Source organism: Geobacillus thermopakistaniensis (genome assembly GCF_000498995.1).
Taxonomy (GTDB): domain Bacteria; phylum Bacillota; class Bacilli; order Bacillales; family Anoxybacillaceae; genus Geobacillus; species Geobacillus thermoleovorans.
Genome location: NZ_AYSF01000053.1, coordinates 1 through 54801, shown reverse-complemented (window position 1 = coordinate 54801; position 54801 = coordinate 1). Strand labels below are relative to the sequence as shown.

The window sequence follows — 54801 nt, the reverse complement described above, 5'->3', positions numbered from 1 at the left end:
GGGCGACCCGGATCCGAAAATTCAAGAGTTTGTGAAAGCCTTTAAAGCGAAATACAACAAAGCGCCGGATGCGTTCAACGCGCTTGGCTATGATACAGCCTACTTCCTGGCCGACGCCATTAAGCGGGCCGGCAGCGCCGATCCGGTGAAAATTAAAGACGCGCTGGCGCAAACGAAAGATTTGCAGCTCGTCTCCGGCACGCTGACGCTCAATGAAAACCATGACCCGGTCAAATCGGCGGCCATTTTGGAATACAAAGACGGGCAGCAGCAATTCAAAACGAAAGTGAATCCGTAATGAAAGGCTGGATGGATGCATGGACGGGGGAGGCCCCTAAGGGGCGCCCTCCTGTCCGGCATTTCTTTTGGTCAACGACGAGTTTTCGTTAAGGAGCGTGCGATCATGGAACTCATTCAACAGCTGGTCAACGGCATTTCGCTAGGCAGCATTTATGCGCTCATCGCTCTTGGCTATACGATGGTGTACGGCATTGTTCGGCTCATTAACTTCGCCCATGGCGACGTCTTTATGGTCGGTTCATTCGTCGGTTTTTATGCCGTAACGATGCTTGGTGTCGGCTTTTTCCCGGCGCTTTTGCTGGCGATGGCCTCTTGCGCCGTGCTTGGGATGATCATCGAGCGGATTGCCTACAAGCCGTTGCGCAATGCGGCGCGCATCGCAGTGCTCATTACGGCGATCGGCGTATCGCTCTTGATTGAGTACGTCACGATTTATTTGCGCGGGGCCCAGCCGGAAGCGTATCCGAGCACGCTGCTGCCGGATCGGAACTTGAAGCTGTTTGGGGTTGTCATCAGCAGCCAGTCGCTGTTCATCCTCGGCACGTCCCTCGTTTTGATGATCCTTCTTCAGTTCATCGTTCACCGGACAAAAATCGGGAAAGCGATGCGCGCTGTTTCCCATGATGCGGAAGCGGCCCGGTTGATGGGAATCAACGTCGACAACACGATTTCGGCCACGTTCGCCATCGGTTCGGCGCTCGCGGGGGCGGCAGGCGTTATTTTCGGCATTTATTATACAAAAATCGAGCCATTGATGGGCATTCTTCCCGGATTGAAAGCGTTTGTCGCCGCCGTGTTGGGCGGAATCGGCATCATTCCGGGAGCGATGGTCGGGGGGCTTTTGCTTGGCGTCATCGAATCGCTCGTCAGCGGGCTCGGCTACTCGCTTTGGCGCGACGGAGTGGCGTTTGTCATTTTAATTCTCATTCTCATTTTCCGGCCGGCCGGATTGTTTGGCAAGAACGTACGAGAAAAAGTGTAAAGGATGGTAGGGGACAATGGCAACTTGGAAGCGGACTCGTGGATTTTGGGTTTCCGTCATACTGGCCTTCGCCTTTTTCGCTGTTGTCGAGTGGCTGATTGCAAGCGGGACGCTCAATGTGTTTTACGTCAACACGCTCTTTTTCATGGCGATCAACGTCATGCTGGCGGCGAGCCTTCACTTGATCATCGGCATCACCGGACAGTTTTCGATTGGACATGCCGGCTTTTTCGCCGTCGGCGCTTACGCTTCAGCCGTCATGACGATGAAGCTGCAGCTGCCGTTTGCGGTCGGCGTCTTGACCGCTGGGATCGCGGCGATGCTCGCCGGCCTCGTCATCGGCGTGCCGAGCCTGCGTTTAAAAGGCGATTACTTGGCGATCGCCACGCTTGGGTTTGGCGAAATTGTCCGCATCGCGCTCTTGAACATCGATTACGTCGGCGGGGCGAGCGGCATGACGGTGACGCATATGACGACATGGCCGTGGGTGTTCGCCTGCCTGTTTGTCACGATTTTGGTGATCGCCAACTTCACGAACTCGACGCACGGACGGGCGTGCATTTCGATTCGCGAGGATGAAATCGCCGCTGATGCCATGGGGATCAATACGACGTATTACAAAGTGGCGGCGTTTGCGATCGGTTCGTTTTTCGCCGGCATCGCCGGGGCGCTGTACGCCCATCACTTTTACATCATTCAGCCGTCGAACTTCGGCTTTTTAAAATCGTTTGACATTTTGATTTTCGTCGTGCTCGGCGGGCTCGGCAGCCTATCCGGCGCGGTGGTGGCGGCGGTGCTGCTGACGATCGTTTCGACGTTCTTGCAAAACTATCCGGAAACGCGGATGATCATTTACAGCATCGTCTTGATTTTGGTGATGCTGTACCGTCCAACCGGGCTGATGGGGACGAAAGAACTATCTTCGCTCTTCAAATGGCGGAAGGCAGCGCAGGGAGGAATGAATCATGGCGGCAAAAACACCGTTGCTTAAGGCAGAAAACGTCGGCATCCAGTTTGGCGGGCTGAAGGCGCTCTCCGGTGTGACGATGGAGCTGTATCAAGGGGAGCTTGTCGGGCTCATCGGCCCGAACGGCGCGGGGAAAACGACGCTGTTTAACTTATTGACGGGCGTGTATGTGCCGACTGACGGGCGGATTATGCTTGACGGCGAGACGTTGAACGGCCTGCCGCCGTATAAAATTACGCGCAAAGGGATCAGCCGGACGTTTCAAAACATTCGCCTGTTCGGCGAGCTGTCGGTGCTCGACAACGTGAAAGTCGCCTACCATGCGCACGCCCGCCATTCGATCGCGAGCTCCATTCTCCGCCTCCCGTCCCATTTCCGCGGTGAAAAGGAAATGGAAGAAAAGGCGATCGAGTTTTTGAACATTTTTCAGCTTGATGGCGTCATGCACGAGAAGGCGAAAAACTTGCCGTACGGCCAGCAGCGCCGGCTTGAGATCGCTCGGGCGCTGGCGGCGCAGCCAAAAGTGCTTTTGCTTGACGAGCCAGCCGCCGGCATGAACCCGCAAGAAACGAAAGAATTGATGAAGTTGATTGCGTTCATTCGCGAACGGTTTGCGTTGACGATTTTGTTGATTGAGCATGATATGTCGCTTGTGATGGGCATATGCGAGCGCATTTACGTGTTGGATCACGGCCAGCTGATCGCCGAAGGCACGCCGGAACAAGTGCGCAGCAACCCGAAAGTGATCGAGGCTTACCTTGGCGAGGAGGTGTCGTGACCATGTTGAAAGTGGATGGAATCGATGTGTTTTACGGCAACATTCATGCCTTAAAAGGCGTATCGCTTGAGGTGAACAAAGGCGAGATCGTCACGCTGATCGGGGCGAACGGCGCGGGGAAAACGACGCTTCTGAAAACCATTTCCGGGCTGCTTAGGCCGAAAAACGGCGACATCGTGTATGAGGGAGCCTCGATCGCCGGCAAGGCGGCGCAGACGATCGTCAAGCAAGGCATTTCCCACGTGCCGGAAGGGAGGCGCGTTTTCGCCAATATGACGGTCGAGGAAAACTTGGAGCTCGGCGCGTTTTTGCGCAAAGACAAAGAAGGCATTCAACAAGACTTTGCCAAAGTCTTTCAGCTGTTCCCGCGCCTTGAGGAGCGGCGCAAGCAGCTGGCCGGCACGCTTTCGGGCGGCGAGCAGCAAATGCTCGCCATCGGCCGCGCGCTCATGGCGCGCCCGAAGCTGCTCTTGCTTGACGAACCGTCAATGGGGCTCGCGCCGCTTTTGGTCAAGACGATTTTCCGCATCATTCAGGAAATCAACGAGTCGGGGACGACGATTTTGCTTGTCGAACAAAACGCCCATATGGCGCTCTCCATCGCCCATCGCGCCTATGTCCTTGAATCGGGGCGCGTCGTCTTGTCGGGAACGGCGAGCGAGCTGCAGGCGAGCGAGCAGGTGAAGCAGGCGTATTTGGGCGGGCATTGAGAAGCGATAGGCGGAAGAACGTCAGCGGAAAGCCGTTTCGGACGGTTGTGCCGCCGTGGAAAAAAGGCTGATTCCAACTTGGAGATCAGCCTTTTTCCGTCATTGCCGTTTCGGCCGGCGAACGCCGGCTGGGATGGACGGACGGGAAACATCGGCGTCCGGGACGTCTCTGCTCTTGAAAAAACATGCCGCTTATTTGGGCGGCTGGCGTTGGCGGAGAGAACCCCGTCGCGCCAGCCCCCGCGCGGCTAGCGGCGCCGTTGTTGCCGCTCGGCCCGCTCCCATGCTTTTAAGTGCGGGTACGGGTCAAACGCCCATTCGGTATAGCCGTTGTCTTTGTACATGCCGTAGTGAAGATGGGGCGGAAATTTCCCCGCCGTGCCGGGCGGACCGTAGCCAGAGCTGCCGACCGAACCGATGATCGTCCCCGGCTCGACGATTTGCCCCTCGCGAAGATCGGCGGCGAAGCCGTTCAAATGGGCAAAGTAATGGTACGTGTTGTTGATGTCGCGGATGCCGATGCGCCAGCCGCCGTATTTGTTCCACCCTTTCAGCTCGACGATGCCGTAGCACGTCGAGCGCACCGGAACGCCGTAGCCGGCGAAAATGTCGGTTCCTTCATGAATGCGCCGCCCGCCCCAGCCGCGCGCATCCCCCCATGTATCGCGGTAGCTGTAATTGGCCCCTAGCGGAAGCGGAAACACGTGGTTGTCCAATTTCAACGTCTGATACTTTTTATAAATTCTCGCCTTTCCTAAAATCAAGTCGACGGTTTTGGCGCGTTGGTAATAGTTCCAAAGCGCGATTTTGATATGGCGGTGATCGATGCCGTACGTCTGCAAATAGCGGGCCATGGCCATGATCACATCGTCATCGTCATCCGCCCGCGCATAGCCGTCGCCGTCTCCGTCCACACCAAGGCCGCCAAACTGGGAGATGGTGAACGGGTCTGTATCATGCGGGTTTTTGTTCAGCGGCCCGGCCCATATTTCCGGCTTCATATAAATGCCGAGAACGCCGGCTGGCTTGGGCAGGTCGCGGCGCACTTGCCGGACGTTTCGCTCATACTGGTCAATGGCCGCAAAGTAATACCACGGGATCAAGGAAACGGCTTCGGCCTTTTTGTACAGCTCCATTCGCTTTTCATACATCGCTTCTTCCTGTTCCGCCGCCGAAGCCGCGCCGGCGGCGATCCACAGCATCGCTGCCGCCGATATGGCGGCAAGCCATCGATGCACGCGTATTCCCCCTTTCCGCCCGTTTCATATGTTTAGTTTGGGGAGAAACGGGAATTTCATAAATGTTAAAAGGAGGAAAATCGTCTGATGGACGATTTTTTTGTGTTTTCCTGCGCTTTTCATTATAATGAGAAATGAACAATCATCGACAAGTGGAGTGAGAACGATGGCGACGAAAGAAGAACACGTCCGCAAGCCGGACTGGTTGAAAATCAAGTTGAACACGAACGAGAATTATATCGGTTTAAAGAAGCTGATGCGGGAAAACCGTTTACATACCGTTTGCGAGGAAGCGAAGTGCCCAAACATTCACGAATGCTGGGCCGTACGGCGGACGGCGACGTTTATGATTTTAGGCAGCGTCTGCACGCGCGCCTGCCGCTTCTGCGCCGTCAAAACCGGGCTGCCGACCGAGCTCGATTGGCAGGAGCCGGAACGCGTCGCGGAATCGGTGCGCATCATGAACTTGAAACACGTCGTCGTCACCGCCGTCGCCCGCGATGACCTAAAAGACGGCGGGGCGGCGGTATTCGCCGAAACGGTGCGCGCCATCCGCCGGAAAAACCCGTTTACGACGATCGAGGTGCTGCCGTCGGATATGGGCGGGGTGTATGAAAACTTGAAAATTTTGATGGATGCCCGCCCTGACATTTTAAACCATAACATCGAAACGGTGCGCCGCTTGACTCCAAGGGTGCGCGCCCGCGCGACGTACGAACGTTCGCTTGAGTTTTTGCGGCGCGCGAAAGAATTGCAGCCGGACATTCCGACGAAATCGAGCATCATGGTCGGCCTTGGGGAAACGAAAGAGGAAATCATTGAAGCGATGGATGACTTGCGCGCCAACCATGTCGACATTTTGACGATCGGCCAGTATTTGCAGCCGACGAAAAAGCATTTGAAGGTCGTGAAATATTACCATCCGGACGAGTTTCAAGAGCTGAAAGAAATCGCGTTGAGCAAAGGGTTCAGCCATTGTGAAGCCGGCCCGCTCGTCCGCTCGTCGTACCATGCCGATGAGCAGGTGAGCGAGGCGGCGAAAGCGCGGCAGTTGAAAGCGTAACATCCAACGAACGGCGCGAAAGCAAGCAAGCGTTGTTTCAGCGGCTGAAAGCATCATCCCGGCCGGATGAACGCGAAGAAACGGTCATGCCTTTCATAAAGAAGGCAGACCGTTTCTTTTCCCTAGCGCCCCGCTTTCGTCGCCCGCGGCGTGCCGTCGCGGAAATCGCGGTCTAATTCATCGTTTGTTTCGTTGATCATTTCGCCGTTTTCATTTTCCCCGTCGCTCAGTTTTTTCCCTTGCGGATATTTCAACATCCGCTGAATCGTCGCATCGAGAATTTGGTCGATGTTGCGCGTGTTCGAATCAAGGCGCCCGAAGCGCTCAATGTCCTTCATCAGCTGCGGATTGTCGGCGACATACACATGGTAGTAGCGGGGAACGACGGAAAGCGCTGTTTTTTTCACTTGATCGGCCGTTTGCTGCCGGTTGTTCGTGTCCGCGTCATACACGACGAGCACTTCCTCATCCGTGACGAGCGTGGCGACGTCTTTGACGCCCGGCAGCTGGGTGCACAATTTGCTGATTAAATCAGCCGCTTTCTCGCGGTTGAAGGACGGCATGTCGTTATAGCCGTTTGCATCGCCGAGGATCGGGCTTTTTTGATGGCGGACGTAGCCGAAGTTGTTCATCGGCGTGTCATCGCCGTTGGGCACCCCGTTTTCATTGTACAGCTCGTTGCGGTCGGTGACATTGATCGTGTTGCCGCTCCGCTTGTAAATATCGGTGTTTTCGTCCTGAGCCGTCTGCGCGCAGCCGGCTAGGGCGACGGCCGCTCCGAACGCAACGGCCAACCATGGTCGTCTCATCGTCAGCACCCCCTTCGCTTTTAGGGTGGCACACGGATGATGGTTTGATGACAGTAATTGATTGGGGGCGATGCATCGTTTATGATGGAAGTGGAAAGGCGAGGTGAGAACAGTGATTTGCATTAACAATCATTGTTACGAACTGGTGGAAAATGTGAAAAACGCCTTTAATGAAGAAGCCTTTCGCGCCCGATATGCGGACATTTTGGCGAAGTACGACTACATTGTCGGGGATTGGGGATACAACCAGCTCCGGTTGCGCGGGTTTTTTGACGACCATAACCAAAAAGCGACGTACGATACGAAAATCAGCACGTTGTCCGAATATTTGTATGAATATTGCAACTTCGGCTGCGCGTATTTTGTGCTGCGCAAGGTGAAACGATAACCGCGCCAGTGGACCGCGGCGCGGGAGAAGAGGCGGGAGCAAGAAACCGCTGTGCGGCGAAGGGCTCGCAAGGCGGGAAGACGACTCGCGGACAGACAAAAGACGGCGCGACATTCCTCATCGCTGCCGCATGGCGAGACGGCAAACGCGGCAGCCGCCATAGGCTGGGCGGCTGCTCCGTTTCTTTCGCTGTCCTGCTGAATGTCAAGGCTGCTCTTCCGTTTCATTGTACGGAAACTGTTCGCTCTGATGCGGATCGTCGTGCGGCGGGTGGGCGGCTGGGTCGCGCCTTGGAATGTTTTGGTGGAACGATTTAAACTCGTAGTTGAAGGCGCTGTAATGCCGCTGGCCTTCCTTCCAAGGCGTGCTTTTGTTTTCGACCGGCGCGTCGTCGCGGCGCGGCGAGCCGTACGGCCCTTCTGGGAACTCTTCAGCGGTCAAGAAATTGCGCTGTTTCTCGACGACGGAAAAATCGGCGTATGTTTCCCGTTCCGCCATTCGTCTCACCTTCCTTCGTTCGTGGGCTGTTTCATAAGATGCCCGAAACCGAGGAAGGTTATGAGAGATACTCCTCCAAAAAGGCGCGCAAATCGTTGGCATCTTGTTCATGAAGCTGGTAAGCGTGCTCGATATAGCCTGGCTCCTCCAAATCGTCGCGCCCGAGAATGGCAAAGCGGTTGCTTTGCAAGTCGAGCACGAGCCACTTCCCGTAAAAACGATCCGTTTCGATGAGCGCCAAATCAAACCGCTGCCGCTCGCCGACAAAGCTGACGAAGCGGACGGCCGCTTCGACGGTGTCGTCGTATAAATAAAACCGTTCACCCATCATTTGAGCCCCTCCTGTTTTTTCGTCTATGTCCATCATAGCAGACAGGCGGCGAAAACGGGAGACAGCAAATCGCACAAAGGAACGAGGAGGGATGACGGATGTATTTTGTCGATCGCAAAAAACTGGAAGAAACGCTCAGCTACATGGAACAAATGCTGGACCGTTACAAGGCCGAGGAGCGATGGGACGAGCCGCTTCGGCAATTGGCGCTCGAACGGATCGCTCATATCGTCATCGAGGCGGTGTTGGACGTCGGCAACGCCATGATCGACGGGTTTATTATGCGCGACCCGGGCAGCTATAACGACATCATCGATATTTTGGCTGACGAACAGGTGATCTCGCCGGCGGATGCTGACCGATTGAAAGCGTTCATTGCCCATCGGAAAATGCTTGTGCACGAATATGCGCGCGTCGATCACGCGAAATTGCTCGCCGATCTGAACGAACATTTGCCGGCGCTGGAGGCGTATCCGAAGGCGGTGCGCGCTTACCTTGAAAACGAGCTCGGCCCGGTGTCGGCGTTTCGCAATTGATGGCGGGAAAGGAGAGCAAATGCATTGAAACGATACAACGGCTACCTCATCGATTTGGACGGGACGATGTACCGCGGCACCGAATGCATCGCTGAGGCGCGTACGTTTGTCAACGAGCTGCACCGCCGTGGCATTCCGTATTTGTTTGTCACGAACAATTCGTCGCGCACACCGGCGCAAGTGGCGGAAAAATTGCGTTCGTTCGGCGTGCCGGCCGAGGAGAAGCATGTGTTTACGACAAGCCAGGCGACGGCGAATTACATTTTTGAAAAAAAACCGGATGCTTCCGTGTATGTGATCGGTGAAGAAGGGCTCCAAACCGCCTTGGCGGACAAAGGATTCCGTTTGGCCGGCGAAGATGCGGATGTCGTCGTCATCGGGATTGACCGGCAAATTACATACGAAAAGTTCGCTGTCGCTTGTCTCGCTGTCCGAAATGGAGCGATGTTCATCTCAACCAACGGCGACATCGCCTTGCCGACGGAGCGGGGGCTGCTTCCGGGCAACGGGGCGCTGACGTCGGTCGTCGCTGTATCGACGCAGGTGAAGCCGACATTTATCGGCAAGCCGGAAAAAATCATTATGGAGCAGGCGCTCAAAGTGCTTGGCGTCCCGAAGGAGGACGTGCTGATGATCGGCGACTATTATGAAACCGACATTTTAGCCGGCATGAACGCTGGCATTGATACGCTTTTAGTCCATACGGGCGTTACGACAAAAGAAATGCTCGCCCGCTACGAACGGATGCCGACGTATACGGCTGATTCACTTTTGGAATGGCTTGACCGCTTGTAAACAACGCCGCTTTGCCAAAAAAGGCAAGGCGGCGTTTCATGTTGCTCGGCGCGGATGGAGGGCGCGCATGGGCGGAGCCGGCGTTACTCCGCATTGGCGGCCCGATGCGCCAGGCGGCTTGACGCCGCTGCGGCGATGGCGCCGACAATGTCGTCCAAAAACGTGTTGCATTTGCCGGTCGATTTATCATTTAAATATTGCAAAATGCCCGGTTTTTGCTTATCGATATATCCGTAGTTCGTAAACCCGATCGATCCGTACACATTGACGATTGACAGCGCCAAAATTTCGTCGACGCCATACAGCCCTTCATCGCGGCGGATGATCGACTGCAGCGGTTCATCGAGCCGACCGTCTTCGGCGAGTTTATCCAATTGGATGCCGGTTAGAATCGCATTTTGCACTTCGCGTTTCGAAATGACGCGGTTGACGTTTTCGATGCACTCCTCCATCGTTAAATCGGGATGATATTTTGATTGCAAGTAATAAACGAGCTCCGCAATTTTTTCCACGGTCACCCCCCGTTCCTCAAGCCAGCGCCGAGCCGTTTGTTCCAGATTGTTCATAATGAATTCGCTCATGAACTTCACCTGTTTCTTTTAGAAAGTCGTTTTCTATATATATGTATCATGTCATAAATAAGTCCGTCATATAAAGAAAAATGCTCATCGGCTTTTTTGGCGCCCGCTGTCATATATAAAAAGTAGCCCTCTTTTTCCGCGGCCATGCGTTGGCTGATCAACATAGGCGCGTGAATGGGGCCGTTTCATGCTGGAGCGGAGGCGGAATCGGCTCATTGATGGGGCGGCGATGAGATGAAGGTGTGGAACGAGCGGAATTGACTGGTTTCGGCAAAAAGGAGGCGCGGCGATGGAAGAATGGGTGCGTGAACAGTATGGCATGCGCGTCGAGAGGTTGGAGCGAAGCGGACGGCATGCGGCCTTTTGGCATCGGCAGGAGCGTTTTTTGCTCGTTCCCGCCGATGGGCAAAGCGAAGCGGAAATGGAAGAGCGCCAGCGAATGAGCCGCTATTTGCGGGCAAAAGGAGTGGACGGCGTCGGAGAACTGGTCAAAACGACGTCCGGAACGTATATCGCTTCCTATAATGGACAGCCGTTGGCGCTCGTTCGCGCTCCGCTTCCGGCGGCTCGCTTTCGTTCGCTCGGAAGGGAATTGGCGGTGATGCATGAATGCGGGAGAACATGTCCATGGCCGATCGTCGCCTGCCGGCGCATCGGCCAATGGCGGGAGCTGTGGGCGAAGCGGATCGATCAAATGGAGGCGTTTTGGTCGAGCAAGCTCGCTTCCGGGCCGTCGTCGCTGTTTGATCGTCTGTTTATCGAATCGTTCCCGTATTATTTAGGCTTGGCGGAAAACGCGGTGCAATACGTGGCGGACACGGAGATTGACGAAGAACCAGGGCGCATCGATTACGCGGCATTTTGCCATGAGCGTCTCCCCGAGGCGAAGTGGGTTGGGGGGATCGAAGCGAAGCTGCCGACCGACTGGGTGTATGACCATTGCGCCCGCGATTTGGCGGAATGGGTGCGCCATTTGTACGAAAAGAGCGGACTTGGCTGTCAGCGGGCGGTGCGGCAGTTTTTTCAAGAGTATGAACATGCGGCGCCGCTGTCGCCGTTTGCTTGGAGACTCGTTTACGCCAGGTTGTTGTTTCCGCTTTCCTATTTTGAATGTGTCGAGGCATATTATATCGCTGTGGATGAGAGCGAACGGACAAGGCGGGAGGGGGAGTTGCGGCGCTTGCTCGATCGATCGCATGAATATGAACGATTTTTGGCCGCGTTTGCCAAGATCGCCGGCATCTCGAACCGCATCCGCCTGCCGGCGGTCGAGTGGCTGCCGCCGGCGTAACGCAGGGAAGACAGCTTCCCGCTTTTTTTTGGCCCAAACGAAAAAACGACCGCTTCCCTGCCGTTAAACCCTAAGGACAACTTCCCGTTTTTTTTCGGCCAAAGTTGTGATAAGATTTAGAAAAAACGATGCGGGAGGCTGCACCATGACGAAGCCGTATGTATTCATTACGCGAAAATTGCCCGAGGACGTGGTCGCGCCGCTTTTGGCCATCGCTGAAGTAGAGATGTGGCCCCATGAAGATATGGCCGTGCCACACGATGTGCTCGTGGAAAAGGCGAAACGGGCGACGGCCATCTTGCCGATGGTGTCTGATCCGATCGATGAAGACGTCTTGTCCGCCGGTTCGGCGCTCCGAGTCGTCGCCAATATGGGCGTCGGCTACGATAACATTGATGTAGCGGCGGCGGCCCATCGAGGCATTCTCGTTTGCAATACACCCGATGTATTGACCGATACGACGGCCGATTTGACGTTTGCGCTTTTATTGGCCACCGCCCGCCGCCTTGTCGAAGCGGCTATGTTTTTGAAAGAAGGGAAATGGAAAAGCTGGAGTCCGTTTTTGCTTGCGGGCGCCGATGTCCATCATAAAACGATCGGCATCGTCGGCATGGGGAACATCGGCCAGGCAGTGGCGAAACGGGCGAAGGGGTTTGACATGAACATTCTGTATTACAACCGCTCCCGCCGTCCGGAGGCGGAAGAGAAGCTTGGCGCCGTCTATCGTCCGTTCGCCGACTTGCTTTCAGAGAGCGATTTTGTCGTCTGCTTGACGCCGCTCACCTCCGAGACGCGCCATTTGTTCAACCGCGAGGCGTTCCGGCAAATGAAGAAGTCCGCGATTTTCATTAACGCGGCGCGCGGAGCGGTCGTCGATGAACAGGCGTTGTATGAGGCGCTGGTCGGCGGGGAGATCGCCGCGGCGGGATTGGATGTATTTGAACACGAGCCGGTCGCGGCCGATCATCCGCTCGTTTCGCTTCCGAACGTCGTCGCCTTGCCGCATATCGGCAGCGCCACGTACGAAACGCGGCGCGCCATGATGACATTGGCGCGCGACAATATCATCGCCGTGCTCGAAGGACGGCCGCCGCTGACGCCTGTGAACCGGATCTCATAAAAATTTTCATTGCCAAATGGCCGATCGTCTTTTATAATGTCTACTATAAAAATACAAATGTCTACTGTACGTAAACAGAAGGGGCGGGAATCATGGAAAAACCAATTTTGGTCGGATTGTTAGGATTAGGAACGGTCGGGAGCGGCGTGGTCAAAATTATTGAAAACCATCAGGAAAAGTTGATGCATCAAGTCGGGTGCCCGGTGAAGGTGAAAAAAATCCTTGTCCGGGATGTACAGAAACCGCGTGATGTCGCCGTTGACCCGTCGCTCCTTACGACGAGTGCGGCTGAGGTGATTGACGATCCAGACATTGATGTCATCATCGAAGTGATGGGCGGCATTGAGGAGACAAAAGAGCTGCTATTGCGGGCGCTGCGCCAAGGGAAGCATGTCGTGACCGCCAATAAAGACTTAATGGCCGTCTACGGGTCGGAGCTGCTTCGGGTGGCGGCGGAATACCGCTGCGATTTGTTTTATGAAGCGAGCGTCGCCGGCGGCATTCCGATTTTGCGCAGCTTGGTTGACGGCTTGGCGTCGGACCGGATTACGAAGCTCATGGGCATTGTGAACGGGACGACGAACTACATTTTGACGAAAATGTCGCAAAACGGCGCTTCCTATGAGGACGTGCTCGCTGAAGCGCAGGCGCTCGGGTTTGCGGAAGCCGATCCGACGTCAGACGTCGAAGGGCTGGATGCGGCGCGGAAAATGGCGATTTTGGCCCGCCTTGGCTTTTCCATGGACATCGACTTGGACGATGTGCAAGTGAAAGGCATCACTCAAGTGACGGAGGAAGACTTGAACTACGGGAAGCGGCTCGGCTACACGATGAAATTGATCGGCATCGCCCAGCGCGACGGGCAGAAGGTCGAGGTGAGCGTCCAGCCGACGTTTTTGCCGGATTCGCATCCGTTGGCGTCCGTGCACAACGAATACAATGCGGTGTACGTATACGGCGAAGCGGTCGGAGAGACGATGTTTTACGGGCCGGGGGCCGGGAGCTTGCCGACGGCGACGGCGGTTGTCTCCGACTTGGTCGCGGTGATGAAAAATATGCGCCTTGGCGTCAACGGCCGCTATGCCGTCGCGCCGCAATATGAAAAGCAGTTGAAGACGCCGGCGGAAATTTTCTCGAAATACTTTTTGCGCATTCATGTCAAAGACCAGGTCGGCGCGTTTGCCAAAATTACGACGCTGTTTTCCGAGCGCGGGGTGAGCTTTGAGAAAATTTTGCAATTGCCGCTGAAAGAGGATGGCCTAGCGGAAATCGTCATCGTTACGCATGACGCCTCACAGCAAGACTACGAAGACATTTTGCAGCAGCTCGGCGATTTGGAAATCGTCGAACGGGTGCAAAGCTCGTATCGAGTGGAAGGAGAGAAACGGTAATGGCATGGAAAGGGCTGCTTGACGCCTACGGCGATTTTTTGCCGCTCTCTGCGGCGACGCCGAGGCTGTCGCTTTGCGAAGGGAATACGCCGCTCATCCCGCTGCCGCGCTTGTCGGAGGAGCTCGGCATTGCGCTCTATGTCAAGGTCGAAGGGGCGAACCCGACCGGTTCGTTTAAAGACCGCGGCATGGTGATGGCGGTGGCCAAGGCGAAAGAGGAAGGAAGCCATACGATCATCTGCGCCTCAACCGGCAATACATCGGCTTCAGCGGCCGCCTACGCGGCGCGCGCCGGCATGCGCTGCCTCGTCGTCGTTCCGAACGGCAAGATCGCCCTCGGCAAGTTGGCGCAAGCCGCCATGTACGGCGCGGAAATTTTTGCGATTGACGGCAACTTTGACGAGGCGCTGAAGATGGTGCGCCGGTTGAGCGAAACGGCGCCGATTACGCTCGTCAACTCGGTCAATCCGTACCGGATCGAAGGGCAAAAAACGGCGGCGTTTGAAGTGTGCGACCAGCTTGGGCGCGCCCCGGACGTGCTCGCCATTCCAGTCGGCAACGCCGGCAACATCACCGCCTATTGGAAAGGGTTTAAGGAGTACCATGAAGCGAAAGGAACGGGCTTGCCGCAAATGCGCGGCTTTGAAGCGGAAGGAGCGGCGGCGATCGTCCGCAACCGGGTGATTGAACAGCCGGAGACGGTGGCGACCGCGATCCGCATCGGCAATCCGGCGAGCTGGGACAAAGCGGTCGAGGCGGCGAGCGAGTCGCGCGGGAAAATTGATGAGGTGAGCGACGCAGAAATTTTGGCCGCCTACAAGCGGCTCGCCCGGACGGAAGGCATTTTTGCCGAACCGGCGTCATGCGCGGCGATCGCCGGGGTGATCAAGCAGCGCGAACGGAACGAAATCGAACGCGGCAGCCTCGTCGTCGCGGTTCTCACTGGCAACGGATTGAAAGACCCGGCCATCGCCTTGGAGACCGCGGCGATCGAACCGATCGTGCTGCCGAACGATGAACAAGTTGTCTTGGAGCATTTGCAAGGGGTTGTCCGGGCATGAAAGAAGACGAGATGTTGAAGATCGTCGTGCCGGGAAGCACGGCGAACCTAGGGCCCGGGTTTGACTCGATCGGGCTAGCGGTCAATCGCTATTTGACGCTTGACGTCCGCTTGGCGGATGCGTGGTCGTTTGCGCCGAAAACGGCGGAAGTGAGCGGCATTCCGCGCGGGACGGACAATTTGGTGTATCAAGTGGCGGCGGAGACGGCGGACGTTTACGGCCGCCGGCTGCCGAGCTGTGCAGTCGATGTGTACAGCGACATTCCGTTTACGCGCGGGCTCGGGAGCAGCGCGGCGGCGGTCGTCGCCGGCATTGAGCTCGCCGACGCGCTGCTTGGGCTTCAGTTGCCGCGCGAGCAAAAGATGGAATTGGCGACCCGATACGAAGGACATCCGGACAATGTCGGCGCCTCGTTGTACGGGGGGCTTGTCATCGGCTGCTGCCGCGAGGCGGGCGTGGATGTCGTCCATATTCCACAATTGGATGTGGAGCTTGTCGCTATTATTCCGGAGTATGAACTAGAAACGAAAAAAGCGCGCGGGCAGCTGCCGGAACAATGGCCGAGAGAGCGGGCGGTCGAGGCGAGCGCCGTCAGCAACGTTCTCGTCGCCGCGTTGCTCACGAAAAACTGGGAGCTTGCCGGCCGGATGATGGCCGCCGATCTGTTCCATCAGCCGTATCGGAGACAGCTCGTTCCGGAACTCGAGCGGGCGGAGGCGCTCGCTCTTGAATACGGAGCGATCGGTGCGGCGCTGAGCGGAGCGGGGCCGACGGTGCTCGTCTTTGCCGAACCGGGCCAAGGAGAGCGGCTCGCGCGCCGGCTGCGCCCGCATTTTCCGATGTGCGAAATCGCGCGTCTTTCCGTCGAGCCGCGCGGCAGCCGCGTCTACAAGCTGGCGCTTGAAGCTTGAACCTTCTTGGGCGCCGGCGCGAACAGAAGTCCGTTCAGCGGCCTGGCCGTTTCGCCGCCGCGCTTGGGAGCGGGCGAAAGATATGACGGTTTTCCTTGCACAATTGGAAGGAAACGAAAACGGAGAAGCGCCCGATCAGGCGGGTTGTGGCTGCCCATCACCAGCCTTCCCGTCGGCTCGCCGCCCCGCTGGCGATAAAAAAATCCGAACAGCGGCCGCTGTTCGGATTTTTCATATTAAAACACTTGTTCCACTTCGACGACGCCCGGCACTTCTTCAAACAAGGCGCGCTCAATTCCGGCTTTGAGCGTAATCGTCGAGCTCGGGCAGCTGCCGCACGCGCCGAGGAGGCGAAGTTTCACGACGCCGTCTTCGACATCGACGAGTTCGCAGTCGCCGCCGTCGCGAAGCAGGAACGGACGCAGTTTATCTAAAACTTCTTGCACTTGTTCTTTGATTTCTTGATCCGTCATTTCCATCGACTCCTTTCCTTAGTTTTTATTATAATCATAGTGACAAAAAAAATCTAATGATAAATTTTGCTTTTGCAAAGGGTGACAACGATGACATTCAAGCCGGTTGAAATTTGTGTGTACGGGGCCGACGTCATTTGCCCGGCATGCGTGCAGCTGCCGTCGTCGAAAGAAACGTACGAGTGGCTCGAGGCCGCGCTGCGCCGCAAGTATCCGGATCAGCCGTTTGTGATGACGTACGTCGACATTTTTGCGCCGCCGGCCGATGACGAGGAGAAGCGGGAGCTCGCGCAGACGATCGTCGAAGAAGATTGGGTGTATCCGGTCGTGGTGATCGAAGGAAACGTCGTCGCCGAAGGCAACCCGCGGCTCAAAGCGATTTGTGCAGAAATGGAAAAATTCGGGTATCAACCGTCGACGCCGGAAGGGAAAAAGGCGGAATGAACTCCGCCTTTTTCGCCGAATAAGGGCCAGTTGTGCTGTCAGTACCCATGGTGATGCTTGTACATCCACAAAATGCCTGATTTCAACAAACGCGGCACCCGGCCGGTGAGCGGGCGGTCGGCGAGCAAGCCGAAGCCGTGCTTTTTGCCGAGCGAGCCGAGAATGCCTTTTAATTTGATCGGCGGGAATTCGCTCGGTGGTTCTTCGCCGTTCCACCGCTTTTGCAGCACTTGGACGATTTGCTCGGCTTGCGCTTCAGCGAGCTGGGCGCTCGGGGAATGCGGCAGGCTCGCACAGTCGCCGACGACGTAGGCGTTTTCATAGCCGGGGATGTGATGGCGCTTCGTCAGCACCACGCGGCCTTGCTTGTCCTTTTCGACATTCAGTTCGCGGACGACGCGGTTGGGCTGAATGCCGGCCGTCCAGACGATGACGTCGCACTTGACCGGCTCGTCGTGGTTGTACAAGACGCCAGGTTCGACTTTCGTGACGTTGGAGTTGCGGACGATTTCCACCTTGTGTTCAACGAACCATCCTTCCACATAATCGCTCAACCGTTTCGGAAACATCGGCAAAATGCGCTCACCGCGGTCAAACAGCTTGATGTGCAAGTCCGGACGGCTCTCCGCCAGTTCGCTGGCCAGCTCGACGCCGCTCAATCCCGCGCCGACGATGCCGACCGTCGCTTTCGGCGGCAAATTGTTCAGCGCTTCATAGGCGGCGCGCGCCTTATCGATCGACTGGATGCTGTACGTATGCGCCTCGGCGCCCGGCACCCCGTGGTATTTGTCTTCGCAGCCCAATCCGATCACGACATCATCGTAGCGGACGCTGCTCCCATCCTTTAAATGGACGAGCTGCTGGTCGAGATCAATCGAGACGACTTCGCCGAATTGGTACACAAGCTGCGGATGTTCCGGAAACGGGACGCGGATGTGATGGTCGCTGACCGTTCCCGCGGCCAAGGCGTAATATTCCGTTTTTAAACAATGGTACGGAACGCGGTCGATGAGGATAATATGAATGTCGTTTGGCAATTCGTCCGGGAGGAGGCGCTGCAAAATGCGCATATTGCCGTATCCTCCGCCAAGCNGGTCGAGATCAATCGAGACGACTTCGCCGAATTGGTACACAAGCTGCGGATGTTCCGGAAACGGGACGCGGATGTGATGGTCGCTGACCGTTCCCGCGGCCAAGGCGTAATATTCCGTTTTTAAACAATGGTACGGAACGCGGTCGATGAGGATAATATGAATGTCGTTTGGCAATTCGTCCGGGAGGAGGCGCTGCAAAATGCGCATATTGCCGTATCCTCCGCCAAGCAATACAAGTTGTCTCATCGTGAAAAATCCCCTTTTGTCGAGTTTCTAAAGCCGACAATGCCATAGAAAAGTATAACGAAATTGTGACAAAAGAACAATCATTTTTCCGCTTCCTCGATCGAACGAGCATGTTCATTGACGCCGCGCCGGAAAACCGCTACGATGGGAAGCAGGAAGGTGAACATGCGCATGATGTTGCCAATCATCGAATTTTGCATCAGCAACTTAGCCAGCGGGTCGTACAAAGCAATGGAAATGTTGGAAAAGGATCCGAACTTGGACATCATTGAATACAGTTGCTTAAGCTATTGCACACGCTGCGCGGAAACGCTGTTTGCGCTCGTCAACGGCGAGTTTGTCAGCGGCGAAACGCCTGAGCAGCTCGTGGAAAATATTTATCGGCATCTCGAGGAAAACCCAATGTTTTAACGAAAAAAGGAGGATGTCCGCGATGCGGCATCCTCTTCAATGTATAATGAAAAAACGGGGGATATTCCCATTGTGCCCAGGAGATGCCGCCATTATACATGCGAAGCGCAAAAAATGTTCAGGAGGGAGTCATGTGCGTTCTTTTTCGTTTACGAAAATGCATGGATTGGGTAATAGCTACATATACGTTGATCTGTTCAGGGAAACATTGCCCGAGGAGGAGCTGCCGGCGATCGCCCGCAGCGTCGCCGATGTCCACACAGGCATCGGCTCCGATGGCTTGATTCTCATTTGTCCATCGGAGAAAGCGCCAGTCAAAATGCGCATTTTTAACAGCGATGGCTCGGAAGGGAAAAACTGCGGCAACGGCTTGCGCTGCGTGGCGAAATACGCGTACGAGCACGGCATCGTCAGCGACCGCACCTTTTTGATTGAAACGCTCTCCGGGCTTGTCGAAGCCCGTGTTGCAGTAGCAGATGGCGAAGTGACAAGCGTGACGGTCGATATGGGCGAGCCGCGCCTTGAGCGGAGCGCCATTCCGATGCTTGGTCCGGAAGCGGAGCGGGTCGTCGCCGAGCCGTTTGCCATCGCTGGGGGCGAATATGAAATTACGGCGGTGTCCATGGGCAACCCGCATGTGATCTTTTACGTTGATGACATCCAAAAAGCGCCGGTGACGACGCTTGGCCCGCTCGTGGAAAAGGACCCGCGCTTTCCGGAAGGGGTGAACGTCGAGTTTGTCGAAGTGGTGAACGAGCGCGAGCTTCATTTCCGCGTCTGGGAGCGCGGCTCCGGCGTGACGCAGGCGTGCGGGACCGGAGCGTGCGCGGCGGTCGTCGCTTCCGTGTTAAACGGCAAAACGGCGCGCGGGGAGGAAACGGTCGTCCATTTGGCCGGCGGCGATTTAACGATCGTATGGGGGCACGACGGGCGCGTGCGCATGACCGGTCCGGCGGAGACCGTGTGCACCGGCGTTTATTACTACCGAGGCGGGCGGAACGGTTGAGCATCGAAAGGCAAAGACGGTATACTATGAAGTAAGATCGGAATCATTCAAGGGATTCGCCCCATCTGAGCCGTCGGGTGAAAGCGGGCGAACCTGTCGAAAAACGGCCAAGCTGTTTGGCCAGTGTCAACCGTTAAAGGAGGGATCATGGATGGCAGAGGCAGTTATTACGCTGACAGAAGCGGCAGCGTTTCAAATCAAAGATATGATGAAAGAGCAGGAAGAAGAGGGCGCGTACTTGCGCGTCGGCGTCCATGGCGGCGGCTGCAGCGGGTTGTCGTACGGCATGGGCTTTGACCATGAGCGGCGTGAGGATGACATCGAATTTGAGCAGCACGGCATCAAAATTTTGGTGGACCGCGACAGCGCGCCGATTTTGCGCGGAACGGTCATCGACTATAAACAGTCGCTGCTTGGCGGCGGGTTTACGATCAACAATCCGAACGCCATTGCGACATGCGGCTGCGGCTCCTCGTTCCGCACAGCGACCAATGCCGGCACGCCGGAGCAATGCTAAGCAGGCGGGATGACGTCCATCTGCCTGGCAGAGGAAAACGGCCTGCCTTGCCGTGACGTCGGGCTCTTGAGAAGGCCGGTTTTCGCCGCACGGCCGGTTGAAAACGCGGGCGTGTACCGACTGGCGAAATGTTGGAAGGGTGGTCTTTCCCTCACGAAATTGGGGAAAACGGCCGCGCTCCAACATCGGCCTTTTCGGGAGCGCCAAAGGAGGAGAAACGATGAAAGGACAAATCAATGTCATCTTGGCGCTTGTCTTGGCGCTCATTGTGGCGCTGCTGGCGGTGGCGAATGTCGAGCAGGTGACGATCCATTATTTAGTCGGCGAAACCCGCTTGCCGCTCATTATCGTCATTTTAGGTTCGGCCGTCCTTGGCGGCCTTGTCGTCGGCATGCTCGGATGGGTGCGTTTGTTCAGCCTGCGCCGGCAGGTGAAGCTGCTCGAGAGAGAGCGGGAGGAATGGACGAAAAACAAGGCTGGGAATACTGATGGCGAGTCGGTTTCGCTGGAGCGAGAGGGATGAGGCATGAGTATGGCGCCCCCAACAAAGAGGGGCGCCTTTTGCTTGAAAAACGGGTGTGGACGGGGCGGGCTATATGAATGGCTCCAATCAGTCGGGATGCGGCGTTAAGGCGAAATGCCGAGCGCCCCTTCGCTTCCGCTTGTTTTCCCGACGGAGCGCCATTAAAACAGCGATGTCGAGTGCGCCGGCTGCATCCGCGCCGTCGGGTCGATGTACGTTTTGGCGCTGCTGATGGCGATCGGCGCTTCGCCAAAGCCGCAGGCGATCAGCTTGATTTTCCCGTCGTACGTGCAAATGTCGCCCGCCGCATACACGCCGGGGATGTTCGTTTCCATCCGCGAGTTGACTTTGATCGCATTTTTTTCGATGTCAAGCCCCCAGTTTTTGATGGGGCCAAGCGAAGAAATAAAGCCGTAGTTGACAATGACGGCGTCGACATCGATCGTTTCTTTCGTTCCTTCTTTCACATGCTCGAGGATGACTTGGCGGATGGCGTGTTCATCGCCGACGAGTTCAACGGGCACAAACGGCGTTTTCACTTGCACGCTGGACTTCTTGAGCTGCTCGACGCTATGTTCATGGGCGCGGAATTTGTCGCGGCGATGCACAATCGTGACGCTTTGGGCGATCGGTTCGAGCATGAGCGACCAGTCAACAGCCGAGTCGCCGCCGCCGCAGACGAGCACGCGCTTTCCGGAAAACTGCCCCAAGTCGTTGATGAAGTAATGTAAGTTTTTTCCTTCATAGCGGGAAGCGCTTTCGATTTCGAGCCGACGCGGCTGAAAGGCGCCGTTTCCGGCGGTGATGATGACCGTTTTCGAATAATGGATTTGTTGATTGGTGACGAGTTTAAACGTTCCGTCCTCCTGCTTTTCGAGCGTGTCGACCGACTCGTTCAGGCAGACGGTCGGCGAAAATAGGTCCATCTGCTCTTTCAGCTGGTTGACAAGCTCTTGGGCGCGCACTTTCGGAAATCCGGCGACATCATATATGTATTTTTCCGGATATAACGCGGCCAGCTGCCCTCCAAGCTGCGGAAGGCTTTCGATAATTTTGACTTTCATTTGCCGCAAGCCGCCGTAAAACGCGGCAAACATCCCGGTCGGCCCGCCGCCGATAATGGTGACATCGTAGACGTTGCGATCTTCTTTCACCGACATCCCTCCCTGCGCGAAGTCATGGCATTACAAGTTTATCTTACCATAAATGGGCGTGGTTATAACGATCCTTTTTGTTGGACGAACAGAAAAAAAAACTTGAAAAGGGAAAGAAAAAGGACTAATATGTTTTGTGGAGAGATTGTTAATTTTTTGTGACAGTCCCTCGACATTTTTTTGGCGGTTAACGTGAATTATTTCACAAACTTCGCTCAATAAAAACGGGGGCGGCCGCAAAAGCTATAACAAATGAATGAGAAAAAATGAAAAAGGGTGGAAGTGATCCAGGTGAGAAAACCAAACGTTGTCATTTTAGGCGCTGGCTATGGCGGGTTGATGACGACCGTTCGCCTGCAAAAGCTCATCGGCGTGAACGAAGCGAACATTACGCTCGTAAACAAGCACGATTACCATTATGAGACGACATGGCTTCATGAGGCATCGGCTGGGACGCTGCATCATGACCGCGTTCGCTATCCGATCAGCGATGTCATCGACCGGAACAAAGTGAAATTCATCCAAGATACGGTGACGAAAATCATTCCAAACGAAAAGAAAGTGCTGCTTGAAAACGGCGAGCTGACGTACGATTATCTCGTCATTGCCCTTGGGTTTGAATCAGAAACGTTCGGCATCAAAGGGTTGAAGGAATACGCATTTTCGATCGCCAATGTCGACGCCGCGCGGCAAATCCGCGAACATATCGAGTACCAGTTTGCGACGTACAACGCAGAAGAGGAAAAGAAAGAGGAGCGATTGACGATCGTCGTCGGCGGGGCGGGATTTACCGGCATTGAATTTTTAGGCGAGCTCGCCAACCGGATGCCGGAGCTGTGCCGCGAGTATGACATCGACCCGCACAAAGTGCGCATTATTTGCGTGGAGGCGGCGCCAACGGCGTTGCCGGGCTTCGATCCGGAGCTCGTCGAGTACGCGGTCAGCCAGCTTGAGCGCAAAGGAGTCGAGTTTCGAATCGGCACGGCGATTAAGGAATGCACGCCGGATGGCATCATTGTCGCTAAAGGTGATGATGTCGAGGAAATTAAAGCCGGCACGGTCATTTGGGCGGCCGGCGTGCGCGGCAGCCGCGTCATCGAGGAATCTGGGTTTGAAGCGGCGCGGGCGCGCATTAAAGTGGACCCGTACTTGCGTGTCCCGGGGCATGAAGACATTTTCGTCGTCGGCGACTGTTCGCTCGTGATTGATGAAGAAACGAACCGCCCGTATCCGCCGACGGCGCAAATCGCCATGCAAGAAGGCCAGCTGTGCGCGAAAAACTTGGCGGTGCTCATCCGTGGACAAGGGGAGCTGGAGCCGTTTAAGCCGGATATTAAAGGGACGGTTTGCTCGCTCGGCCATGATGATGCCATCGGCGTCGTGTTCGGCAAAAAGCTGTGGGGCGCCAAAGCGAGCTTCATGAAAAAAGTGATTGACAACCGCGCCCTGTATTTGATCGGCGGTTCGTCGCTTGTGATGAAAAAAGGCAAATTTAAATTTTTCTAATCGATTCAAAAAGCTCCCGTGATGGCGGGAGCTTTTTGTATGGCAACGAAACAGGGATCCGCCGCTCGATTGTCGAAATACAAACGGTGCATAACGATAGGGAGAAAAGGATGAGGACGATGGACAACAAACGAGGAAACGTTTGGATTGCGGCGGCCGGACTGGTCATAAACGAGAATGGGGAATGGCTCGTTGTCAAGAAAAAATACAGCGGGCTAAAAGGCAAATGGTCGCTGCCGGCCGGGTTCGTCCAGCCGGGGGAAATGCTCGATGAGGCGGCGGTTCGGGAAGTGAAGGAAGAAACGGGGATCGACGCCGAACCGGTCGCGCTTCTTGGCTTGCGCACCGGCGTCATCGCTGGGGAGATCAGCGACAATATGGCGATTTTTCTGTTGCGCCCGCTCTCGCGCGACATCGTCGTGCAGACGGATGAGCTGTATGCCGCCGCGTTTTTAAGCAAAACGGCGCTTCAGAATGATCCGAACACATCAGGCTTGCTTCGCTATTTGTTGGCGCTCGAGCCGCTTGATTCCCTTTCTCTGCATGACGGACTCAATCCCGGCGATCCGTTCGGCTACACGAAATACCGCCTTTACTTTGAATCATCAAAATTGAAAGAATAGTCAAGAAAATAAAAGCGATCGAAAGATGTATCCGCTTACACGAACGAAAATGGGGGAGAATCGCTGTTTGTTTTTACAGAAAATTTTGATATATTAACAAGAAAAGAAACGGAGGGGAACATCGATGACAAAAACATTGACAATGAACGACTGCCCGTACTGCGAGGGGCATGGATACGTTCAGCTGCTTTTGGGCGGATCGGAAACGTGCTACAGTTGCCAAGGAACGGGAAGCGATCACGAAGAGGATGACGATCATTGACGTTCGTCTGAAGACATGAAACATCGTTTGGAACCAATCAGGCGATCATGAAGAAGAGAACGAACATTGACGGTCATCCGCCCGATCCAGTACACTGAAAACGGGTGTACGGGAGGTGAAGGGCGGATGCAAATGAGTTTGCCGGTTGTTTTGATTTCGATGGTTTTATTTTTTGTGTTGTTTTTTGGCATTGGGTTTTTGGTGAATATGTTGCTGCGCATGACATGGATTACAGCGGTCTGCTTTCCGTTGATTGCGGTTTTCATTATTGATGATGTGCCGTTGACGCGCTATTTCACCGCACCGTCCGAGGCGTTCGCCGCGCTCGGCCGGAAAATCACTTCGCTGGCGGCGGCGGATCTGTTGATTTTGTCAAGCGGATTTGCCGGCGCTCTTTGCGCCGGATGGGCGATCCGCACGCTGCGGGCGAAAGGGTATCAAATGTTTTAGAGCGTCTCTGCCTTGGGCAGGGGCGTTTTTTTTGTGAACAGCGCTGATGAGCGCCCGAGCGGATCACAACGTCGGTTCGTGTATGTTTTTGGCAAAACGCACAAGCTTTGCGCTCGGGTTTCACAATGAGGTTGTTCATGGACGGTTTTTTCGTTTTTTGTCTCATTCGCAATGAATATTTCGATTTTGGATGGAGATAAATAGAGGTGTGAGAGGAGTTGAGAGCATTGAATGGGTTTAGGCAGTTCGTGCGCCGAACCGCGATGACGCTGCTGTTTTTGGCGGCGCTCTTTGCGACATTCGAGTCCGTTTCCGGGGTTGACGCGAAGACGGTTCTCCATCCCTTTCCGAGCGCTTTATCGATGGATCATCAGCCCGTTTGGGGAATGAAAGAGCTCGCGAAAAACGGGGGCCGCTCCGTTTTGCGGCTTGAGGATCATTTTGACTGGTCAAAATATCCTTCCGTTGAAGTGGTCGCCACCGGCTATACAGCCGGCATTGAATCGACCGGGAAAACGCCCGATCACCCTGAGTATGGCATCACGTACTCCGGCGTCCGCGTTAAGCGCGACCTTTATTCGACGATTGCTGCCGATTTATCGATCTTTCCGATCGGCACGATTTTGTTCATCCCCGGATACGGGTTCGGCGTCGTCGCCGACAAAGGCGGGGCGATCAAAGGCCATCGTCTTGATTTATATTACGAAACCGTGGAAGATGTCTATAAATATTGGGGAAAAAGGAAAGTGCAAGTTTACATTATCCAAAAAGGGGACGGCACGCTGTCGGAAGAGGAGTTGAAGCGGCTGAACGAAGATGAAACGATGCAAGTGTTCCGGCAGCAATATTTGGAATCGAAAAGTTAAAGGAGGGCTCCCGCCCGTCAGCCGCCAAGGAGCGGATCGCTGTCGTCAGCGGGAGGAAACAGCGCCGGATGCAAAAGCGGCGCCAATTTTTTTAATCCGACCAAGAGGCGCGGAGACGGACGGCAATAGAGCGCTTCTTCCAAAACATAGATGTTTCCGGTGCGGACTGCTTCGATCTGTTCGGCGTTCGGACGAGTTGTGACCGCTTTTCGGTTCATTTTTTTTGTCTGCACGCCGACCCAAACGAGCAAGATGTGCGACGGATTGCGGGCGAGAACGTCGTCCCATTCCGTTTGAACGCTCGCTTGCGGGATGTCGGAGAAAATGTTGCGCCCGCCGGCGAGCTCACTTAGTTCGCTCAGCCAGTTGGCGCCGCCCGGTGTGAAGATCGGCCGCGGCCACCATTCCCAATAAAGGCGGGACGGTTCAGCCGATGCGGCCCGCTCGCGATGCCAATCAAGCACGTCATGATAGCGGCGGACGAGTTCGGCCGCTTTTTTCGTTTCACCAAGCGCCTCGCCAAGCCGAAGAAGGTCGTTGGCAATGTCATCGAGCGAATTCGGCGCCAGCACGAGATGCGGGAGCCCGCGCCGTTTGAGCTCCTCGACGTTGCGCTCCATGCCGGGCACGCTTAGGGATGCGACGACGAGATCCGGTTTGAGCGCCTCGACTTGATCCATATCAATGCGCAGATCCGGCCCGACTTTCGGCAGCTGCTTCACTTCCGGCGGCCAGTCGGACGAATCGTCGACGGCGGCGACATCGTCAAGGCGGCCGAGATAGGCGAGCAGTTCGGTGTTGCTTGGACAAAGGGAAACGATTCTCATCAGCGTCGGTCCTTTCTAAATCGTCGTGATGATTACGGATTCGCCTTGCCCTGCGTGATTTCCTGTCCGTTTCAGCTGATTTTTTTGCATGAACGCAAGGAGAGAAAAGTTAGATAGTCGAAAGAATCGCTTTGCTTCGCTATAATGAAGGTGGGAATGAATCAACATGGAAAGGGATGAGACGATGTTTACGGTAAAACCTTTGCCGTCGGCAGAGGAACGGGATGAAGCGCTTGTCGTCGGTTTGTTTGAAGGGGCGAATTCATGGAGCGGCCTTGCCGGCGAATACGATGCCCGTCTTGGCGGACGGCTGTCGGAACTGCAGAAAGAAGGCGATATTTCCGCGAAGCGGGGACGCATCGCCACCGTTCATCCATTTTTGCCGATGGGGGCGAAGCGGCTGTATTTCGTCGGTCTCGGCAAAAAAGAAGAGTTGACGTTTGAGCGGCTGCGCGAGGTGTTCGGCAAGCTGTTTCGCGCGTTGAAGCAGGCGAAGCGGACGAAAGCGGCGGTCGCGCTGGACACGTTTACGACCGAGGCCGTCGATGGAAACGAAGCGGCGCACGCCTTGGCGGAAGCCTATCACTTGGCGACGTATGAATTCCCTGGGTATAAGCAGAAAAAGTCACAACCGGACTACCAGCTCGAATCGCTCATCGTCTACACGGCGGCCGAAGCGGCGGAAATTGAAGCGAGCTTGTTTGTCGGTTCGGTATACGGGAAGGCGACGAATTCGGCGCGCACGCTTGTCAATACGCCGGGGAATTTGCTGACGGCGTCGGATTTGGCTGATTATGCCGTGAAGCTCGCGAACCGATACGATTTTGACTATGAAGTTTTGGAGAAAGAAGACATGGAGCGGCTCGGCATGGGAGCGCTTTTGGCCGTCAATCAAGGCTCGAAACAGCCGCCCAAACTGATCGTCTTAAAATACCAAGGAAAAGACGAGTGGGAAGACGTGATCGCCCTCGTCGGCAAAGGGGTGACGTTCGATACGGGCGGCTATTGTTTGAAGCCGCGCGACAGCATGGTCGACATGAAAACCGATATGGCCGGCGCGGCGGCGGTGCTCGGGGCGATGGAAGCGATCGGCGAACTGCGGCCGGAACAAAACGTGCTCGCCGTCATTCCGGCGACCGACAATATGATCAGCGGCGAGGCGTTCAAGCCGGACGATGTCATTACGTCGCTGTCCGGAAAAACGATTGAAGTGAAAAACACGGATGCGGAAGGACGGCTCATTTTGGCCGATGCGGTGACCTATGCGAAACAGCACGGCGCCAGCTATATCATCGATGTCGCTACGTTGACGGGCGGAGTGATCGTCGCCTTGGGCACGGACAAAACGGGCGCGATGACGAACAATGAGGAGCTGTTTGAGCAATTGCTTGAAGCGTCGATGGAAACCGGGGAGTTCATTTGGCGGCTGCCCATTACAGAAAACGACCGCGAGCGGGTGCGAAGCAGCAAAATCGCCGACTTGAACAATTCTCCGGGGCGGGAAGGACACGCCATTATGGGCGGGGCGTTCATCGGCGAATTTGCGGAAGATACGCCGTGGGTGCATTTGGATATCGCCGGCACGGCCGCCACAAAGAAAGACGGCGACCTCGGTCCGGCTGGGGCGACAGGCGTGATGGTGCGCACGCTCACCGCGTTTGTCGAGCGGTTTGAATAAAACGAACGCCGGCAGGCTGATCGACAGGCGCTGCCTTGGCGCAGAGGCGCCCAGTGTGAGGGCGGGGTATGCCGGCAGCGAACGAGCCGAAGCGGACGTGCATAGCTTCGGCTTTTGTTTGGCACGCTACTATAGTACATAGCAGGAAAAGCGAACAGAATGTAAATGTAGTGTAAATTTCATGTAAAGTTTTTTGTTGTCTTATTGTAAATGATGTGTAAATTGTTACAATAAGTAGCGGTGATTTTGATTTCGCAAATGGAGGGTGTCTGATATGATTTTTTCACCGAAAAAAGACGTTTTCTTCGACATGTTGTTTACGATTTCGGAAAATGTGAAGGAAGCGGCGCAATATTTTGTCGAGTATAAAATTCAAAGCGTAAGCGACTTGAAAGAATTTGCCCGCGTCATGAAAGAGTACGAACGAAAGGGCGATTCATTCATCCATGAACTGGTCGTCCAATTGAACAAAACGTTCATTACGCCGATCGAGCGGGAAGACATCCACCAGTTGGCGATGAAAATGGACGATGTGCTTGACGGATTTGAGCAATGTTCAGCGCGGTTTGAAATGTTTTCGTTCACGGACATCGATGAACATATGGTGAAGTTTTTTGACTATATTTATCAAAGCACGATTGAAATTGTTCACGCCCTCGAACTGCTTGCGAACAAAAAATTGCTCGATATGCGCCAACATGCCATTAAAATCAAGGACTATGAAACGAAGTGCGACGAAATTTTGCGCGCGTCGATCAAAAACTTGTTTGTGACGCAAAAAGACCCGATTAAAATCATTCAATACAAAGAGCTTTACGAAATGTTGGAAGAGATTGCCGACAGTTGTGAAGATGTCGCCAATACGTTAGAGACGATTATCATGCGCAACGCATAAAAAGGGGACGCTGTGTTTATGGATACGATCCTGATTTTAACGATCTGCATCGTCATTTTCGCATTGGCGTTTGACTTTATCAACGGCTTTCACGATACGGCCAACGCCATTGCCACATCGGTGTCGACAAGGGCGCTCACGCCGCGTCAAGCCATTATTTTGGCTGCGACGATGAACTTTATCGGCGCGCTCACCTTTACCGGCGTCGCAAAAACGATTACGAAAGACATTGTCGACCCGTTTGCGCTAGAAAATGGACCACTCATTATTTTAGCAGCGTTGACATCAGCCATTGCCTGGAATTTGATCACGTGGTATTACGGCATTCCGAGCAGCTCTTCGCACGCGATCATCGGTTCGGTCGCCGGAGCGGCGATTTCCGCGGCTGGGGTTGGGATTTTGAATTACGGCGGGTTTTTGAAAATTTTACAATCGCTGATTCTTTCCCCGTTTTTGGCGTTAGGGGTCGGCTTTATCATTATGAGCATTTTTCGTTTTATCTTTAAAAACGCCAACTTATACAGCACGACGAGGGGCTTTCGGATGTTTCAAATTGTGACCGCGGCGTTTCAAGCGTATACGCACGGAACAAACGACGCTCAAAAAGCGATGGGGATCATTACGATGGCGTTAATCGCCGGCGGATACCACGCGACGACCGACATTCCTGAATGGGTGCGCATTTCTGCCGCCTTGGCCATGGGATTGGGAACGGCTGTTGGTGGGTGGAAGATCATTAAAACGGTCGGCGGAAAAATTATGAAAATTCGTCCGATCAACGGAGCGGCGGCTGATTTGTCGTCCGCACTCGTCATTCTTTCAGCGACGATGTTCCACTTGCCAGTCAGCACGACGCACGTCATTTCCTCGGCCATCATGGGGGTCGGCGCCGCCCAACGGGTGAAAGGCGTCAAATGGGGCGTCGCTCGCCGCATTGTGCTGACATGGATCATCACCTTGCCAGTGTCAGCGTTGATTGCTGGGTTTGTGTACCAGGTTCTCCGTTTATTTTTCTAACGAATGAAAGAGGGTGTCCCAACAGATCGGGACACCCTTTCTTATTGTTTTTCCTATGTTGTGTTTTGTTTAAGGAAAATTTCCCTTTTGGGTCAGACTCTTTTCGTGTTTAGGCCGCCGAACGGTCCGCGGCGGAGGAGCGTCCGATCGCCCGGCAAATCCTTGGGGCGATCAAGCCGGCGACGATCGACAACAAAATGTCTTTCGGCAGCGGGGCAAGCATCCAGCCCCACACCATGCCGTACGAAAGCCCTTCCGGCGCTTCCGCCCATAGTTTGTACGCCATGTACATCCAGTTCGTGCCGATGACATAGTTGATGACCATGCCAACGAGTGCGGCGGTGACGAAACGAGCTTTTGACGCCGGCTGCGGGCCACGGTTGATGACCCATCCGGTCGCATAAGCGGCAACGATAAACGAAAGAATGAAGCCAAATGTCGGTTGGAAAATCATCGACAGTCCGCCGTTGAATTTGGCAAACACCGGCACGCCGGCGAGGCCGACGAGCATGTACACAATCATCGCCACCGCACCGAGCCGCCGCCCGAGCACCGCTCCGGCCAAGACGCAGAAAAACGTCTGCAGCGTAATGGGAACACCGCCGACGACAAGAAACGGCGCCCACGACGTAATGTTCGCCCCGATCGCCATCAAGGCGACGAACATGGCGGCGAGCGTCATGTCAATCGGTCGAAGTGAAGTCCGTCCTTCCATATGTAAACCCCCTTTTTTTGTCCGTTAACAAAATCGTACCGAACAACCGCTAGGCTGTCAATCCTCTTTTTTTCGGCGGATGATAAAGCGGCTTGGGGGGATGATAAGAAAAACGACTCCTCGAGCGCTTCATGCGGACAACGCGGCGAGGAGCGTGAAAGGAGGTCTTGTCAATGGATCGGTTCGTGCCGGATGAGGAACTGAAGCGGGCGAGCAAAATGGGGGCGAACGAAGACATCATCCATACAAGCAAACACGACGACGGCTACGATTTGCGCACCCCGGCGGAAATCGGGGCTCGGCAGCCGACGGATGAAAACGGCAATGCGTAAAAGAAGGGGTGCGGATCGACAGGAAAGAAAAACGTCTTGGACCGATTCGCGCCTCGAAAAAGCCGGAGGATCGAGCGAAAAAAGATGGCCGCCTCCCCATCGAGTTCCCTTAGAGTGGTCTTGTCGTTCTGATAAAATGCTGCCGGCTCGAATGTCGTGCTCGTTTTTCAATGGGTTTTTCGGCATGAAAAGAGAAGAAAATGAATTTATTGATTTTTATGAATAAATACCTATTTTTGATATGGTAATAAAGTTCCTTTTTTTTATTTCCAGTAAGATTTTAATTGTAAATATATAGTTTATTTACCATAACGTGTACTTGGTAAGAGACTGAGGTAGCGTCAAAAGTTCTATGAAAAACCCAAACAGACCATAAAATATAATAATTACCTGGAGGATTTACTCTTTTCAGAATAAATAAAGGGTGAACTCAATTTGTTAGAGATCGTTTTGATTGTATTGTTTTTGATCGGTTTGTTCGTTTTCGTGGTTTACTATGTTCTTTTTGCAACCAAAGATTTAAAAAGAATGACACAACAAAATGAGGAAATCATGAAATTGCTAAATGAGATTAAAAACCATATTCAAAAGTAGCGATTATGCAAAAGGTTCAAGTCATCCTGCCTAACCGAAGGCGAATAAAAATGGATGTGGCGGATTCAAATGACGGAGCACCAAGGAGAATCTTTATGACCAAGAGAATAAAGTTTATACTGTTTACCTTGTTCTTCTCCCCGTCATTATTCCTGATTAACTATTATCAAAGCATAAACATGAAAAAGGACGAATATCCGGATTATGTCTTTTGGACTCTCTATTTGTTGGTCGTCGTTTGCCTGACGATCATCTGCCGATCGATTCGACAAATCCTCTTTAGTGTTCTTTGCATGTCTGCCGTTTCTGTTGGCCTTGGATATTGGCTGATTGAGAAGAATGAAAGCATTCGATATTTTTACAACCTTGGGATTCCCACAACGTTTATTGGCCTTTCGCTGCTTGTTCACGTCATTCCGCTATTCGTCTGTTTGTTCCGTTCTAATAAGAAAAATGTAGAGAAAGCCTGAATGTTGGATGCATTCTGATGAAGGAGAACCGGTTTCCATGAATCGAAAAAAAGGTTTGTCTTGTTTGTTGCCGTGCTGATGGTTATTTTCTTTTTCGTCTACATGTTTGAAGAACAAGTGCTGCGCTTTTTAGACTACAAGGCGGTCAAGCTGACGATGTTGATTTCTTTGATCACGATCATTGTCGGTGATATCATCTATCGACGTACGTAATCGGATGCGCAGTGTGAACGGAAGGGAATGCCGGGCGCGGTGCCCGGCAAGTTTGTTTAGGCGCTGGACGGCGATGGGATGATCGCTGTCTTTTTTGGGCCGGATCAACAACCGTTTTGATCTGCCCGCTTTGCCTAGCGCGGTAAGGCGCAAACGACAACACCGCTTCCAGCGCCATGCATGGTCTGGAAGCGGCGCTATCGCATCGGGCGCGACCGTCGTGAACGGATGTTGGCAGCCGTCAAAGCGGCGAATGCGAAGAGTGAAGGCTGCTTGCCGCCGTTTTTCCCCTTTCGCCCGCCGCCGCGATGGCGAAGGCTATCCGTGAAAAGGCGGAAACACGTTCCAACGCAAGCCGATGACGAGCTGGCAGCACGGAAACGCGCCAGGCGGCGGCGACAACGTCAGGCGGATGCCGTCGGGATTGAAATACACATCGGTTTTCGAGCGGATGCCAAGCGAGCGGATGAGGCGCTTCACTTCATCCGTTTTTCCTTCTTGGGCGGCCGACATGACCGAGGCCGCAAACGAACGGGATTCGGCCAGTTTTTTCAAAACGGTGGCAGCATCGTTCATCAGCGTCTGCGCCGTGGCGGCGGACTGGGAAAAGAGCGCCGGGTCGATCGGAGGGTACGGGCCGGCCGGCATCCGCGGGAACGGGGTGAACATGGCTGCTTGCGCCTCCTTTCCGGAAATGGAATCCGATATTACGATATGTGCAAACAGCCAAAAAGGAGCGAAGCCAAACGGCGATTTCGCTCCTTCTTTATGCATTGCGCAGGCGGGACGCTACAAATAGCGCAGCCATAAATAGGCATGCGACAGGAGCAAGGCAATGAGCGTGAGCGGCGCGCCGATTTTCAAAAAATCAACGTACGTAAAGCCATGCCCTTCGCGCGAGGCCATGCCGGCGACAATCACATTCGCCGAGGCGCCGATGAGCGTCCCGTTTCCGCCGAGGCAGGCGCCAAGAGACAAGGCCCACCACAGCACGTCAATCTGCGGGGCGTCTGGAGACAGTCCCATGCCGACTGCCATATCTTGAATGAGCGGGATCATCGTGGCGACGAACGGGATGTTGTCGATCGTCGCTGAGGCGACGCCGGACAGCCAAAGGATGAAATAAGCGGCCGTGGAAATATCGCCGCCAGTGACATCGAGCGTTTTTTCGGCCAATGATTTGATCAGGCCGATGTCAACGAGCCCACCGACCAAGACGAACAGACCGGCGAAAAAGAAAATCGTGCCCCATTCGATCGAATGAAAGACATCCTCCAGTTCGTGCTCCGGCACGGCGATGAGCATGAGCACGACCGCTCCGGTCATGGCGATGACGGCCGCATCGACATGAATGACCGAATGAAAAATAAAGCCAAGGATGGTCAGCCCGAGCACGGCGACCGATTTGCGCATCAGCTTCGCATCTTGAATATAATCGGCGTCGCGAAGCTCTATCAGCTTTTGAATCAACGCAGGATCGGTTTTCAGCTGCTTGCGGTAAACGAATGCGAGCAGCGCGACCGTCACAATGGCGATGACGATGACGATTGGCGTCAAGTTGAACAAGAAAGCGTTGAAATCGAGATGCTTGTTCGCCGAGCCGATCATAATGTTCGGCGGGTCGCCGATCAATGTCGCCGTGCCGCCGATATTGGATAAGAGCACTTCAGAAATCAAATAGGGAACGGGGTTGACTTGGAGCATTCGTGTAATTGAAAACGTCACCGGCACGACAAGCAGCACGGTGGTCACGTTGTCCAAAAACGCCGACAACAGCCCGGTCAACAGTGAAAGCATCACCAAAATGCGGACCGGGCGGCCTTTGGCGAGTTTCGCTGCTTTAATGGCCATGTATTGAAAAAAGCCGGACTTGCTCGTAATGCCGACCAAGATCATCATTCCGATCAGCAGCGTGATCGTTCCCCACTCAATATGGTGGGTGAACGCTTTTTCGATGTCAACGATGCCGAAGATGACCATGAGCGCCGCCCCGAGCAAGGCGATGACCGCGCGGTGGATTTTTTCAGAAATGATGATCGCGTATACAACCAAGAAAACGGCAATGGCAAAATAATATTGAAGATTTGACACGTGTGCGGCAGAATGATCCATTCGTACTCCTCCCTTTCCAGTTATGTCGTCATGTTGTGAAAACCGCTCCCGCACGCCGGGCATGTCCAATCACTGCGCTCGCTGGCGGCTTCACGAACATAAAACGTAAATGAACAATGCGGACAAGGGATTTCGCGCACCCGATCCATCAACATCCGCCGCCTCGGTTCGGCTGGAGCATTGGTGTCAATGATCTCGACATGGATGTCGTCGCGCGATTCGTCTTCCGCGATCACGTTTCCTTCCGCTTCATCTTTTGTGCGCCAGCGGCCGCCGAGCACATGCTGCTCAAGTTGGCTGTGCGAGGAATGTTCAAGCATTTCTTCAGCCAGTTTCATGTACTGGCGGTCCGTCAGCCCGCTGAACGGAAGGTTCTTCTTCTGTTTTTTCCAATACGCCCGCAGTTGGTCTTCGGTGAAAATCCATGTAACAATCTGATGAATCACGACATTTTTCATCCCATCCACCCTCCTTTTTCTTGATCATATCATAGAAGGCTGGTGATTTAACAGGAAATGCGGCTCAACCATAGCATTTCTTCAATGCATCAACCTTATAAATGCTGCTCTTCTCTTCACTCAAGAACCATCGGTTTAGGGGAAATGGTTGTTTTTCGCGGATCTTATAAAGGGTGGGGGAGAAAAAACGATTGGCTTGAATGGGAAGCGTCCATCCGCCCTTCTTCTTTTTCGCCAAGGCTTTCGTTGATTCCTACGGCATCCGCCTCTTTTTCGCCATTTTCTGAAAAAAGAAATAAACAATCGCTTCTGCGTGATATAATAATAGTAAGACGGACGGCAACAGCGTGCCGGAAAGGGGGGAAGCGACGATGGACAGCCCGCAATATTTGTTTCTCGATTTTGAATTTACGATGCCGGAGACGAAAACAAACCCGAACGGGTTTTGCCCGGAAATTATTGAAGTCGGCCTTGTCGCGGTTGTTGACGATCAGATCATCGGCCAATTCTCTTCCTATGTGAAGCCGCTCCGCTTTCCGCAGCTCACGGAACGGTGCAAGTCGTTTCTCAACATCACCCAAGAACAAATCGACCGCGGAATGAGTTTTTATGAGCTGGTTTCCTTGCTTCGGCAATATGACCGCGAACGCCCGACGACAGTGATGACGTGGGGGAGCATGGATATGAAAGTGCTCCGGGAAAACTGCCAATCGGCGCAAGTGGAATTCCCATTCACGGGCGAGCATCGTGATTTAGCCATGGAGTATAAGCGGTTTTTCGGCAACAAAAACCAAACCGCGCTGCGCAAGGCGGTGCAAGAGTACGGCAATGAGGCAGTTGGAAAAGCCCATTGCGCGCTCGATGATGCGTTCACCGCGTATACGATTTTCCGGCTGGTGGAAAACGACAAAAAATATTTGGCGAAGACAAAGCCGCCGACGATTGGAGAACGGATTGATTTGACCCAGCTGCGAAAAAAATTCGCTTTATAGCCGGCTGCGTTGGCGGCGGCTTTTTTATGTTATAATAGAAAGTGGACGATTTTTTAGGCAGAAAGGTTGTTTCCTTATGTGGCCATCGGTGCTGAATTTATTTTTGTACTTTCCAGAAGACAAACGTGAATACATTCCCGCAGCCATTTCGTTTGCTGTCTTCTTCTTGATGGCGGTGTTCACGATGCGGCTCATCATCATCATCTCCCGGCGGCAGGAGAAGGAAGCGAAGCGGCTCGAAGAACAGCTGCTTGGAAAACGAGAGGAACGGAAGGAGCCGCCCGGAGTATAAACGAGCCCCCCTCCGGCAATACTGGCGGATAACAAGTGATGCTGGAGGGGGGTTCGTCTTGCGAAAAACGTACGGTGTGGTGCTGGCGGCAGCGCTCGTGTTGTCCGGCTGCGGCCAAGAGAATGGAACGAGCCGGACGGTGGAGATGATCAATGCGGATGGCGATTCGATCGGTACGATCGAGTTGACTGAACAGGCGGAAGGGGTGCGGCTGAAGCTTGACTTGGAAGGCCTCCCGCCGGGAGAGCACGCCATTCACATCCATGAAAACGGAAGCTGCAAACCGCCCGATTTCCAATCGGCCGGCGGTCATTACAATCCGGACGGGAAAAAGCACGGCCTTCTCCACCCGGAGGGGGCGCATGCCGGCGATTTGCCGAACATTATTGTGAAGGATGACGGCACGGTCAACGTCGAGTTGAAGGCGCCCAATGTGACGCTGAAAGAAGGAGAGAAAGGCTCGCTGCTTACGAAAGACGGAACATCGATCGTCATTCACGCCAAGAAAGACGACGGCATGACCCAGCCGGCGGGAGACGCCGGCGGACGGATCGCCTGCGGGGAAATCAAGTCGTCGTGAAACAGGGGCTCGCGCGCGGGCCCCTGTTTCACGTTGCCGGGGCAACGCTTCGCATGGCAAATGCGAGAAAGTGACGGTTGCACAGCTTCTGCTGCACATGGATGGCGGAACGGAGCAACGGGTCCGGCGCTGCTTCTTTTCCCTTTCGCCATCCGCTTGGCCGCTCTTCTTTGGTGCAAAGCTATATAGGATGCAACGAAATCGTTTAACATATCCTTGACGGAAAAGTGGCTCATCCATTTTTGACTGTCGAAGGCAAGCCGTAGGCTTGCCTCCGTCACGCTAAGGCGTGACGGAAGACCGAACAACGACTCGCTTAAAGACCCATTCATGGGTCTTTAAGCGGTGTTGNACGCTAAGGCGTGACGGAAGACCGAACAACGACTCGCTTAAAGACCCATTCATGGGTCTTTAAGCGGTGTTGTTCGGTCACTCGACAGTTGGATGAAATGACCGGTAAAAACGAAAAATGTTAAAGCTTTAAATTGCATCTATATAGCGCAGCGCCGTCGCCAGCCGCCGCAGCCCTTCCTCCAGCGTCGGGCGCGGGCAGGCGATATTCAAACGGATGAAGCCGACGCCTTCCTGGCCGAATTTGCTGCCGAACTCGACGGCGAGTTTTCCTGTTTCAAGGAGCCGACGCTTCAGCTCCGCCTCGGAAAGGCCAAGGCCGCGGCAGTCGATCCAGACAAGATACGTCGCCTGCGGCCGGACGGGGCGAAGCGGCGGCAAGTGTTCCGCTAAATAGGCAACCGTCATGTCGATGTTTTGCCGCAAGTAATCAAGCAAGGCGTCAAGCCACGGTCCGCCATGGCGGTAGGCCGCTTCCGCTCCGACGATGGCGAACGCATTCAGCGTAAAAAAGCCGTGCCGCTGCTGGACGCGGCGGAACGCCCGGCGCCGCGATTCGTCGGGAAGGATGACTTCCGCTGCCTGCAAACCGGCGAGGTTGAACGTTTTCGTCGGCGCGCGGAACGTGGCGCTTTGCGCGGCCAGATCTGGGTGGAGGGAGGCAAACGGCGTGTGTTTGGCTGGCGGGAGCGTCAAATCGGCGTGGATTTCGTCGGAAAGGACGAAGACGCCGTGCTTGAGGCAAAGTTCTCCCAGCTGTTCGAGTTCTTCTTTTGTCCATGATTTGCCTCCCGGGTTGTGCGGATGGCAAAGGATGAGAAGTTTGGCATCGGGCAGCTTTCGCTCCAAGTCGTCCCAGTCGATCGCATAGTTGTCTTCCTCAAGGCGCAGCGGACTGAACAGAAGCGTGCGGTCATGGCGGCGGACGAGATCAAACAGCGGCCGGTAGACCGGGGAAAAAACGATGATGCGATCCCCTGGTTCGGAAAACGCTTCGATGGCGGCGGCGACCGCCGGCACGACGCCGTGGGCAAACACGAGCCAAGACGGATCGATCGTCCAGTCATGACGGCGTTCAAGCCATTGGCACACCGCTTCTTTGAGTGAATCGGGAATGACAGTGTAGCCGAACACGCCGTGCTCCACCCGTTGCCGCAGCGCTTCTTGCACTTCTTTCGGTGCGGGAAAATCCATGTCGGCGACCCACATCGGCCATACGTCTTCGCGGCCGAACACGCGATGAACGTCATCCCATTTCACCGACAGCGTGCCCCGGCGGTCGATGACGCGGTCGAACGGAAACATGATCGCGCCTTCTCCTTTCTCAGCACGCGAACGATGCGGTCCTTTCCCTTCATCGAATGGAAACATTGTTGCATCTTCTCCCTTCTTTTTTTCGAATCGATGGCTTATAATGGGTTATATCATAGCATCAAGAAAGGTGGATGGCGGCGGCATGGACGGACGACAGTTGAATCGGCTTCTTCTTGAATGGATCGGCGCCTGGGACCCGTTTGGCCTTGGAAAAGACGCCTACGACGTCGAGGCGGCCAGCGTGCTCCAGGCGGTGTATGAGACGGAAGACGCCCGCACGTTGGCCGCCCGCATTCAGTCCATATATGAATTCGCCTTTGACGAGCCGATTCCTTTTCCCGACTGCCTAAAACTCGCCCGCCGGCTGCTTGAATTAAAGCAAGCGGCGTCCTGTCCGCTCCCGTGATGACGACAGGGAGCCGGCTTGGCGAAACCGACTGATGAAATGGAGGGATGCTGCGTGAAATTGAGCGAAAAAGAGCTGGAAATTATCGAAATATTAGAAAAAGATGCACGAACGCCGATCGATGTGCTGGCGAAGATGATCGATTTGCCGGTCGAAGAAACGGAAGCGCTCGTCAAAAAGTTAGAAGAGGCGAAAGTGATCGTGCAATATACGGCGCTCATTGACTGGCGGAAGGCGGACGGACGCGAAGGGGTGACGGCGATGATCGACGTCAAGGTGACCCCGAAGCGCGGCGTCGGCTTTGACGAGGTGGCGGAACGCATTTACCGATTCCCGGAAGTGAAATCGGTGTACTTAATGTCCGGCGCCTACGACTTATCGGTCGTGATCGAAGGGCGTTCGATGGCGGAAATCGCCCAATTTGTATCGGAAAAACTGTCGACGCTCGATTCTGTCATTTCAACGACGACCCATTTCATTTTGAAAAAATACAAACACGATGGCATCGTCTTTGACCAAGGAGATCAAGATCGCCGCATCGTGGTGTCGCCATGAAGCCGCAAACGAGAAAAACGTACGTGTCCAAGACGGTTGCGGGCTTGAAGCCATCCGGCATCCGCCGCTTTTTCGACCTTGCTTCCAGCATGGACGGCGTCATTTCGCTCGGCGTCGGCGAGCCGGATTTTGTCACGTCCTGGAGCATTCGCGAAGCGAGCATTTTGTCGCTCGAGCAAGGCTATACGTCGTATACGGCCAACGCCGGGCTCTTGGAGCTCCGACAAGAAATCGCCGCTTATTTGCGCCGCAAGTTTCATGTCGACTACTGTCCGGAGACAGAAATTTTAGTGACGGTCGGGGCGAGCCAGGCCATCGACTTGGCGCTTAGGGCGATCATCAACTCGGGCGATGAAGTGATCATCGTCGAACCGAGTTTTGTCGCCTACGAGCCGCTTGTCGTGCTCGCGGGCGGGAAACCGGTGGCCGTTCACACGTCTGGCGAAGACAAGTTTCAGCTCAATCCGGTGCACCTTGAACGGGCGATCACCGAGCGGACGAAGGCGGTCATCATCTGCTCGCCGAACAACCCGACCGGAACGGTGCAGAGCCGCACGGAGCTTGAAGCGATCGCCCGTCTGGCTGAGGCGCATGACTTGCTCGTCATTGCCGATGAAATTTACGCCGAGCTGACGTATGAAGGAGAGTACACGAGCATGGCCGCTGTTAGCGGCATGCGCGAGCGGACGATTTTGATTTCCGGTTTTTCCAAAGGGTTTGCGATGACCGGTTGGCGGCTCGGGTTTGCGGCAGCGCCTGACGAGATTTTGCAGGCGATGTTGAAAATCCATCAGTATGCCATGATGTGCGCGCCGACGATGGCGCAATATGGGGCGCTTGAGGCGCTTCGCAGCGGAGAGCGCGATGTCGCCGAGATGCGCAACAGCTACCGGCGGCGGCGCAACTATTTCGTCGCCTCGCTCAATGAAATCGGGCTGCCGTGCCATTTGCCGGGCGGCGCGTTTTACGCCTTCCCGTCCATCAAGCCGACCGGTTTGACGTCGGAGCAGTTTGCTGAGCGGCTGCTCATCGAAGAAAAAGTAGCGGTCGTCCCCGGCAACGTCTTCGGCCAAAGCGGGGAAGGCTATATCCGCTGTTCATACGCTTCATCGCTCGAACAGCTGCAAGAAGCCATTAAGCGAATGAAACGGTTTTTGGCGCGCCTGTAACTGGGGATGTTCCGCCGTCGGCGGGACATCTTTTTTTGGGGTTTGCTGTCGGTCTATGTTATAATACAGAAACATAGACGAAATTCATCAATAGGAGTGTTTCGCTTGTCAACGATCAAACGAGGAGCGATCGTGAAAGGGAAGGTGACGGGCATTCAGCCGTATGGCGCGTTCGTCCAGCTTGAGGACGGCATGCAAGGGCTGATCCATATTTCTGAAATTTCCCATCAATTTGTGAAAGATGTGCGCGATTACGTCCATGTCGGGGATGAAGTGACGGTCAAGGTGTTGGACGTCGATCGAAAGGCGAGGAGGGCGAGCCTGTCCCTAAAGGCGCTTGAACCCGCCGAGGAAAAGGAAAAACGCCATATGCGCATGAAAATGCCGCTCAAGTCGGGGTTTCGCCCGTTGAAGGAAAAACTGCGCGAATGGATTGAGCAGTCCAAGAAAGAAGATGGACCGAAACCATAAGAACCCTGCCGCCAAGCGGCGAGAGTCCATGACGCTTTTGGGCCGGGAGAGGCGCAAAAAGAAGACACCCACCGCCAAGCGGTGCGTGTCCCTTTGTGTTTCATTATGTGCGCGATGTCTTTGGCTCGGTGCGCCCAAGTTCTTCGGCCGGTTTAAATAAAAGCGCCAAGTTGATCAAGCCGGCGATGCCGACCAAGCTGTAGATGATGCGCGACCAAACGGAGTCTTGGCCGCCGAAAATGGCGGCGACTAAGTCAAATTGGAAAAAGCCGATCAGTCCCCAGTTAATGGCGCCGATAATGGTCAACAATAGCGCAATGCGCTGCAATGCTCCCATCTTGTTTGCCTCCTTTGGAAAATTTCTTTTCAACTTATAGGATGAATCGCAGTCGTGAAAAATATGCATCGTTTGCCGCCAAAGCAGTTGGCTTTACAACCGGTGGCAGGCGCTGCCATAATAGATTCAGGAAAAGGAGGGCATCCATATGCAAGAGTTTATTTTCCGCAACCCGACGAAACTGATTTTTGGAAAAGGGCAGCTCGAACGGCTCAAAGAAGAAGTGCCGCGCTACGGCAAGAAAGTGCTGCTCGTGTATGGCGGCGGCAGCATCAAACGAAACGGATTGTATGAGGAAGTCATGAAGATATTGGGGAATATTGGCGCCGAGGTCATCGAACTGCCAGGCGTCGAACCGAACCCGCGCGTCTCGACCGTAAGAAAAGGGGTGGACATTTGCAAGCGGGAAGGCGTCGAATTTTTGCTGGCGGTTGGCGGCGGCAGCGTTATCGACTGCACGAAAGCGATCGCCGCCGGGGCGAAATTCGATGGCGATCCGTGGGAGTTTATCACGAAAAAAGCGCCCGTCACCGGCGCCCTGCCGTTTGGCGTCGTCTTGACGCTGGCGGCGACCGGGTCGGAGATGAATTCTGGTTCGGTGATCACAAACTGGGAGACGAAAGAAAAATACGGCTGGGGCAGCCCGTTTACGTTCCCGCAATTTTCGATTTTGGATCCGACGTATACGATGACCGTTCCGAAAGACCATACGGTTTACGGCATTGTCGATATGATGTCGCATGTGTTTGAGCAATATTTCCACCATACGCCGAACACGCCATTGCAAGACCGGATGTGTGAAGCGGTGTTGAAAACCGTGATCGAAACGGCGCCCAAACTGATCAACGATTTGGAAAACTACGAGCTGCGCGAGACGATCATGTACTCGGGCACGATCGCCTTAAACGGCTTCTTGCAAATGGGCGTCCGCGGCGACTGGGCGACGCACAATATTGAGCATGCCGTTTCCGCCGTGTATGACATCCCGCACGCCGGGGGATTGGCGATTTTGTTCCCGAACTGGATGAAGCATGTGCTCGATGAAAATGTCAGCCGTTTCGCCCAGCTCGCGGTGCGCGTCTTTGATGTCGATCCGGCGGGCAAATCGGAGCGGGATGTGGCGCTTGAAGGCATCGAGCGGCTGCGCGAGTTCTGGTCGAGCCTCGGGGCGCCGTCGCGGCTTGCGGACTATGGCATCGGCGAGGAAAACTTGGAGCTGATGGCCGATAAAGCGATGGCGTTTGGCGAGTTCGGCCGTTTCAAAACATTGAACCGCGATGATGTGCTCGCCATTTTGCGCGCTTCCCTGTAATGAGGCGATGCGGCGGTTTCGCGAATCAATCGATGATGGCGCCGGCTCGGCGACGGAATCTGCCTGAGCTGGCGCTTTTCCTATTTTCTTGGTTTGCCTGGGTGCGCTCCCAATCCCGCAGGACGGCGGAAAGGGAGGAGGGCGCGAAAAACAGCCGCCTCGCCCGAATCCATGGTTCTCGAATGAGGAAAAAGCACAACGTTGATTACGTTTCTTGAGGCGAGCAGCCTGAGCCCCTAGAAGGCTGGTGAAAAACGAGTTTTGTTCCCAAATCGGCGGCGTTTCATCAGGAAAGAAGACGAACCTCACAAGGTTTCTCTAATTGAAAAATGATTGGGATAAGCTGTCTTTTTCGTTGCATCACCATCCCTCCAGGTGTCACGCAAGGAAATCGGCGCGGCGAACATGGCAAAAAATGAATCCGTTTCCAAAAAGGTGGGCTGCTTGATTTCCCTTGTTTATTCCGCTAAAGTGAAAGAAGGCAATGATTCTTGAAGGGGAGGCGGAAATCGATGACCCACATTCGCTTTGACTATTCCAAAGCGCTCGTCTTTTTTGGCGAACATGAGCTTACATACTTGCGCGATGCCGTGAAAGTCGCGCATCATTCGCTTCATGAAAAAACCGGTGTTGGAAGCGACTTTTTAGGCTGGCTTGACTGGCCGGTCGACTATGACAAAGAAGAATTCGCACGCATCAAGGAGGCGGCGAAAAAAATCCAATCGGACTCTGATGTTCTTGTCGTCATCGGCATCGGTGGCTCGTACCTTGGCGCGCGGGCGGCGATCGAGATGCTGCACCATTCGTTTTACAACGCCTTGCCAAAAGAAAAGCGGAAAACGCCGCAAATCATTTTTGTCGGCAACAACATCAGCTCGACGTATATGAAAGACGTCATCGATTTCTTGGAAGGGAAAGACTTCTCGATCAACGTCATTTCCAAATCGGGGACGACGACCGAGCCGGCGATCGCCTTCCGCATTTTCCGCAAGCTGCTTGAGGAGAAATACGGCAAAGAGGAAGCGCGCCGCCGCATTTACGCGACGACGGACAGCAAGCGCGGCGCGCTTCGGACGCTCGCCAATGAGGAAGGGTACGAGACGTTTGTCATTCCGGATGACATCGGCGGCCGCTACTCGGTGCTGACGGCGGTCGGGTTGCTGCCGATTGCCGCAAGCGGCGCGGACATTAACGCCATGATGGAAGGAGCGGCCAAAGCGCGTGACGATTTCAGCTCCTCGGAGCTTGAGGAAAACGCCGCTTACCAATACGCCGCCATCCGCAACATTTTGTACAACAAAGGGAAAACGATCGAGCTGCTCGTCAACTACGAACCAGCGCTGCACTATTTCGCCGAATGGTGGAAGCAGCTGTTCGGCGAAAGCGAAGGGAAGGATCAAAAAGGCATTTACCCGGCTTCCGCTGATTTCTCGACCGATTTGCATTCGCTCGGCCAATACATTCAAGAAGGGCGCCGCGATTTGTTTGAAACAGTGTTGAAGCTGGAAGAACCGCGTCATGAGCTGATCATTGAAGCCGAAGAAAACGACCTCGACGGGCTGAACTATTTGGCGGGAAAAACGGTTGATTTCGTCAACACAAAAGCGTTCGAAGGGACGCTGCTCGCCCATACGGACGGCGGCGTGCCGAACTTGGTCATCACGTTGCCGAAGCTCGATGAATATACGTTCGGCTACCTTGTCTACTTCTTTGAAAAAGCATGCGCCATGAGCGGCTACTTGCTCGGGGTGAATCCATTTGACCAACCGGGAGTGGAAGCATACAAAAAGAACATGTTCGCCCTCCTCGGCAAACCAGGCTATGAGCAGTTGAAGGAAGAACTGGAGAAACGGTTGAAATAACAACGTGTTCCATCGCCAAGCCGCTGTTTTCTCGGGGGAGATGACTCGCGGCTCGACCCGAGTCGCGCCCAAAATGGCGGACGGAACGACGGAAAAAGCGCCTCTTCCCTTTTGCGGGGGAAGAGGTGTTTTGTTATACATGAACCGGGTCGTTCGGCCGCACAACGCCCGGGCGAGGGTTTATTGCTCCCTGCCGTTTTTCGCCAAGCGTCTGAAGCTGCCGCGGACAAATAATCCCCGCCGAACGGGAAACGATAAAAGAAAGGAGGGATTGTGCATGATTGAAATGCCATCGCGTTTGGAAGGAAAACAATTTCAACTGTACCATTTGGAAGAGCAATTAAAACCAATGGGATATACAATCGGCGGCGGGTGGGACTACGATCACGGCTATTTCGACTACAAAATCGCCGATGACGCGGGCTATCAGTTTTTGCGCGTGCCGTTTCGGGCGGTCGACGGGCAGCTTGATTCGCACGGAACGACGGTGGAGCTTGGGCGGCCGTTTTTGCTTGCGCATAAATACCAACGGGGCATCGATGATTTCGCCGATGTCGGCAACATCAGCGCCTCATTCAATCAGTTTGCCGAGCCGCAAGACCCGGATGCGACCGTACCCGAGCGATACATTTCCGTCGGAAAGGCGCTTGTCCAAGAACTGGAGCGCCGCCTGCTCGATTAAGGGGCAAGCGCGAACAGGCGGTCGCTTTGTTGAATCGGGCGGTCCGGTGCAACGGAAATCGCTCCGTGATCTCCATGGATGACGCCAAGCAGCGTCACGTTTTGCTTGAGCAGCTGCTGTTGAACGGCGGCGAATGGCTGGCCGATTTGCTGTTCGTCTGGCTCGAGAAGGCAGAGCGTCTGTCCGTCCAGGCGGTAAAGCGCCGTCTCCCACACGCTGGCGGCGCCCGGCGAGCGAAGGCTGGCGGCCATGGCGAAACTCGCCAGCAAGTTTGTCTGAATCACCTCATCCGCCCCGGCGCGGAAGGCGTTCTGGACGTTTCGGCCCGTTAGGATTTCCACGATGGCGTACACCGACGGGTTGAGGCTTTTGGCGGCAAGCAGCGTGACAATCGTATCTTTATCGGCTTCCGCTTCCGCTTTATGCGGATCGGCGGTGATGAGCAAAAAACGCGCTTCTTGAATATTGGCCTTCTCCAGCACCGCATCGTCGCTTGCCGTTCCTTTAATGAAATGAACCGGCGCGTTCAGAAGCGGGTGGGACGGAACAGTGGCGTCGATGAGAACGAAGCGCATGGAGGCGTCGTGCCGCGCGAGGCGGAGCAGCACCTCGCGCGCCCGCTCGTTCCAGCCGACGATCACCGCATGGCCGCGCTCTGTATACCGGAGCTGTCCGCTTGTAAAGGCGGTTTCCCGGGCGGCGGCCGCGGCGGAGACGGAAGCGAAATAAGCGGTGAGGATGCCGGTGCCAAGGATGATAAGCCCAATGGCCGCGAGTTTTCCGGCGGCCGTTTTCGGGACGATGTCGCCGTAGCCGATTGTCGCCGACGTCACGATCGCCCACCACACGCCGTCGAACACCGTGCGGAACGTCTCTGGTTCAATGAAGCGCATCAGCGCGCCAAACAGCACGATCAACGCGCTTGCCGAGACAAACAGACGAAGCACGGGCGGCCAGCGCCAATACGATAACAGCACGTTCCTTGTTCTCATCGTCCACCCCTCTTTTGCTTTTGTCTTTTTTAGTGTGAGCCGTTTTTGCATAAACATTCCTGTTTTTTCCCATACTAGGAAACGGAACATCACAGAAAGGGGACAGTGGTCATGGATATGAACCGTGTCAAACAAATCGTTTCTTCCCCTGCCGATATCCCGGTGTATTACAACGGCGTGTCGGTATGGATTGACGGGTATGATGAAGAAAAACAGACGGCGACCGTCCATTTGCGCGATGGCCGGCTTCATGAGCGCCGGGATGTGCCGGTTTCGGAATTGACGGAAGAGCGGGAGTGAAAAGGGGAGGCCGGCTGACAGTGCGGGAGCCTTCTTGCGTTGCTTGGTTCGAGTAAAGGCGTTTTCCGGCATGAAGCGTCCGGGCGGCCCGCAAGAAAACGGTTGTTGTTCGCCGTCTGTTTCGTGAACAAGACGGCTTTTCAGACGACAATCAGAGGGAGTCGGTGCAAGGACGTAGACATCGGATGAAACGTTGATGGAGCGAAAGACGGGGAAATCCGCCGCTTGCCGAACGACATGTCGGGCAAGCGGCTTCGTTTTGTCAGACAGCGGATTGGCGGCGCGTCCGGGCAACGCGCACCGTCAACAGCAAGGCGCAGGCGAAAAAGAGAATATCATCGATTCCGTAGACGAGATGATACCCTCCAGCGGCAAACAGCGCGCTGCCGATCATTGGTCCGAACGCCATGCCCATATAGCGGAAAAAGTTGTACACGCCGATCGCTGTCGAGCGGTTCGCTTGAAAAACGTTCGTCAGTACGGTCGTCTGCACTGGGAGCGAAAGGCCTAAAAACAAGCCGAACAAGGCGATGGCCAAAACAAGCAGCGAAAGCGATCGTTGGGCCGCGATCAAGAAAAAGAAAATGGACAGCACGGTCAAGTACGATGCCGCCAAGAGGATGCGCCGCTCCGGGAAGCGTCCTTGAAGGCGCCCGCCGAGGAAGCTGCCGATGACGATCATGGACGACATCGCCAAGTACACCGTCCCTTTTTCCTGCGCCGACAGACCGTACCGATCCGTCAAGATGCTGGGCAAAAAGACGAGAAAATTATACAGCGAGTAATATTGAACAAATCCAAGCAGAACGATCGACGACCCGGCACGGCGGCGGAGCACTGAAGCGAAGTCGGAGAGGCGAAACGGGGACGAAACGGCCGTTTCCGGTTTCGTTTCCTTCAGCAGCAGGAAATTGCCGGCACCAACTAAGCCGCCGACGGCCACAAGCGCCAAAAAGACGGTGCGAAATGGAAAATGCTCTGCCAAAAAGCCGCCGACGATCGGCCCGACGACAGGGCCAAGTGAGACCATCATTTGAAACGTCCCCATCGCCCGCCCGCGCTCTTTGCCGGTGAACAAGTCGCCGATGACCGTGGCGGCGACGACCGACCCGGCTGCGATGCCAACGGCTTGCAAGGCGCGGAAAAACAAGAGCGCATAAATGGATGTTGAGAAAAAACAGCCGAGCGAAGCGGCGATGTAGATGACGATGCCGCCAAGCAGCACCGTCCTCCGTCCTTTCCGGTCGGTGAGCGGGCCATAGACGATTTGCATCATCGCCAGGAAGAAAGTGAAAATGGAAATCGTCAAGTTGATCAAAAACGAAGAAGTCGCAAACGCCTCCCGCACTTCTGGTAAAATAGGAGTGTAAATCGTTTGCGTAAACGGGCCGAGAAACGCGGCGAGCGACACAAGATAGACGACAAGCTGGCGTTTCATCTCTTTCCCCTTTCTTTGTTTGTACATATGTATCATTATACTCTCGCTTTTTTCACTGATGGAAATAAAATGACTGTTTGCAAAAGGGGAGATGGAAAGATGGAATCATGTTTGATCCGCGATGCGGCCGCGGCGGATTTGCCGCACATCGTCCGCATTTATAATGAAACGATCCCAAGCCGGATGGTGACGGCGGACTTGGAGCCGGTGTCGGTCGAAAGCCGGCGGGCGTGGTTTGAGGCCCATGACCCGCACAATCGTCCGCTTTGGGTCGTCGAGGACGACGGCGCGGTTTGCGCCTGGCTCAGCTTTCAGTCGTTTTACGGCCGCCCGGCGTACCGCCATACGGCGGAGGTAAGCATTTATATCGCCGAAACGCACCGCGGCCGGGGGCTTGGGACGAAGCTGCTCGAGCGGGCGGTCGAACGGGCGCCCGAACTTGGGATCAAGACGCTGCTCGGCTTTATTTTTGCGCATAATGAACCAAGTTTGCGGCTTTTCTCCCGCTTCGGATTTGAACGATGGGGATATTTTCCGCGCGTGGCGGAATTGGACGGCGTGGAACGCGATTTGGTCATTGTCGGCAAACGGCTTGTATAGAATGGGGGGAGGCGGGGAAGTCATAAGTAATGAGGATGAACGGAAAGAGGGAAGGATATGAACGTCATGCCGATTCGGCTGTTTACGATCCAAGATGGGGAAGGATTTGTCGCTGACGCGTTTCAATGCCCGGTGACCGGCAATTTGATTTACAAATCGTCTGGCACGCCGTCCGTTGTCGCATATGCAGACTTGACCGACGAACAAATCATGCGCCTTGAGAAATACGGATTTCGGCGGCTCGGCGAGTCGCCGGCGCGGATGGAAAGCGGCCCGGACGGCATTGAAGAGCTGCTGCCGAGGCAATGAGGGAGAAAGAAAACGAGGTGAAAACGTTGAAGAAAAGGCCTGCCCGCTGGGGACAGGCTTTTTCTTTTCCTCAGAAGGCCGGCGAAACCCAACGGATTCGCTCGATCCGTTCGTGAGAAAGCTCAAGGGATGAAACTGCGGCGCTGCAAGGTTTTTTCAATTTGAAAAACATTGTTGCAAAGCCTGATATTCGTTCCATCACCGGCCGTTGATCATGTCAACCGGCGGATGAGCCAATAGAGCGCGGCGGCCGCCGCTAGGCCAAGCAGCGTATAAAGAACCGGACGGCCGGATCGTTCGAGCGGCGTTTTGTTCTCCAAAGCCGGCGGGTGAACGGTCTTGGCCGTCTTTTCCCCGGTCTGCGGCCGCGTTTCCGTCCCTGCCCCCTCCCTCTCTCCAGCGGCGTGCTTGCCGTACATGCCCGCTCCGGTTCGTTTCGCCTCCTCGTACGCCTTGCGGACGCGCGCTTCGTATTTGTAATCGCCATAGTCATAAAAGTCTTCGACAAGTCCGGCTTTGGCGAGGTCTTCTTGCAGCAGGCGCTTGCCGACCCACACCCAGGCGAGCAGCCGCTGGTATTTGTCAAACAGCGCGTCTCCGTCGGTCTCAAGCAAAATGTTCCCTTGATGCAAGCGGGAACATGTAAATCGGCTTGCTTCTTTCCCATACGGTTCGACTTGGATCGTGCTCTCCGGCGTATCAATGAACAAAAACCTCGTCGTGTATACATGGCCGTTGACGCGGAATTTCGCCGTATCGCCGTCGATGCACTCGACCAATTCAGCCGGGTAGGTGCGGCCAAGGCGCAACGTAGAACGATCTTCTTTCTTCCCCAGTGTATGGCCGTCCAGGTCGATTCGCTCTGGGGTGAGATGCCGCTTGCATCGTTCATTGCCGTTGTATGTTTGAATAAGCTGGACAAGCTCTTGTTTCGTTTTCGCCTGCTTCGCCAGCGCAGTCGGCTCATGGAGCAAATACACGCAGTCGCTGCCGCGGAAGTGCCCGCCCAACTCATCAAGCTCGCCAGGGTGGGCAAAAGCGGAAATCGGGAACATCAACAGGAAACAAAACAAGAATATGACCATTCGTTTCAAAAACGATCCCTCCACTCGAAAAACATTTCTTCCTCTTGAACAAAAACCGGATGTCCGCAATGGATGGGTTTCAGCACACGATCGCACATGTTATGCCGGTTTTTTCCGTTTTTCAGCGAAAAATCAAGCCAATATGGCCGTTATCGCGCTGTTAGGCGGTTTGCGTTCGTTCACGATAAAGTTTATCAAAAAAGTGGAACGATGAGGAAACATCTCGTCTGAGGGGGAGAGGATGACATGTCCAACTTGCTTTTCGATGATCAACCGTTGGTCATTTTGCCGCAACTCGCTTTGGCGATCGGGTTGAACGAAAGCATCGTTGTTCAGCAGCTGCATTATTGGCTCAAGAAAAGCGAAAACGTCCATGACGGCTATAAGTGGGTGTACAACACGTATGCAGACTGGCAGCGACAATTCCCGTTCTGGTCGGAAAGCACGATTCGCCGGATCATTCTTAAACTGGAAAAAATGGGGATCATCGTCGCGGCGAATTTCAACCGCTCCAAGATCGATAAAACGAAATGGTATCGGATCGACTATGACAAACTGGCCGAAATAACGAAAGAAATATCAGAAATGTCGGACGGACAACATGGGCAGGCGGCAGATGATGGCGTGATGACCGCGCACAATGGTGTTTCGATCGTTCAAGGTGCGGTTTCGTTCACTCAAAACGGGGTTTCGTTCGTTCACGATGAGGGTTTGACGACGCACGATGGGGATTCGATTGTGCAAGATGGCATCTCGGCCGTTCAAGGCGGCGCTTCTGTGGTTCAAGGGGGGATGTTGACGGCTCAAGATGGCATTTTGACGGTTCAAAATAGGGTTTTGCCCACTGAAGATGGGGGGTCGATGAGGCAAAGCAGCGTTTCGACGATTCAACAAGATCAGATTTCGGCCGTTTACGATGGCGTTTCGATCGGCCAAAATGAGCAGACGATGGGCGAAACAGTCCGTCCATTTGCGCAAAATGAACCATCCAGCTGGTCAAACTGGGCGGTCGAGGTGCTCAATTTGACAAGACCAATACCAGAGACGACAACAGAGATGACATCAGAGATCAAAAGAGAAGACGAAGAAGACGCGCGCGTGCGCACATACAAGGAGATCGTTCGCTTCTGTGAGGAAAACGGGTTTGGCGTGATCGGCGATTATTTGCGGGAAAAGATCAATGCATGGGTGGACGATGCGTCCGAGGAATTGGTGTTGGAAGCATTGAAAATCGCGGTGGAAAACGGCGCCAAACGGTGGGTGTACGTGGAAACGATTTTGCGCGACTGGACGGAAAAAGGGTATCGCACCGTGGACGAAGTGCGCGCCGCGCGGTTGGCGTTTCGAAAAGAGCGGATGAAGCAACGATCCGCCCCGCCTTCATCCGATGGCGGCAGAACGATGCGGAAACCGATCCGCACCGAGATCGTGCCGGATTGGCTGAAGATGGATTACAGCCAGCCGGAAGACGACGACTTTGACATCGAGCAGGCGCGCCGTGAGTTGGAGGAACGTCTGAAAAAATACAAAACCAACCCGGACGGATGAAGCCGAAGGGCGTAAGAGTCCGAGGAGTCTCATCTCATGACGGGACGTGAACCGAGCGATTTCTTGTGTGCCCCACGATTTGAGGTTCAGTCAGGTCGTTCACTGGTGCTGGCGCCCCTTCACGTTTAGATGGTGGGAGGCTTCTTTTGGGAATTTGTTCACAGGGGGATGGCTCATCGCCATCTCCCGAAACAAAAATAAAAAACCCTTGCACGGCAAGGGTTGGGCAAATGGAGCATACCGGGCTCGAACCGGTGACCTTCGCGCTGCCAGCACGACGCTCTCCCAACTGAGCTAATGCCCCAAAAAAGGATATGGATGATCTGTCCATGTCCCATTATATATATGGATGCGGACAATTGCAATCCTTTTTTGATCACCCGCTTTCAATATCAACGTGCACGACATCGTCAATGGAGCGGATGACGTAGTAAAGTTCGGCGGTCGAGCGCTTTTGGTCAATGACGGCTCTTAGTTTCAGCAAATGTTCATTCTCTTCAACGTCTTTAATGCGCATCGTTTTAATGTTGATGTCCTGTTGTTTTAAATGGTCGATGACCTTTGTAATGTTTTTGGCGTCCGCCACGGTGATTTGCAACAGCACCTCTTTTTCGCGCAGCTGCTTTGGTCCAAAAAAATTGATCAAAAACGGAATGAGTTCCACACTGACAATGAGAAGCGCGACGCCGAACGCCGATTCCCAATAGAAGCCTGCGCCGACCGCTACTCCAATCCCTGCCGCCCCCCAAATGATCGCGGCGGTTGTCAGCCCGGTGATGCTGTCGTTGCCGCGGCGCAAAATGACGCCTGCTCCTAAAAAACCGACCCCGGACACAATTTGCGCCGCCAGTCGAAGCGGGTCCATCGTAATATGGTCTTTGAGCGGAAAGACGTACGCCGATTCGATCGAAACGATTGTAAGCAAGCAGCTGGAAATGGAAATCACAAGACACGTTTTCAAACCGACCGGTTTTCGCTTCAATTCCCGTTCCAGCCCAATGATCAGCCCGAGAATGGCGGAAATCCCTAGTTTGAGGAACGGATCAAACATCATCGTTTCTCACCTCGTTCATGGTATAATGTAAGAAAACGTTCGTGAACCATTTTTGTCCGCCCTTCCGCATGAAAGTGGTAGATCAGGGCGCACACTCCTTTTCGTAGAAAGTGAGTTGGCAGAAACATGAAGCCGCCAAGCACAGCAAAGGCTTATGCCGCTCTATTCATCGGCGCGCTTGCCGTGTCAACATCGGCCATTTTCGTCAAATGGTCGCAGGCGCCGTCCGCGGTGATCGCCTTTTATCGGCTCTTTTTGGCCGTCGCCATCATGACGCCGTTGTTCCTCCGGCATCGAAGCGAACTCCGAGGCGTCTCCCGGCGCGATTGGCTGTTTTCGCTTTGTTCTGGGGTTTTGCTTGCCTTTCATTTTATCCTTTGGTTTGAATCGCTCGACTATACATCCGTCGCCAGTTCGGTCGTGCTTGTGACGCTGCAGCCGCTGTTTGCCTTCGCAGGCGGCGCGTTGTTTTTCCGCGAACGGTTGACCGTCGGCGCGGTCGGGAGCGCGGTGTTGGCCATGATCGGCAGCATCCTCATCAGCTGGGGAGACTTCCGCGTCAGCGGGGAAGCGCTGTACGGCGATGGATTGGCGCTGCTTGCGTGCGCGTTTGTCACGGCGTATTGGCTGTTCGGCCAAGAGGTGCGACAACGGTTGTCATTGATGACGTATACCTATATCGTCTATAGCATCAGCGCGGCGGTGTTGTGGCTGTACGCGATGCTGTTTCGCCTTTCGCTGACGGCGTATCAGCTGACGGATTGGCTTTGTTTTCTCGCCCTCGCCGTCATTCCAACGCTGCTCGGCCATTCGGTGATGAACTGGGCGGTCAAATGGGTCAGCGCCTCGACGGTGTCGATGGCGATTTTATTTGAACCGATCGGCGCTTCCGCCTTGGCCTACTGGCTGTTTGGCGAACCGATCCGTCCGTTTCAATGGATCGGCGGTATTTTTTTTTTAACAGGAATCGCCCTGTATTTGTGGGAGAAAAACGAAAAAGGTCCGCTAACGGTGCAAGAACGCAGCGGACCCTAGCGTTCCAAAGATAAAGGAAGAGCGGCGGATCGGCAGGCGGAATTCATCGAAGCCGCGGGCGAATTGGGACAAATAAGCGAAATCGACTTGCGTGATATCGGGAAGCAGGTAAGCGGATTTCGTGGCTCCCCGCTTTCGTTTTCGATTGAGCGCGGCGATGATGCCCTCCTTTGTTTGAATGCCGATGCCATGCCCGTAAAAGAAGCCGTCGCCTAAGTAAATGGCATTTTCCCCTTGCCATTGCGGCGTCAACGGATCGAATTCCGGGTTTTTAAAATAGAGGCAATCTCCGGGGAGAAAGTGTTCATCTTTTTTTGTTTGAATGCCAAGATCCCGGTCGGTATGCCAGTCATACAGCAGCAAATCCGCAAACAGCCGGTTGAATGCCGCTGGATCGATTACGTCAAGCACGGCCTTGTAAAACACGATGACGATTGCGGTCGCGCATTCAAACGCGTATCGCTCGCTATGGACAAAAATGTCCTGAATCGCTTCGGAAGCCGTGACATCTGGGCGAAGACGGAAGCCGCCGCGCTCGTCCCGCGTCCAAAAATCGCTGTTGCAGCGCGAAAAACGGAAAATGGCAAACCGCGCCCGGCTTTTCGCCAACTCGCCCGCCGCCCGAACAATGCGGTCGCGCAAGGCGATTTCAAATCGAAGCTGGTGTTTATTTGCATACGTATACAACTTAGGCGAGGAAACAAGGGCATCTAAGATTCGTTGTTCGCTGGCCGGAAGCGAAAACGAACTAGAAACGTCAAAGTTGATTGGTGATAACACGCGAATCAAAGTGAAGAAGCCTCCTTGATGAAAGGATCGCAACAACGATATAGATGCAAAACGGAAAAGTTCTCCACGTCCTTGACGAAAAAAGTCGCTTGCCTATTTCGACCGCCCGAGGCAAACCGCCGTCTTCTTCGCCGCACCTTGGCGTGGCGGAAGACGGAACGACTACCTGCTTCACAGACCCAGGCGTGGGGCTGGAAGCGGCGTTGTTCGGTCGCCTGACAGTCCATCCAGTCGCTCTGCAAAAGCCGTCGATGTGAAGGCGTCCAATCGCATCTATATAGCGATGCCATAGAAGAAATGTATGCACTCGCGCCGGTGTTCATTCCCCTTTTTTAGGAAAAGAACGCTTTCCTGTGGGATGGAGAAGAGGGAACGGGGATGGATCAGCGCGTCCTAAAATTTTTTTAAAAAAGGTATTGCTTTTTTCGAGTTAAGGTGGTATATTAAAAAACGTCGCTGATCAAAGAGGTTGTTTGACAGCGATGCGAAGCAAAAAAGCAGTTGACATCCAAAAAGATGTTATGCTAACATAAAAGAGCTGTTTGAGAGAGACAAAACAGTCGAAAGCTTGTTCCTTGAAAACTGAACGAAACGAAGCGCAACGAAAAGCTGAGGCCCGCGGGTCGCCGCGATGGGCAAATGTTCTTCGCCTGCAGGGATTTACAATCCCGAAGGCGAAGGTTATTTGACCC

At 54.5% G+C, this 54801-nt stretch carries 66 protein-coding genes, 1 tRNA gene and 1 pseudogene (1 of these 68 only partly in view); 47 read left to right on the top strand and 21 right to left on the bottom strand.

The features are described from left to right. The 6 genes and pseudogenes from T260_RS1000000140280 to T260_RS128140 all read left to right on the top strand — a co-directional run. Positions 1-298, top strand: a pseudogene (locus tag T260_RS1000000140280) (ABC transporter substrate-binding protein) (its annotated part extends 485 nt beyond the left edge of the window); the annotation flags it as partial. 105 nt (positions 299-403) lie between these two features. After that, the gene (locus T260_RS128120; protein WP_011232449.1) at positions 404-1282 is read left to right on the top strand and encodes a branched-chain amino acid ABC transporter permease; all 879 of its coding nucleotides are present in this window, start codon (positions 404-406) and stop codon (positions 1280-1282) included. Positions 1283-1298: 16 nt separating this feature from the next. Next, positions 1299-2273 carry a branched-chain amino acid ABC transporter permease gene (locus T260_RS128125; RefSeq protein ID WP_011232448.1) on the top strand — a complete coding sequence of 325 codons (975 nt, stop codon included), beginning with the start codon at positions 1299-1301 and terminating at the stop codon, positions 2271-2273. After that, positions 2248-3027, top strand: a complete 780-nt coding sequence (locus tag T260_RS128130; RefSeq protein WP_011232447.1) for an ABC transporter ATP-binding protein — start codon at positions 2248-2250, stop codon at positions 3025-3027. The genes T260_RS128125 and T260_RS128130 overlap by 26 nt, the downstream gene beginning before the upstream one ends. 2 nt (positions 3028-3029) lie before the next feature. Further along, the gene (locus T260_RS128135; protein ID WP_011232446.1) at positions 3030-3737 is read left to right on the top strand and encodes an ABC transporter ATP-binding protein; all 708 of its coding nucleotides are present in this window, start codon (positions 3030-3032) and stop codon (positions 3735-3737) included. A 78-nt stretch (positions 3738-3815) separates the two neighbouring features. Continuing rightward, entirely contained in the window at positions 3816-3989 is a 174-nt protein-coding gene (locus T260_RS128140) for a hypothetical protein (protein ID WP_227456685.1), read from the top strand. On the opposite strand, the gene T260_RS128145 is transcribed toward T260_RS128140, so the two are convergent. Continuing rightward, positions 3986-4975, bottom strand: coding sequence for a M23 family metallopeptidase (locus T260_RS128145; RefSeq protein ID WP_011232445.1), 990 nt, complete (start codon positions 4973-4975; stop codon positions 3986-3988). The genes T260_RS128140 and T260_RS128145 overlap by 4 nt on opposite strands. Positions 4976-5141: 166 nt before the next feature. On the opposite strand from T260_RS128145, the gene lipA reads away from it, so the two are divergent. Next, entirely contained in the window at positions 5142-6038 is an 897-nt protein-coding gene (lipA, locus tag T260_RS128150) for a lipoyl synthase (protein WP_013144325.1), read from the top strand. 122 nt (positions 6039-6160) lie between these two features. On the opposite strand, the gene T260_RS128155 is transcribed toward lipA, so the two are convergent. Next, the gene (locus T260_RS128155; RefSeq protein WP_011232443.1) at positions 6161-6847 is read right to left on the bottom strand and encodes a YhcN/YlaJ family sporulation lipoprotein; all 687 of its coding nucleotides are present in this window, start codon (positions 6845-6847) and stop codon (positions 6161-6163) included. Between the two features lie 112 nt (positions 6848-6959). Here T260_RS128155 and T260_RS128160 point away from each other — a divergent pair, with 112 nt between their 5' ends. After that, a complete protein-coding gene (locus T260_RS128160) occupies positions 6960-7235 on the top strand; it encodes a YutD family protein (RefSeq protein ID WP_013144326.1) in 276 nt (91 codons plus the stop codon). A 204-nt stretch (positions 7236-7439) separates the two neighbouring features. Here T260_RS128160 and T260_RS128165 read toward each other — a convergent pair whose 3' ends face one another. Then, entirely contained in the window at positions 7440-7733 is a 294-nt protein-coding gene (locus tag T260_RS128165; RefSeq protein ID WP_011232441.1) for a hypothetical protein, read from the bottom strand. 58 nt (positions 7734-7791) lie between these two features. After that, on the bottom strand, positions 7792-8064 hold the full coding sequence (locus T260_RS128170) for a DUF3055 domain-containing protein (RefSeq protein ID WP_011232440.1): 273 nt from the start codon (positions 8062-8064) through the stop codon (positions 7792-7794). 98 nt (positions 8065-8162) lie between these two features. On the opposite strand from T260_RS128170, the gene hepT reads away from it, so the two are divergent. Beyond that, positions 8163-8600, top strand: coding sequence for a type VII toxin-antitoxin system HepT family RNase toxin (hepT, locus tag T260_RS128175; protein ID WP_011232439.1), 438 nt, complete (start codon positions 8163-8165; stop codon positions 8598-8600). 24 nt (positions 8601-8624) lie between these two features. After that, complete coding sequence (gene nucF, locus T260_RS128180) at positions 8625-9395, top strand: 5' nucleotidase NucF (protein ID WP_011232438.1); 771 nt, start codon at positions 8625-8627, stop codon at positions 9393-9395. 83 nt (positions 9396-9478) lie between these two features. Here the strand turns inward: nucF and T260_RS128185 are convergent, their stop codons facing one another. After that, complete coding sequence (locus T260_RS128185; protein ID WP_011232437.1) at positions 9479-9976, bottom strand: phosphatidylglycerophosphatase A family protein; 498 nt, start codon at positions 9974-9976, stop codon at positions 9479-9481. A 289-nt stretch (positions 9977-10265) separates the two neighbouring features. On the opposite strand from T260_RS128185, the gene yutH reads away from it, so the two are divergent. From yutH to thrB, 5 genes are all read left to right on the top strand, one after another. After that, positions 10266-11267: a spore coat putative kinase YutH gene (gene yutH, locus T260_RS128190; protein WP_014196663.1), complete on the top strand. Its 1002-nt coding sequence runs from the start codon at positions 10266-10268 to the stop codon at positions 11265-11267. Between the two features lie 145 nt (positions 11268-11412). Further along, positions 11413-12387 carry a 2-hydroxyacid dehydrogenase gene (locus T260_RS128195; RefSeq protein ID WP_011232435.1) on the top strand — a complete coding sequence of 325 codons (975 nt, stop codon included), beginning with the start codon at positions 11413-11415 and terminating at the stop codon, positions 12385-12387. 92 nt (positions 12388-12479) lie between these two features. Next, the gene (locus tag T260_RS128200; RefSeq protein ID WP_011232434.1) at positions 12480-13778 is read left to right on the top strand and encodes a homoserine dehydrogenase; all 1299 of its coding nucleotides are present in this window, start codon (positions 12480-12482) and stop codon (positions 13776-13778) included. Next, positions 13778-14839 (top strand): threonine synthase, encoded by a 1062-nt coding sequence (thrC, locus tag T260_RS128205; RefSeq protein WP_011232433.1) that lies wholly within the window; start codon positions 13778-13780, stop codon positions 14837-14839. Before T260_RS128200 ends, thrC begins: the two co-directional genes overlap by 1 nt. Beyond that, the gene (gene thrB, locus T260_RS128210; protein WP_023634069.1) at positions 14836-15750 is read left to right on the top strand and encodes a homoserine kinase; all 915 of its coding nucleotides are present in this window, start codon (positions 14836-14838) and stop codon (positions 15748-15750) included. Before thrC ends, thrB begins: the two co-directional genes overlap by 4 nt. Positions 15751-15986: 236 nt before the next feature. Here the strand turns inward: thrB and T260_RS128215 are convergent, their stop codons facing one another. Beyond that, positions 15987-16229 carry a NifU family protein gene (locus T260_RS128215; protein WP_011232431.1) on the bottom strand — a complete coding sequence of 81 codons (243 nt, stop codon included), beginning with the start codon at positions 16227-16229 and terminating at the stop codon, positions 15987-15989. Between the two features lie 84 nt (positions 16230-16313). Here T260_RS128215 and T260_RS128220 point away from each other — a divergent pair, with 84 nt between their 5' ends. Further along, on the top strand, positions 16314-16667 hold the full coding sequence (locus T260_RS128220; protein WP_011232430.1) for a YuzD family protein: 354 nt from the start codon (positions 16314-16316) through the stop codon (positions 16665-16667). A 38-nt stretch (positions 16668-16705) separates the two neighbouring features. Here T260_RS128220 and T260_RS128225 read toward each other — a convergent pair whose 3' ends face one another. Then, a complete protein-coding gene (locus T260_RS128225) occupies positions 16706-17968 on the bottom strand; it encodes an NAD(P)/FAD-dependent oxidoreductase (protein ID WP_442345774.1) in 1263 nt (420 codons plus the stop codon). A gap of 210 nt (positions 17969-18178) precedes the next feature. On the opposite strand from T260_RS128225, the gene T260_RS128230 reads away from it, so the two are divergent. The 4 genes from T260_RS128230 to T260_RS128245 all read left to right on the top strand — a co-directional run bounded on the left by T260_RS128230 (position 18179) and on the right by T260_RS128245 (position 20464). Further along, positions 18179-18418, top strand: a complete 240-nt coding sequence (locus tag T260_RS128230) for a YuzB family protein (RefSeq protein ID WP_011232428.1) — start codon at positions 18179-18181, stop codon at positions 18416-18418. A gap of 133 nt (positions 18419-18551) precedes the next feature. After that, entirely contained in the window at positions 18552-19424 is an 873-nt protein-coding gene (gene dapF, locus T260_RS128235) for a diaminopimelate epimerase (protein ID WP_011232427.1), read from the top strand. 151 nt (positions 19425-19575) lie between these two features. Continuing rightward, on the top strand, positions 19576-19941 hold the full coding sequence (locus T260_RS128240; RefSeq protein WP_011232426.1) for a HesB/IscA family protein: 366 nt from the start codon (positions 19576-19578) through the stop codon (positions 19939-19941). A 220-nt stretch (positions 19942-20161) separates the two neighbouring features. Next, positions 20162-20464 (top strand): LapA family protein, encoded by a 303-nt coding sequence (locus T260_RS128245; RefSeq protein WP_011232425.1) that lies wholly within the window; start codon positions 20162-20164, stop codon positions 20462-20464. 161 nt (positions 20465-20625) lie between these two features. Here T260_RS128245 and T260_RS128250 read toward each other — a convergent pair whose 3' ends face one another. Beyond that, complete coding sequence (locus tag T260_RS128250; protein WP_011232424.1) at positions 20626-21624, bottom strand: NAD(P)/FAD-dependent oxidoreductase; 999 nt, start codon at positions 21622-21624, stop codon at positions 20626-20628. Positions 21625-21900: 276 nt separating this feature from the next. On the opposite strand from T260_RS128250, the gene T260_RS128255 reads away from it, so the two are divergent. From T260_RS128255 to spsC, 5 genes are all read left to right on the top strand, one after another. Beyond that, positions 21901-23124 (top strand): NAD(P)/FAD-dependent oxidoreductase, encoded by a 1224-nt coding sequence (locus T260_RS128255; protein WP_013524525.1) that lies wholly within the window; start codon positions 21901-21903, stop codon positions 23122-23124. Between the two features lie 119 nt (positions 23125-23243). Further along, the gene (locus T260_RS128260) at positions 23244-23747 is read left to right on the top strand and encodes an NUDIX domain-containing protein (protein ID WP_011232422.1); all 504 of its coding nucleotides are present in this window, start codon (positions 23244-23246) and stop codon (positions 23745-23747) included. Between the two features lie 124 nt (positions 23748-23871). Next, positions 23872-24009: a YuiA family protein gene (locus T260_RS1000000139825; protein ID WP_011232421.1), complete on the top strand. Its 138-nt coding sequence runs from the start codon at positions 23872-23874 to the stop codon at positions 24007-24009. A 126-nt stretch (positions 24010-24135) separates the two neighbouring features. Then, positions 24136-24459, top strand: a complete 324-nt coding sequence (locus tag T260_RS128265) for a YuiB family protein (RefSeq protein ID WP_014196657.1) — start codon at positions 24136-24138, stop codon at positions 24457-24459. A 227-nt stretch (positions 24460-24686) separates the two neighbouring features. Beyond that, positions 24687-25325, top strand: a complete 639-nt coding sequence (gene spsC / locus T260_RS128270; RefSeq protein WP_011232419.1) for a stationary phase survival protein SpsC — start codon at positions 24687-24689, stop codon at positions 25323-25325. 17 nt (positions 25326-25342) lie between these two features. Here spsC and T260_RS128275 read toward each other — a convergent pair whose 3' ends face one another. Continuing rightward, positions 25343-26152, bottom strand: a complete 810-nt coding sequence (locus T260_RS128275) for a cobalamin-binding protein (RefSeq protein WP_014196655.1) — start codon at positions 26150-26152, stop codon at positions 25343-25345. Between the two features lie 184 nt (positions 26153-26336). On the opposite strand from T260_RS128275, the gene T260_RS128280 reads away from it, so the two are divergent. The 3 genes from T260_RS128280 to T260_RS128290 all read left to right on the top strand — a co-directional run bounded on the left by T260_RS128280 (position 26337) and on the right by T260_RS128290 (position 29742). Then, a complete protein-coding gene (locus T260_RS128280) occupies positions 26337-27830 on the top strand; it encodes a leucyl aminopeptidase (RefSeq protein WP_031212816.1) in 1494 nt (497 codons plus the stop codon). A gap of 274 nt (positions 27831-28104) precedes the next feature. Beyond that, positions 28105-28725 (top strand): DUF47 domain-containing protein, encoded by a 621-nt coding sequence (locus tag T260_RS128285; protein ID WP_011232416.1) that lies wholly within the window; start codon positions 28105-28107, stop codon positions 28723-28725. A gap of 18 nt (positions 28726-28743) precedes the next feature. Next, the gene (locus T260_RS128290) at positions 28744-29742 is read left to right on the top strand and encodes an inorganic phosphate transporter (RefSeq protein ID WP_011232415.1); all 999 of its coding nucleotides are present in this window, start codon (positions 28744-28746) and stop codon (positions 29740-29742) included. Between the two features lie 109 nt (positions 29743-29851). Here T260_RS128290 and T260_RS128295 read toward each other — a convergent pair whose 3' ends face one another. After that, positions 29852-30457 carry a biotin transporter BioY gene (locus tag T260_RS128295; RefSeq protein ID WP_011232414.1) on the bottom strand — a complete coding sequence of 202 codons (606 nt, stop codon included), beginning with the start codon at positions 30455-30457 and terminating at the stop codon, positions 29852-29854. Positions 30458-30630: 173 nt separating this feature from the next. On the opposite strand from T260_RS128295, the gene T260_RS1000000139980 reads away from it, so the two are divergent. The 3 genes from T260_RS1000000139980 to T260_RS1000000139975 all read left to right on the top strand — a co-directional run bounded on the left by T260_RS1000000139980 (position 30631) and on the right by T260_RS1000000139975 (position 32066). Further along, a complete protein-coding gene (locus T260_RS1000000139980) occupies positions 30631-30789 on the top strand; it encodes a hypothetical protein (protein ID WP_011232413.1) in 159 nt (52 codons plus the stop codon). 689 nt (positions 30790-31478) lie between these two features. Continuing rightward, positions 31479-31853: a hypothetical protein gene (locus T260_RS07020; RefSeq protein ID WP_014196649.1), complete on the top strand. Its 375-nt coding sequence runs from the start codon at positions 31479-31481 to the stop codon at positions 31851-31853. A gap of 60 nt (positions 31854-31913) precedes the next feature. After that, positions 31914-32066: a hypothetical protein gene (locus tag T260_RS1000000139975; RefSeq protein ID WP_014196648.1), complete on the top strand. Its 153-nt coding sequence runs from the start codon at positions 31914-31916 to the stop codon at positions 32064-32066. A gap of 318 nt (positions 32067-32384) precedes the next feature. Here the strand turns inward: T260_RS1000000139975 and T260_RS128300 are convergent, their stop codons facing one another. From T260_RS128300 to T260_RS128310, 3 genes are all read right to left on the bottom strand, one after another. After that, entirely contained in the window at positions 32385-32735 is a 351-nt protein-coding gene (locus T260_RS128300; RefSeq protein WP_014196647.1) for a YuzC family spore coat inner layer protein, read from the bottom strand. Between the two features lie 120 nt (positions 32736-32855). Continuing rightward, entirely contained in the window at positions 32856-34178 is a 1323-nt protein-coding gene (locus tag T260_RS128305) for an ArsB/NhaD family transporter (RefSeq protein ID WP_011232407.1), read from the bottom strand. A 20-nt stretch (positions 34179-34198) separates the two neighbouring features. After that, entirely contained in the window at positions 34199-34636 is a 438-nt protein-coding gene (locus tag T260_RS128310; protein ID WP_011232406.1) for a hypothetical protein, read from the bottom strand. Between the two features lie 371 nt (positions 34637-35007). Here T260_RS128310 and kapD point away from each other — a divergent pair, with 371 nt between their 5' ends. From kapD to T260_RS128325, 3 genes are all read left to right on the top strand, one after another. Then, the gene (gene kapD / locus T260_RS128315) at positions 35008-35628 is read left to right on the top strand and encodes a 3'-5' exonuclease KapD (RefSeq protein WP_011232405.1); all 621 of its coding nucleotides are present in this window, start codon (positions 35008-35010) and stop codon (positions 35626-35628) included. Positions 35629-35704: 76 nt separating this feature from the next. After that, a complete protein-coding gene (locus T260_RS128320) occupies positions 35705-35920 on the top strand; it encodes a hypothetical protein (protein WP_011232404.1) in 216 nt (71 codons plus the stop codon). A 58-nt stretch (positions 35921-35978) separates the two neighbouring features. Next, on the top strand, positions 35979-36500 hold the full coding sequence (locus tag T260_RS128325) for a superoxide dismutase family protein (RefSeq protein WP_011232403.1): 522 nt from the start codon (positions 35979-35981) through the stop codon (positions 36498-36500). Positions 36501-36980: 480 nt separating this feature from the next. On the opposite strand, the gene T260_RS128330 is transcribed toward T260_RS128325, so the two are convergent. Next, on the bottom strand, positions 36981-38156 hold the full coding sequence (locus tag T260_RS128330) for a MalY/PatB family protein (RefSeq protein WP_031212813.1): 1176 nt from the start codon (positions 38154-38156) through the stop codon (positions 36981-36983). 151 nt (positions 38157-38307) lie between these two features. On the opposite strand from T260_RS128330, the gene T260_RS128335 reads away from it, so the two are divergent. The 4 genes from T260_RS128335 (at position 38308) to yugI (ending at position 40766) form a co-directional block, all read left to right on the top strand. Beyond that, positions 38308-38571, top strand: a complete 264-nt coding sequence (locus tag T260_RS128335; protein WP_011232401.1) for a DUF1871 family protein — start codon at positions 38308-38310, stop codon at positions 38569-38571. A gap of 54 nt (positions 38572-38625) precedes the next feature. Further along, positions 38626-39126, top strand: coding sequence for an Lrp/AsnC family transcriptional regulator (locus tag T260_RS128340; RefSeq protein WP_013144362.1), 501 nt, complete (start codon positions 38626-38628; stop codon positions 39124-39126). Beyond that, positions 39123-40295, top strand: a complete 1173-nt coding sequence (locus tag T260_RS128345) for an aminotransferase (protein WP_023634063.1) — start codon at positions 39123-39125, stop codon at positions 40293-40295. Before T260_RS128340 ends, T260_RS128345 begins: the two co-directional genes overlap by 4 nt. 105 nt (positions 40296-40400) lie before the next feature. Then, entirely contained in the window at positions 40401-40766 is a 366-nt protein-coding gene (gene yugI, locus T260_RS128350; RefSeq protein WP_011232398.1) for a S1 domain-containing post-transcriptional regulator GSP13, read from the top strand. A gap of 103 nt (positions 40767-40869) precedes the next feature. Here yugI and T260_RS128355 read toward each other — a convergent pair whose 3' ends face one another. After that, the gene (locus T260_RS128355; protein ID WP_011232397.1) at positions 40870-41103 is read right to left on the bottom strand and encodes a DUF378 domain-containing protein; all 234 of its coding nucleotides are present in this window, start codon (positions 41101-41103) and stop codon (positions 40870-40872) included. Between the two features lie 148 nt (positions 41104-41251). Here T260_RS128355 and T260_RS128360 point away from each other — a divergent pair, with 148 nt between their 5' ends. The 3 genes from T260_RS128360 (at position 41252) to T260_RS0120380 (ending at position 44959) form a co-directional block, all read left to right on the top strand. Next, complete coding sequence (locus tag T260_RS128360; protein ID WP_011232396.1) at positions 41252-42415, top strand: iron-containing alcohol dehydrogenase; 1164 nt, start codon at positions 41252-41254, stop codon at positions 42413-42415. A 512-nt stretch (positions 42416-42927) separates the two neighbouring features. Next, complete coding sequence (locus T260_RS128365) at positions 42928-44277, top strand: glucose-6-phosphate isomerase (protein ID WP_014196638.1); 1350 nt, start codon at positions 42928-42930, stop codon at positions 44275-44277. 277 nt (positions 44278-44554) lie between these two features. Then, the gene (locus tag T260_RS0120380) at positions 44555-44959 is read left to right on the top strand and encodes a YugN-like family protein (RefSeq protein ID WP_013144366.1); all 405 of its coding nucleotides are present in this window, start codon (positions 44555-44557) and stop codon (positions 44957-44959) included. Here T260_RS0120380 and T260_RS128370 read toward each other — a convergent pair. Further along, positions 44956-45951 carry a potassium channel family protein gene (locus T260_RS128370; RefSeq protein ID WP_025039315.1) on the bottom strand — a complete coding sequence of 332 codons (996 nt, stop codon included), beginning with the start codon at positions 45949-45951 and terminating at the stop codon, positions 44956-44958. The two genes, T260_RS0120380 and T260_RS128370, sit on opposite strands and share 4 nt — an antisense overlap. Positions 45952-46062: 111 nt before the next feature. Between T260_RS128370 and T260_RS128375 the strand changes: the two genes are divergently transcribed. Further along, the gene (locus T260_RS128375) at positions 46063-46251 is read left to right on the top strand and encodes an H-type small acid-soluble spore protein (protein WP_013144368.1); all 189 of its coding nucleotides are present in this window, start codon (positions 46063-46065) and stop codon (positions 46249-46251) included. A 262-nt stretch (positions 46252-46513) separates the two neighbouring features. Here T260_RS128375 and T260_RS128380 read toward each other — a convergent pair whose 3' ends face one another. After that, on the bottom strand, positions 46514-47689 hold the full coding sequence (locus T260_RS128380) for an MFS transporter (RefSeq protein WP_021321915.1): 1176 nt from the start codon (positions 47687-47689) through the stop codon (positions 46514-46516). 99 nt (positions 47690-47788) lie between these two features. On the opposite strand from T260_RS128380, the gene T260_RS128385 reads away from it, so the two are divergent. Beyond that, positions 47789-48289: a GNAT family N-acetyltransferase gene (locus T260_RS128385; RefSeq protein WP_015375705.1), complete on the top strand. Its 501-nt coding sequence runs from the start codon at positions 47789-47791 to the stop codon at positions 48287-48289. A gap of 57 nt (positions 48290-48346) precedes the next feature. After that, entirely contained in the window at positions 48347-48598 is a 252-nt protein-coding gene (locus T260_RS128390) for a hypothetical protein (protein WP_011232390.1), read from the top strand. Between the two features lie 212 nt (positions 48599-48810). Here the strand turns inward: T260_RS128390 and T260_RS128395 are convergent, their stop codons facing one another. Continuing rightward, positions 48811-49692, bottom strand: a complete 882-nt coding sequence (locus T260_RS128395; protein ID WP_013524499.1) for a thermonuclease family protein — start codon at positions 49690-49692, stop codon at positions 48811-48813. Positions 49693-49929: 237 nt separating this feature from the next. Between T260_RS128395 and T260_RS128400 the strand changes: the two genes are divergently transcribed. Then, positions 49930-51231, top strand: a complete 1302-nt coding sequence (locus T260_RS128400) for a DnaD domain protein (RefSeq protein ID WP_014196631.1) — start codon at positions 49930-49932, stop codon at positions 51229-51231. A gap of 231 nt (positions 51232-51462) precedes the next feature. Here the strand turns inward: T260_RS128400 and T260_RS128405 are convergent. Both T260_RS128405 and T260_RS128410 read right to left on the bottom strand, forming a co-directional pair. Further along, a tRNA-Ala gene (locus T260_RS128405) sits at positions 51463-51535 on the bottom strand. A gap of 72 nt (positions 51536-51607) precedes the next feature. Continuing rightward, the gene (locus T260_RS128410; RefSeq protein WP_011232387.1) at positions 51608-52285 is read right to left on the bottom strand and encodes an MgtC/SapB family protein; all 678 of its coding nucleotides are present in this window, start codon (positions 52283-52285) and stop codon (positions 51608-51610) included. 126 nt (positions 52286-52411) lie between these two features. Here T260_RS128410 and T260_RS128415 point away from each other — a divergent pair, with 126 nt between their 5' ends. After that, a complete protein-coding gene (locus T260_RS128415; protein WP_023634061.1) occupies positions 52412-53320 on the top strand; it encodes a DMT family transporter in 909 nt (302 codons plus the stop codon). Here T260_RS128415 and T260_RS128420 read toward each other — a convergent pair. After that, on the bottom strand, positions 53291-54109 hold the full coding sequence (locus tag T260_RS128420; protein WP_011232385.1) for a protein-glutamine gamma-glutamyltransferase: 819 nt from the start codon (positions 54107-54109) through the stop codon (positions 53291-53293). The two genes, T260_RS128415 and T260_RS128420, sit on opposite strands and share 30 nt — an antisense overlap. Before the next feature lie 89 nt (positions 54110-54198). Here T260_RS128420 and T260_RS128425 point away from each other — a divergent pair, with 89 nt between their 5' ends. Further along, positions 54199-54366 (top strand): hypothetical protein, encoded by a 168-nt coding sequence (locus T260_RS128425; protein WP_227016140.1) that lies wholly within the window; start codon positions 54199-54201, stop codon positions 54364-54366. The last annotated feature ends 435 nt before the right edge of the window (positions 54367-54801 follow it).

Coding starts and splice junctions, on each gene's coding strand:
- T260_RS128185 (WP_011232437.1), bottom strand. CDS start 9,976: ATGAGCGAATTCATTATGAACAATCTGGAACAAACGGCTCGGCGCTGG.
- lipA (WP_013144325.1), top strand. CDS start 5,142: ATGGCGACGAAAGAAGAACACGTCCGCAAGCCGGACTGGTTGAAAATC.
- T260_RS128200 (WP_011232434.1), top strand. CDS start 12,480: ATGGAAAAACCAATTTTGGTCGGATTGTTAGGATTAGGAACGGTCGGG.
- T260_RS128415 (WP_023634061.1), top strand. CDS start 52,412: ATGAAGCCGCCAAGCACAGCAAAGGCTTATGCCGCTCTATTCATCGGC.
- T260_RS1000000139980 (WP_011232413.1), top strand. CDS start 30,631: ATGGATCGGTTCGTGCCGGATGAGGAACTGAAGCGGGCGAGCAAAATG.
- T260_RS128345 (WP_023634063.1), top strand. CDS start 39,123: ATGAAGCCGCAAACGAGAAAAACGTACGTGTCCAAGACGGTTGCGGGC.
- T260_RS128170 (WP_011232440.1), bottom strand. CDS start 8,064: ATGATGGGTGAACGGTTTTATTTATACGACGACACCGTCGAAGCGGCC.
- T260_RS128330 (WP_031212813.1), bottom strand. CDS start 38,156: ATGTTTCCGTTCGACCGCGTCATCGACCGCCGGGGCACGCTGTCGGTG.
- T260_RS0120380 (WP_013144366.1), top strand. CDS start 44,555: ATGATTGAAATGCCATCGCGTTTGGAAGGAAAACAATTTCAACTGTAC.
- T260_RS128215 (WP_011232431.1), bottom strand. CDS start 16,229: ATGGAAATGACGGATCAAGAAATCAAAGAACAAGTGCAAGAAGTTTTA.
- T260_RS128260 (WP_011232422.1), top strand. CDS start 23,244: ATGGACAACAAACGAGGAAACGTTTGGATTGCGGCGGCCGGACTGGTC.
- T260_RS128375 (WP_013144368.1), top strand. CDS start 46,063: ATGGATATGAACCGTGTCAAACAAATCGTTTCTTCCCCTGCCGATATC.
- T260_RS128310 (WP_011232406.1), bottom strand. CDS start 34,636: ATGAAAAATGTCGTGATTCATCAGATTGTTACATGGATTTTCACCGAA.
- T260_RS128120 (WP_011232449.1), top strand. CDS start 404: ATGGAACTCATTCAACAGCTGGTCAACGGCATTTCGCTAGGCAGCATT.
- T260_RS1000000139825 (WP_011232421.1), top strand. CDS start 23,872: ATGACAAAAACATTGACAATGAACGACTGCCCGTACTGCGAGGGGCAT.
- T260_RS07020 (WP_014196649.1), top strand. CDS start 31,479: ATGACCAAGAGAATAAAGTTTATACTGTTTACCTTGTTCTTCTCCCCG.
- T260_RS128220 (WP_011232430.1), top strand. CDS start 16,314: ATGACATTCAAGCCGGTTGAAATTTGTGTGTACGGGGCCGACGTCATT.
- T260_RS128365 (WP_014196638.1), top strand. CDS start 42,928: ATGACCCACATTCGCTTTGACTATTCCAAAGCGCTCGTCTTTTTTGGC.
- T260_RS128250 (WP_011232424.1), bottom strand. CDS start 21,624: ATGTCGGTGAAAGAAGATCGCAACGTCTACGATGTCACCATTATCGGC.
- T260_RS128245 (WP_011232425.1), top strand. CDS start 20,162: ATGAAAGGACAAATCAATGTCATCTTGGCGCTTGTCTTGGCGCTCATT.
- T260_RS128335 (WP_011232401.1), top strand. CDS start 38,308: ATGGACGGACGACAGTTGAATCGGCTTCTTCTTGAATGGATCGGCGCC.
- T260_RS128385 (WP_015375705.1), top strand. CDS start 47,789: ATGGAATCATGTTTGATCCGCGATGCGGCCGCGGCGGATTTGCCGCAC.
- T260_RS128295 (WP_011232414.1), bottom strand. CDS start 30,457: ATGGAAGGACGGACTTCACTTCGACCGATTGACATGACGCTCGCCGCC.
- T260_RS128265 (WP_014196657.1), top strand. CDS start 24,136: ATGCAAATGAGTTTGCCGGTTGTTTTGATTTCGATGGTTTTATTTTTT.
- T260_RS128320 (WP_011232404.1), top strand. CDS start 35,705: ATGTGGCCATCGGTGCTGAATTTATTTTTGTACTTTCCAGAAGACAAA.
- T260_RS128285 (WP_011232416.1), top strand. CDS start 28,105: ATGATTTTTTCACCGAAAAAAGACGTTTTCTTCGACATGTTGTTTACG.
- T260_RS128300 (WP_014196647.1), bottom strand. CDS start 32,735: ATGTTCACCCCGTTCCCGCGGATGCCGGCCGGCCCGTACCCTCCGATC.
- T260_RS128275 (WP_014196655.1), bottom strand. CDS start 26,152: ATGAGAATCGTTTCCCTTTGTCCAAGCAACACCGAACTGCTCGCCTAT.
- T260_RS128240 (WP_011232426.1), top strand. CDS start 19,576: ATGGCAGAGGCAGTTATTACGCTGACAGAAGCGGCAGCGTTTCAAATC.
- T260_RS128130 (WP_011232447.1), top strand. CDS start 2,248: ATGGCGGCAAAAACACCGTTGCTTAAGGCAGAAAACGTCGGCATCCAG.
- T260_RS128195 (WP_011232435.1), top strand. CDS start 11,413: ATGACGAAGCCGTATGTATTCATTACGCGAAAATTGCCCGAGGACGTG.
- T260_RS128125 (WP_011232448.1), top strand. CDS start 1,299: ATGGCAACTTGGAAGCGGACTCGTGGATTTTGGGTTTCCGTCATACTG.
- hepT (WP_011232439.1), top strand. CDS start 8,163: ATGTATTTTGTCGATCGCAAAAAACTGGAAGAAACGCTCAGCTACATG.
- T260_RS128305 (WP_011232407.1), bottom strand. CDS start 34,178: ATGGATCATTCTGCCGCACACGTGTCAAATCTTCAATATTATTTTGCC.
- T260_RS128400 (WP_014196631.1), top strand. CDS start 49,930: ATGTCCAACTTGCTTTTCGATGATCAACCGTTGGTCATTTTGCCGCAA.
- T260_RS128390 (WP_011232390.1), top strand. CDS start 48,347: ATGAACGTCATGCCGATTCGGCTGTTTACGATCCAAGATGGGGAAGGA.
- thrC (WP_011232433.1), top strand. CDS start 13,778: ATGGCATGGAAAGGGCTGCTTGACGCCTACGGCGATTTTTTGCCGCTC.
- yutH (WP_014196663.1), top strand. CDS start 10,266: ATGGAAGAATGGGTGCGTGAACAGTATGGCATGCGCGTCGAGAGGTTG.
- kapD (WP_011232405.1), top strand. CDS start 35,008: ATGGACAGCCCGCAATATTTGTTTCTCGATTTTGAATTTACGATGCCG.
- thrB (WP_023634069.1), top strand. CDS start 14,836: ATGAAAGAAGACGAGATGTTGAAGATCGTCGTGCCGGGAAGCACGGCG.
- T260_RS128230 (WP_011232428.1), top strand. CDS start 18,179: ATGATGTTGCCAATCATCGAATTTTGCATCAGCAACTTAGCCAGCGGG.
- T260_RS128380 (WP_021321915.1), bottom strand. CDS start 47,689: ATGAAACGCCAGCTTGTCGTCTATCTTGTGTCGCTCGCCGCGTTTCTC.
- T260_RS128155 (WP_011232443.1), bottom strand. CDS start 6,847: ATGAGACGACCATGGTTGGCCGTTGCGTTCGGAGCGGCCGTCGCCCTA.
- T260_RS128355 (WP_011232397.1), bottom strand. CDS start 41,103: ATGGGAGCATTGCAGCGCATTGCGCTATTGTTGACCATTATCGGCGCC.
- T260_RS128165 (WP_011232441.1), bottom strand. CDS start 7,733: ATGGCGGAACGGGAAACATACGCCGATTTTTCCGTCGTCGAGAAACAG.
- T260_RS128290 (WP_011232415.1), top strand. CDS start 28,744: ATGGATACGATCCTGATTTTAACGATCTGCATCGTCATTTTCGCATTG.
- T260_RS128280 (WP_031212816.1), top strand. CDS start 26,337: ATGTTTACGGTAAAACCTTTGCCGTCGGCAGAGGAACGGGATGAAGCG.
- T260_RS128360 (WP_011232396.1), top strand. CDS start 41,252: ATGCAAGAGTTTATTTTCCGCAACCCGACGAAACTGATTTTTGGAAAA.
- T260_RS128135 (WP_011232446.1), top strand. CDS start 3,030: ATGTTGAAAGTGGATGGAATCGATGTGTTTTACGGCAACATTCATGCC.
- T260_RS128370 (WP_025039315.1), bottom strand. CDS start 45,951: ATGAGAACAAGGAACGTGCTGTTATCGTATTGGCGCTGGCCGCCCGTG.
- T260_RS128410 (WP_011232387.1), bottom strand. CDS start 52,285: ATGATGTTTGATCCGTTCCTCAAACTAGGGATTTCCGCCATTCTCGGG.